General features: G+C 72.4%; 56 protein-coding genes and 1 other RNA gene (2 of these 57 cut by a window edge). 36 read left to right on the top strand and 21 right to left on the bottom strand.

Annotation, left to right across the window (positions count from 1 at the left end):
• Positions 1-754 carry the 3' portion of an alpha/beta fold hydrolase gene (locus tag Q9R26_RS14815; RefSeq protein WP_311227690.1) on the top strand. The gene continues 41 nt to the left of window position 1, outside the view, so 754 of the gene's 795 nt are visible here — the last part of the coding sequence; the start codon falls outside the window, past its left edge; it ends in the stop codon at positions 752-754.
• Here Q9R26_RS14815 and Q9R26_RS14820 read toward each other — a convergent pair.
• Both Q9R26_RS14820 and chrA read right to left on the bottom strand, forming a co-directional pair.
• Positions 744-1136 carry an arsenate reductase ArsC gene (locus Q9R26_RS14820; RefSeq protein ID WP_311227691.1) on the bottom strand — a complete coding sequence of 131 codons (393 nt, stop codon included), beginning with the start codon at positions 1134-1136 and terminating at the stop codon, positions 744-746. The two genes, Q9R26_RS14815 and Q9R26_RS14820, sit on opposite strands and share 11 nt — an antisense overlap.
• A gap of 12 nt (positions 1137-1148) precedes the next feature.
• The gene (gene chrA, locus Q9R26_RS14825; RefSeq protein ID WP_311227692.1) at positions 1149-2363 is read right to left on the bottom strand and encodes a chromate efflux transporter; all 1215 of its coding nucleotides are present in this window, start codon (positions 2361-2363) and stop codon (positions 1149-1151) included.
• Positions 2364-2408: 45 nt separating this feature from the next.
• Between chrA and Q9R26_RS14830 the strand changes: the two genes are divergently transcribed.
• From Q9R26_RS14830 to Q9R26_RS14845, 4 genes are all read left to right on the top strand, one after another.
• Complete coding sequence (locus Q9R26_RS14830) at positions 2409-3077, top strand: MarR family transcriptional regulator (protein ID WP_311227693.1); 669 nt, start codon at positions 2409-2411, stop codon at positions 3075-3077.
• A 230-nt stretch (positions 3078-3307) separates the two neighbouring features.
• A complete protein-coding gene (locus Q9R26_RS14835) occupies positions 3308-5014 on the top strand; it encodes a TrkA C-terminal domain-containing protein (protein ID WP_311227694.1) in 1707 nt (568 codons plus the stop codon).
• A 20-nt stretch (positions 5015-5034) separates the two neighbouring features.
• Positions 5035-6699, top strand: coding sequence for an aspartate 4-decarboxylase (gene aspD / locus Q9R26_RS14840; protein WP_311227695.1), 1665 nt, complete (start codon positions 5035-5037; stop codon positions 6697-6699).
• On the top strand, positions 6696-8483 hold the full coding sequence (locus tag Q9R26_RS14845; protein WP_311227696.1) for a collagen-binding domain-containing protein: 1788 nt from the start codon (positions 6696-6698) through the stop codon (positions 8481-8483). The genes aspD and Q9R26_RS14845 overlap by 4 nt, the downstream gene beginning before the upstream one ends.
• On the opposite strand, the gene Q9R26_RS14850 is transcribed toward Q9R26_RS14845, so the two are convergent.
• Entirely contained in the window at positions 8444-9601 is a 1158-nt protein-coding gene (locus tag Q9R26_RS14850; protein WP_311227697.1) for a glycosyltransferase family 4 protein, read from the bottom strand. The two genes, Q9R26_RS14845 and Q9R26_RS14850, sit on opposite strands and share 40 nt — an antisense overlap.
• A 511-nt stretch (positions 9602-10112) precedes the next feature.
• Here Q9R26_RS14850 and Q9R26_RS14855 point away from each other — a divergent pair.
• Positions 10113-10460: a DUF4333 domain-containing protein gene (locus tag Q9R26_RS14855; RefSeq protein ID WP_182066022.1), complete on the top strand. Its 348-nt coding sequence runs from the start codon at positions 10113-10115 to the stop codon at positions 10458-10460.
• A gap of 25 nt (positions 10461-10485) precedes the next feature.
• On the opposite strand, the gene Q9R26_RS14860 is transcribed toward Q9R26_RS14855, so the two are convergent.
• Complete coding sequence (locus Q9R26_RS14860; protein ID WP_182066021.1) at positions 10486-10983, bottom strand: hypothetical protein; 498 nt, start codon at positions 10981-10983, stop codon at positions 10486-10488.
• Positions 10984-11222: 239 nt separating this feature from the next.
• Here Q9R26_RS14860 and Q9R26_RS14865 point away from each other — a divergent pair, with 239 nt between their 5' ends.
• Positions 11223-11537 carry a hypothetical protein gene (locus tag Q9R26_RS14865; protein ID WP_182066019.1) on the top strand — a complete coding sequence of 105 codons (315 nt, stop codon included), beginning with the start codon at positions 11223-11225 and terminating at the stop codon, positions 11535-11537.
• Between the two features lie 18 nt (positions 11538-11555).
• On the opposite strand, the gene Q9R26_RS14870 is transcribed toward Q9R26_RS14865, so the two are convergent.
• Positions 11556-11882, bottom strand: coding sequence for a hypothetical protein (locus Q9R26_RS14870; protein ID WP_182066018.1), 327 nt, complete (start codon positions 11880-11882; stop codon positions 11556-11558).
• Positions 11883-11988: 106 nt separating this feature from the next.
• Between Q9R26_RS14870 and Q9R26_RS14875 the strand changes: the two genes are divergently transcribed.
• Positions 11989-12945 carry an AraC family transcriptional regulator gene (locus tag Q9R26_RS14875; protein ID WP_209134592.1) on the top strand — a complete coding sequence of 319 codons (957 nt, stop codon included), beginning with the start codon at positions 11989-11991 and terminating at the stop codon, positions 12943-12945.
• Between the two features lie 119 nt (positions 12946-13064).
• The gene (locus tag Q9R26_RS14880; protein ID WP_311227698.1) at positions 13065-13679 is read left to right on the top strand and encodes a DapH/DapD/GlmU-related protein; all 615 of its coding nucleotides are present in this window, start codon (positions 13065-13067) and stop codon (positions 13677-13679) included.
• 201 nt (positions 13680-13880) lie between these two features.
• Here the strand turns inward: Q9R26_RS14880 and Q9R26_RS14885 are convergent, their stop codons facing one another.
• The 3 genes from Q9R26_RS14885 to Q9R26_RS14895 form a co-directional block, all read right to left on the bottom strand.
• Positions 13881-14828: an isoprenylcysteine carboxylmethyltransferase family protein gene (locus Q9R26_RS14885; protein WP_311227699.1), complete on the bottom strand. Its 948-nt coding sequence runs from the start codon at positions 14826-14828 to the stop codon at positions 13881-13883.
• A 57-nt stretch (positions 14829-14885) separates the two neighbouring features.
• Complete coding sequence (locus tag Q9R26_RS14890; RefSeq protein WP_259362844.1) at positions 14886-15020, bottom strand: hypothetical protein; 135 nt, start codon at positions 15018-15020, stop codon at positions 14886-14888.
• A 120-nt stretch (positions 15021-15140) separates the two neighbouring features.
• Positions 15141-16040: an SDR family oxidoreductase gene (locus Q9R26_RS14895; protein ID WP_182066014.1), complete on the bottom strand. Its 900-nt coding sequence runs from the start codon at positions 16038-16040 to the stop codon at positions 15141-15143.
• Positions 16041-16276: 236 nt separating this feature from the next.
• Between Q9R26_RS14895 and Q9R26_RS14900 the strand changes: the two genes are divergently transcribed.
• Together Q9R26_RS14900 and Q9R26_RS14905 are read left to right on the top strand one after the other, a co-directional pair.
• Entirely contained in the window at positions 16277-16615 is a 339-nt protein-coding gene (locus Q9R26_RS14900) for a DUF3140 domain-containing protein (RefSeq protein WP_262137970.1), read from the top strand.
• Between the two features lie 23 nt (positions 16616-16638).
• Complete coding sequence (locus Q9R26_RS14905) at positions 16639-16854, top strand: hypothetical protein (RefSeq protein ID WP_139179681.1); 216 nt, start codon at positions 16639-16641, stop codon at positions 16852-16854.
• A 29-nt stretch (positions 16855-16883) separates the two neighbouring features.
• Here the strand turns inward: Q9R26_RS14905 and Q9R26_RS14910 are convergent, their stop codons facing one another.
• Both Q9R26_RS14910 and Q9R26_RS14915 read right to left on the bottom strand, forming a co-directional pair.
• A complete protein-coding gene (locus tag Q9R26_RS14910; RefSeq protein WP_311227700.1) occupies positions 16884-17729 on the bottom strand; it encodes a glycoside hydrolase family 16 protein in 846 nt (281 codons plus the stop codon).
• Positions 17730-17855: 126 nt separating this feature from the next.
• Entirely contained in the window at positions 17856-18116 is a 261-nt protein-coding gene (locus Q9R26_RS14915) for a hypothetical protein (RefSeq protein WP_182066012.1), read from the bottom strand.
• Positions 18117-18191: 75 nt separating this feature from the next.
• On the opposite strand from Q9R26_RS14915, the gene Q9R26_RS14920 reads away from it, so the two are divergent.
• Complete coding sequence (locus tag Q9R26_RS14920) at positions 18192-19154, top strand: SDR family NAD(P)-dependent oxidoreductase (protein ID WP_311227701.1); 963 nt, start codon at positions 18192-18194, stop codon at positions 19152-19154.
• A 127-nt stretch (positions 19155-19281) separates the two neighbouring features.
• On the opposite strand, the gene Q9R26_RS14925 is transcribed toward Q9R26_RS14920, so the two are convergent.
• Positions 19282-20508 carry a cobalamin-independent methionine synthase II family protein gene (locus Q9R26_RS14925; protein WP_311227702.1) on the bottom strand — a complete coding sequence of 409 codons (1227 nt, stop codon included), beginning with the start codon at positions 20506-20508 and terminating at the stop codon, positions 19282-19284.
• 151 nt (positions 20509-20659) lie between these two features.
• On the opposite strand from Q9R26_RS14925, the gene Q9R26_RS14930 reads away from it, so the two are divergent.
• Together Q9R26_RS14930 and Q9R26_RS14935 are read left to right on the top strand one after the other, a co-directional pair.
• Positions 20660-21490, top strand: a complete 831-nt coding sequence (locus Q9R26_RS14930; RefSeq protein ID WP_311227703.1) for a DUF1684 domain-containing protein — start codon at positions 20660-20662, stop codon at positions 21488-21490.
• A 50-nt stretch (positions 21491-21540) separates the two neighbouring features.
• Complete coding sequence (locus Q9R26_RS14935; protein ID WP_311227704.1) at positions 21541-22563, top strand: transporter; 1023 nt, start codon at positions 21541-21543, stop codon at positions 22561-22563.
• Positions 22564-22631: 68 nt separating this feature from the next.
• Here the strand turns inward: Q9R26_RS14935 and Q9R26_RS14940 are convergent, their stop codons facing one another.
• Complete coding sequence (locus Q9R26_RS14940; protein WP_259577667.1) at positions 22632-23192, bottom strand: histidine phosphatase family protein; 561 nt, start codon at positions 23190-23192, stop codon at positions 22632-22634.
• A 196-nt stretch (positions 23193-23388) separates the two neighbouring features.
• On the opposite strand from Q9R26_RS14940, the gene Q9R26_RS14945 reads away from it, so the two are divergent.
• From Q9R26_RS14945 to Q9R26_RS14955, 3 genes are read left to right on the top strand one after another with little or no spacing between them, the layout of a single operon-like run.
• A complete protein-coding gene (locus tag Q9R26_RS14945) occupies positions 23389-24615 on the top strand; it encodes an LLM class flavin-dependent oxidoreductase (protein WP_311227705.1) in 1227 nt (408 codons plus the stop codon).
• Positions 24612-26042, top strand: a complete 1431-nt coding sequence (locus tag Q9R26_RS14950; protein WP_311227706.1) for an LLM class flavin-dependent oxidoreductase — start codon at positions 24612-24614, stop codon at positions 26040-26042. The genes Q9R26_RS14945 and Q9R26_RS14950 overlap by 4 nt, the downstream gene beginning before the upstream one ends.
• Complete coding sequence (locus Q9R26_RS14955; RefSeq protein WP_311227707.1) at positions 26039-27175, top strand: LLM class flavin-dependent oxidoreductase; 1137 nt, start codon at positions 26039-26041, stop codon at positions 27173-27175. The genes Q9R26_RS14950 and Q9R26_RS14955 overlap by 4 nt, the downstream gene beginning before the upstream one ends.
• Before the next feature lie 82 nt (positions 27176-27257).
• Here Q9R26_RS14955 and Q9R26_RS14960 read toward each other — a convergent pair whose 3' ends face one another.
• The 4 genes from Q9R26_RS14960 to Q9R26_RS14975 all read right to left on the bottom strand — a co-directional run bounded on the left by Q9R26_RS14960 (position 27258) and on the right by Q9R26_RS14975 (position 30732).
• Entirely contained in the window at positions 27258-27662 is a 405-nt protein-coding gene (locus tag Q9R26_RS14960; RefSeq protein WP_311227708.1) for a VOC family protein, read from the bottom strand.
• A gap of 117 nt (positions 27663-27779) precedes the next feature.
• On the bottom strand, positions 27780-28796 hold the full coding sequence (locus Q9R26_RS14965) for a transporter substrate-binding domain-containing protein (RefSeq protein WP_311227709.1): 1017 nt from the start codon (positions 28794-28796) through the stop codon (positions 27780-27782).
• 47 nt (positions 28797-28843) lie between these two features.
• Positions 28844-29617 carry an amino acid ABC transporter ATP-binding protein gene (locus Q9R26_RS14970; RefSeq protein WP_311227710.1) on the bottom strand — a complete coding sequence of 258 codons (774 nt, stop codon included), beginning with the start codon at positions 29615-29617 and terminating at the stop codon, positions 28844-28846.
• Positions 29617-30732 (bottom strand): amino acid ABC transporter permease, encoded by a 1116-nt coding sequence (locus Q9R26_RS14975; RefSeq protein WP_311227711.1) that lies wholly within the window; start codon positions 30730-30732, stop codon positions 29617-29619. Before Q9R26_RS14975 ends, Q9R26_RS14970 begins: the two co-directional genes overlap by 1 nt.
• Before the next feature lie 154 nt (positions 30733-30886).
• Between Q9R26_RS14975 and Q9R26_RS14980 the strand changes: the two genes are divergently transcribed.
• The 4 genes from Q9R26_RS14980 to Q9R26_RS14995 all read left to right on the top strand — a co-directional run bounded on the left by Q9R26_RS14980 (position 30887) and on the right by Q9R26_RS14995 (position 35229).
• Entirely contained in the window at positions 30887-31138 is a 252-nt protein-coding gene (locus Q9R26_RS14980) for a DUF4287 domain-containing protein (protein WP_311227712.1), read from the top strand.
• A gap of 95 nt (positions 31139-31233) precedes the next feature.
• Complete coding sequence (locus Q9R26_RS14985) at positions 31234-32214, top strand: hypothetical protein (RefSeq protein ID WP_259577675.1); 981 nt, start codon at positions 31234-31236, stop codon at positions 32212-32214.
• Between the two features lie 82 nt (positions 32215-32296).
• Entirely contained in the window at positions 32297-33682 is a 1386-nt protein-coding gene (locus Q9R26_RS14990; protein ID WP_311227713.1) for an alpha/beta hydrolase, read from the top strand.
• Entirely contained in the window at positions 33679-35229 is a 1551-nt protein-coding gene (locus Q9R26_RS14995; RefSeq protein ID WP_311227714.1) for a GMC family oxidoreductase, read from the top strand. Before Q9R26_RS14990 ends, Q9R26_RS14995 begins: the two co-directional genes overlap by 4 nt.
• A 49-nt stretch (positions 35230-35278) precedes the next feature.
• Here the strand turns inward: Q9R26_RS14995 and Q9R26_RS15000 are convergent, their stop codons facing one another.
• Positions 35279-35845 (bottom strand): GIY-YIG nuclease family protein, encoded by a 567-nt coding sequence (locus tag Q9R26_RS15000; protein WP_311227715.1) that lies wholly within the window; start codon positions 35843-35845, stop codon positions 35279-35281.
• A 215-nt stretch (positions 35846-36060) separates the two neighbouring features.
• Complete coding sequence (locus tag Q9R26_RS15005; RefSeq protein ID WP_259577682.1) at positions 36061-36906, bottom strand: siderophore-interacting protein; 846 nt, start codon at positions 36904-36906, stop codon at positions 36061-36063.
• Positions 36907-36990: 84 nt separating this feature from the next.
• On the opposite strand from Q9R26_RS15005, the gene Q9R26_RS15010 reads away from it, so the two are divergent.
• The 11 genes from Q9R26_RS15010 (at position 36991) to Q9R26_RS15060 (ending at position 47592) form a co-directional block, all read left to right on the top strand.
• Positions 36991-37674 carry a biliverdin-producing heme oxygenase gene (locus Q9R26_RS15010; protein ID WP_311227716.1) on the top strand — a complete coding sequence of 228 codons (684 nt, stop codon included), beginning with the start codon at positions 36991-36993 and terminating at the stop codon, positions 37672-37674.
• Positions 37675-37887: 213 nt separating this feature from the next.
• Complete coding sequence (locus tag Q9R26_RS15015; protein WP_182066971.1) at positions 37888-40545, top strand: phosphoenolpyruvate carboxylase; 2658 nt, start codon at positions 37888-37890, stop codon at positions 40543-40545.
• Between the two features lie 240 nt (positions 40546-40785).
• A complete protein-coding gene (locus Q9R26_RS15020) occupies positions 40786-40959 on the top strand; it encodes a hypothetical protein (RefSeq protein WP_311227717.1) in 174 nt (57 codons plus the stop codon).
• Between the two features lie 10 nt (positions 40960-40969).
• Entirely contained in the window at positions 40970-42178 is a 1209-nt protein-coding gene (locus Q9R26_RS15025; RefSeq protein ID WP_311227718.1) for a multidrug effflux MFS transporter, read from the top strand.
• Positions 42179-42237: 59 nt separating this feature from the next.
• Complete coding sequence (locus Q9R26_RS15030; RefSeq protein WP_017886068.1) at positions 42238-42573, top strand: STAS domain-containing protein; 336 nt, start codon at positions 42238-42240, stop codon at positions 42571-42573.
• Positions 42573-42986 (top strand): ATP-binding protein, encoded by a 414-nt coding sequence (locus Q9R26_RS15035; RefSeq protein WP_247737825.1) that lies wholly within the window; start codon positions 42573-42575, stop codon positions 42984-42986. Before Q9R26_RS15030 ends, Q9R26_RS15035 begins: the two co-directional genes overlap by 1 nt.
• A gap of 124 nt (positions 42987-43110) precedes the next feature.
• A complete protein-coding gene (locus tag Q9R26_RS15040) occupies positions 43111-44094 on the top strand; it encodes an AraC family transcriptional regulator (protein WP_182066969.1) in 984 nt (327 codons plus the stop codon).
• 61 nt (positions 44095-44155) lie between these two features.
• Complete coding sequence (locus tag Q9R26_RS15045; protein WP_311227719.1) at positions 44156-44767, top strand: alpha/beta fold hydrolase; 612 nt, start codon at positions 44156-44158, stop codon at positions 44765-44767.
• A 107-nt stretch (positions 44768-44874) separates the two neighbouring features.
• Positions 44875-45960 (top strand): hypothetical protein, encoded by a 1086-nt coding sequence (locus Q9R26_RS15050; protein WP_311227720.1) that lies wholly within the window; start codon positions 44875-44877, stop codon positions 45958-45960.
• A 49-nt stretch (positions 45961-46009) separates the two neighbouring features.
• Complete coding sequence (locus Q9R26_RS15055) at positions 46010-46855, top strand: Nif3-like dinuclear metal center hexameric protein (protein ID WP_311227721.1); 846 nt, start codon at positions 46010-46012, stop codon at positions 46853-46855.
• Between the two features lie 2 nt (positions 46856-46857).
• Positions 46858-47592: a hypothetical protein gene (locus Q9R26_RS15060; RefSeq protein ID WP_311227722.1), complete on the top strand. Its 735-nt coding sequence runs from the start codon at positions 46858-46860 to the stop codon at positions 47590-47592.
• 226 nt (positions 47593-47818) lie between these two features.
• Here Q9R26_RS15060 and rnpB read toward each other — a convergent pair.
• The 3 genes from rnpB to map all read right to left on the bottom strand — a co-directional run bounded on the left by rnpB (position 47819) and on the right by map (position 49975).
• Positions 47819-48179, bottom strand: an RNA gene (gene rnpB, locus Q9R26_RS15065) — RNase P RNA component class A.
• A 141-nt stretch (positions 48180-48320) separates the two neighbouring features.
• Positions 48321-49070: a polyphosphate--glucose phosphotransferase gene (ppgK, locus tag Q9R26_RS15070; protein ID WP_027465446.1), complete on the bottom strand. Its 750-nt coding sequence runs from the start codon at positions 49068-49070 to the stop codon at positions 48321-48323.
• Between the two features lie 41 nt (positions 49071-49111).
• On the bottom strand, positions 49112-49975 hold the full coding sequence (map, locus tag Q9R26_RS15075; protein ID WP_182067036.1) for a type I methionyl aminopeptidase: 864 nt from the start codon (positions 49973-49975) through the stop codon (positions 49112-49114).
• A 148-nt stretch (positions 49976-50123) separates the two neighbouring features.
• Here map and Q9R26_RS15080 point away from each other — a divergent pair, with 148 nt between their 5' ends.
• The 4 genes from Q9R26_RS15080 to Q9R26_RS15095 all read left to right on the top strand — a co-directional run.
• Positions 50124-50303 (top strand): SPOR domain-containing protein, encoded by a 180-nt coding sequence (locus Q9R26_RS15080; RefSeq protein WP_111023013.1) that lies wholly within the window; start codon positions 50124-50126, stop codon positions 50301-50303.
• Between the two features lie 114 nt (positions 50304-50417).
• Complete coding sequence (gene glnA / locus Q9R26_RS15085; RefSeq protein WP_027465449.1) at positions 50418-51755, top strand: type I glutamate--ammonia ligase; 1338 nt, start codon at positions 50418-50420, stop codon at positions 51753-51755.
• A 36-nt stretch (positions 51756-51791) separates the two neighbouring features.
• Positions 51792-54743 (top strand): bifunctional [glutamine synthetase] adenylyltransferase/[glutamine synthetase]-adenylyl-L-tyrosine phosphorylase, encoded by a 2952-nt coding sequence (locus tag Q9R26_RS15090; RefSeq protein WP_311227723.1) that lies wholly within the window; start codon positions 51792-51794, stop codon positions 54741-54743.
• 593 nt (positions 54744-55336) lie between these two features.
• A protein-coding gene (locus Q9R26_RS15095) for a glycosyltransferase family 2 protein (RefSeq protein WP_311227724.1) crosses the window boundary here: on the top strand, positions 55337-55719 show its 5' end (the start). It continues 1258 nt past the right edge of the window; only the first 383 of its 1641 coding nucleotides appear in the window; it begins with the start codon at positions 55337-55339; its stop codon lies off the right edge, out of view.

A 55719-nucleotide genomic window follows, 5' to 3' on the forward strand; every position in this document is an offset into this window, starting at 1 on the left:
CCGGCTCGAGCACCGGGGTGGTGCGGTCAGAGGGTGGGAGGACCGCCCGGCCTCGACGCCCCCGGCGGTGGCGGTCGACGGATCCGTGCTGTTCGTGCACGGGTTCGGTGACTCGTCGATCGGTCCACGGCGGCTCTTCGGGCAGGCCGCGACCGCCCTGACCGACACGGGCGTCGTGGTCCGCTCCTACGACCGCCTCGGACACGGCACGAGTGACGGACGCTTCGCGGACATCTCGATCCGCGACGAGGTCGAGCAGGTCGTCTCGATGATCCGGGCGTTCGCGGCGGACCGGGCGGCACCGATCGACGTCGTCGCCCACAGCCTGGGTGCCGTCGAGTCCGCGATGGCGGCCGCACGGGTCCCCGACCTCGTCCGGAGTCTGACCCTGTGGTCGCCGGCCGGCGTCGTCGTCGACGACATCGCCGTGCACGACAGCATCCAGGGCCAGCCGCTCGCACCCGTCCGCGACCGCGGCTGGTTCGACTTCGGCGGCATGTCGCTCGGGCGCGCGTTCATCGACGAGGTCCGGGACGGGCTCGACGTCTACGCCGAGGCGGGCGGGTACGCCGGGCCGGTGGACGTGCTGCACGGCACGGCCGACGAGATCGTCCCGCTCGAGTACGGCCGCCGCTACGGCGAACTGCTCAGCGGCGCGACGTTCACCGCGGTCGACGGTGCCGACCACGCCTGGTCGTCGGTCCCGTGGCGCGAGCAGCTCGTCGGCCGCCTGCTCGAACGCGTCAGGGCGTGATCCGGCCGGCGAGGTCCTGCACCCGCGCGCGCACGTCGTCGCGGATCGACCGGACGGCGTCGAGGTCGAGCCCCGCGGGGTCGGCGAGCTCCCAGTCCTCGTAGCGCTTGCCCGGGAACACCGGGCAGGCGTCCCCGCACCCCATGGTGATGACGACGTCGGCAGCACGGACGGCGCCGGTGCTGAGCAGGGCCGGCTGCTCGCTCCGGATGTCGATGCCCTCCTCGAGCATCGCCGCGACGACCACGGGGTTGAGCTGATCGGCCGGTTCGGAGCCGGCGCTCCGGACGTCGACGCTGCCACCGGCCAGGTGCTGCAGGAAGCCGGCGGCCATCTGGGAACGGCCGGCGTTGTGGACGCAGACGAACAGGACGGTGGGCATGCGGGGCTCCGATCAGAGGACGACGGCGCCGAGCAGGCCGGCCCCGATGACGACGGCCCACGGGGGAGCGGACCAGCGGGTGAGGGCGATGAAGGCGGCCACGGCGAGCGCCAGTGCGGGTGCCGAGCGGATCCCCTCGGTGATCACCGGGTCCCAGAGGGCCGCGGCGAGGAGCCCGACGACCCCCGCGTTCACGCCGGCCAGCACGCGCCGGGCCCACGGCAGGGCGCGGAGCGCGTGCCAGAACGGCAGCGCGCCGATGACCAGGAGCGCCGCCGGCAGGAAGATCGCGACGAGAGCCACCGCCGCGCCGACGAGCCCGCTCGGACTGCCGTCGGCGACGGCGCCGAGGTAGGCGGCGAAGGTGAACAGCGGCCCGGGCACGGCCTGTGCGGCGCCGTAGCCGGCCAGGAAGTCCGTGTGGTCCACCAGGTGCGTGGCCACGGTCTGTGACTCGAGCAGCGGCAGCACGACGTGGCCGCCGCCGAAGACGAGCGAGCCCGCCTGCGCGAAGACCCCGAACAGCCGCACGGCCCCGGTGCCGCTCGCGGCGACGGGTGCCGCGACGAGCAGGGCGGCGAACGCGATGAGCGCCGACACGGCGACCCAGCGGGGGAGGCGCACGGCGACCCCGGCGTCGGCGACGTCCTGGGGTGGGGCGACGACGCCACGGAGCCACAGCACCCCGACCACGCCGCACGCCGCCATGACCGCGACCTGCGGCCCCGGGCCGGGGACGAGCAGCACCACGATCGCGGCAGCGGCCGCGATGGTCGCCCGACGGCGGTCCGGCGTGAGCGAGCGCGCCATGCCGAGCACCGCCTGCGCCACCACCGCGGCGGCGGCGGCCTGCAGCCCGAGCAGCCACCCGGCTCCGGCCAGGTCGGGCGTTCCGGACACGAGCAGGGCGAACGCGACGAGCAGCACCGCGGACGGCAGGGTGAAGCCGCACCACGCGGCGAGGAGTCCGAGCAGTCCGGCGCGCTGGAGCCCGAGTGCCATCCCGACCTGGCTCGACGCCGGGCCGGGCAGGAACTGGCACAGTGCGACGAGATCGGCGTAGGCGTCGTCCCCCAGCCAGCGGCGACGCACCACGAAGGCCTCGCGGAAGTACCCGAGGTGCGCGACCGGCCCGCCGAACGAGGTCAGCCCGAGCCGCAGGAACACCAGGAACACCAGGAACACCGATGCCGCGGACGACCGCGGGGGCTCGGGGCTCGTCGTCACCCGCTCATCTTGACGACGGCAGATGGTTCAGTCAACATTGAACCGATGAACACCAGGCAGCAGGACCTCGAGCGGCGCGCGGCGCAGCACGCGGCCCTCGGCGACGTCGCCCGACTGGCGATCGTCGACCTGCTCGCCGCGTCCGACGCCAGCCCGACCGAGGTGCGGGCCGCCCTTGGGATCTCCGGGCCGCTCCTGGCGCACCACCTGCGCGTGCTCGAGCAGGCCGGTCTGGTCACGCGACGCCGCTCCGACGGCGATGGACGCCGGAGCTACCTGCACCTCGAGCCGAGCGGTGTCCCGCATGGTTCAGCAGCGGTGCCGGGCCCGGTGTCCCGTGTGCTGTTCGTCTGCACCGGCAACTCCGCGCGCTCCCCACTGGCCGCGGGCGTCTGGGCGCAGGTCAGCGAGATCGGTTCGCTGTCCGGCGGGACGCGTCCCGCGGTCGCCATCGCTCCCGGGGCGGTCGCGGTCGGGGAACGCCACGGCCTGGACCTCGGCGACCACGTGCCGCGGGCCTACCGCGACCTCGTCGCCGAGGGCGACCTGGTCGTCACGGTCTGCGACCGCGCGCACGAGTCGATCGACGACGGTGACAGCCTGCACTGGTCGCTGCCGAACCCCTCGCACGTCGGCACACCGGACGCGTACGAGGCCACCTACGCGGACCTCCGGTCCCGCGCCACCGCGCTCGCTGCGCGCCTCGCCGCCTGACGCGGCCCCACGAACGGAACGTCCCGATGAGATCCCCCCTCCTCATCGGGACGTTCTCCTTGCTCGACCGTCTGCGAACTGGAGGCGCGGCGCGGGCCCGCACCGTGCCTCCCGTCCGTCCTCTGGTGCGCCCAGAGCGGCGCGCGCGATCCTGGGAACGCCGGATGTGAGGGGCGTTTAGCTTCTCAGCCAACGGGGCAGGCAGGGGCTCCGAGGGCGAAGGCGGCCGCATGACCTGGGTCAGGGACACCATCATCGAGCACCCCGAGATCGCTGTGTTCCTGGCGCTCGGGGTCGGGTTCTTCGTGGGGCGCTTCAGCTACCGCGGCATCGGTCTCGGGGCCGTGACGGGCACCCTGCTCGCCGGTGTCGTCATCGGCGCGGTGCTCGGGGACGACCTGCAGGTCGACCCGATCGTCAAGCAGATCTTCTTCCTGATCTTCCTGTTCTCGCTCGGCTACAAGCTCGGCCCGCAGTTCGTCGCGGGGCTGAAGGGCTCCGGGCTGCCGCAGGCGGTCTTCGCCGTCGTGCTGGCCGTGGTGGGGTTCGGCACGACGATCGTCATCAGCAGCATCCTCGGCTACAACCCGGGTCTGGCCGCCGGTCTGGCGGGCGGCGGGCTGACGCAGTCGTCGATCATCGGCGTCGCGCAGGACTCCATCGCCGGACTCCCGGTGAGCGACGCGACGGCGAAGGCGTGGAGCGACCTGGTGCCGGTGGCGTACGCGGTGACCTACATCTTCGGCACCGTCGGTGCGGCGCTCTACATCTCGCTGGTCGCCCCGCGGATCCTCGGCATCCGTGACCTGCCCGCCGCCGCGCACGACCTGGAGCAGCGCCTCGGCGTGCACGACGACAACCCAGACGTGACGTCGGCGTACCAACAAGTCGTCCGTCGGGCGTACCGGCTGACGTCGGCCTTCAGCCCGCAGACCGTCGGCGAGTTCGAGCGGGCCTCCGACGCCCGCATCGGTTCCCGGGTCTTCATCGCCCGGGTGCGACACGGGGACGCCATCGTGGAGCCGCACCTGGACCAGACGCTCACCCCCGGCGACGTCGTGGTCGTCGCCGGTCACCACGCGGCGATCATCGAGGACGACCTGGCCGCGTTCGCGGTCGAGATCGACGACCCGGCGCTGCTCGACGTGCCGATCGAGGAACTGTCCGTCGTCGTGACCAACAAGGCGGTCGTCGGCCGGACCGTCGAGGAGCTCCGGCAGACCCAGCGGGCACGGCAGATCTTCCTGAAGGGCATCAGCCGGGGTGGGCACGCGATCCCGTTCGGCCCCGACACGGCGCTGCACGCCGGTGACGAGCTCCGGGTCCAGGGGCCGTTGCCGTTGCTGGAGCAGGGGATCCGGTACGTCGGCTTCCCGGAACGGACCGACCCGAAGACCGACATGGTCACCGTCGCCCTGGGCATCACGGTCGGTGCCGTCATCGGGGTGCCGTCGATCACGGTGGGGGCCGTGCCGCTCTCGCTCACCACCAGCGTCGGTGCGCTCATCGTCGGGCTGATCCTGGGCTGGCGACGCTCGAAGAGCCCCACGTTCGGACACGTCCCGCCCGGCGCGCAGTGGTTCTTCGAGACCGTCGGACTCACGCTCTTCGTGGCCGTCGTCGGCATCAACGCCGGGCCGGGGTTCATCGACGGGCTCGCGCAGTACGGCGTCCAGCTGCTCGTCGCCGGGGTGGTCGTCACCCTGGTGCCCCTGGTCGTCATGACCTTCGTCGGCCGGTTCTTCTTCCGGAAGACCGACCCCGTGCTGGTCCTCGGCATGCTCACGGGTGCCCAGACCACCACGGCGGCGGTCGGTTCCCTGCAGGAGACGGCGAAGAGCAGTGTGCCGCTGCTCGGCTTCACCGTCCCCTACGCCATCGGCAACATCGTCCTCAGCATCGGCGGCGCCGTCGTCGTCGCGATCACCGCACAGTGAACCCGTACAAGGAGCACCACATGCCCGTCGCCAGCGTCTCCCGCGAGCAGATCGCGCGCCTGCAGCACCTGTCCCCGTTCGAACTCAAGGCCGAGCTCCAGCGCATCGCCGGCGAGCACGAGTCGCGCACCGCGTTCCAGATGCTCAACGCCGGCCGCGGCAACCCGAACTTCATCGCACCCACCCCACGCGAGGCGTTCTTCGCCCTCGGGCAGTTCGCCCTCACGGTCTCGCGCGAGAACCGAGAGTGGGACCCCGAGCTCGTCGGGGTGCCGCAGAAGGACGGCATCGCCGAACGCTTCGGGTCGTGGTTGACCGAGCACGACGGCGAACCCGGGGTCGACCTGCTGCGCCGGGTGCTCCGGCACGGGGTGGACGTCCTCGGCTTCGCACCCGACTCCTTCGTCTGGGAACTCGCGGACTCCGTGATCGGCGACCACTACCCGGAGCCGGACCGGATGCTGCACCACGCCGAGCAGATCGTGCACGAGTACCTCGTCCAGGAGATGTGCGCCGGGGTCGAGCCAGCGCAGCCGTACGACCTGTTCGCCGTCGAGGGCGGCACCGCGGCGATGTGCTACGTGTTCGACTCGCTGCTCGAGAACCGGCTGATGCACCGTGGTGACCGGATCGCCCTGATGACGCCCATCTTCACCCCGTACCTCGAGATCCCCGCGCTGGCGGACTACGACCTCGAGCAGGTGCACCTGCACGCCAGCACCCTGGACCAGGACGGCGTGCACACCTGGCAGTACCCGCCGGAGGAGATCGACCGGCTGCGCGACCCGTCGATCAAGGCCCTGTTCGTCGTCAACCCGACGAACCCGCCCTCGGTCCGCATCGCCCAGGAGACGCTCGACGCGATCGCCGACGTCGTCGCCAACGACAACCCCGAGCTGACGATCATCACCGACGACGTCTACGGCACCTTCATCGACGGCTTCCGCTCCCTGATGGCCGAGGTTCCGCGGAACACCATCGGCGTCTACTCGTTCTCGAAGTACTTCGGAGCGACCGGCTGGCGACTCGGCGTCGTGGCCGTCAACCGGGACAACGTGTACGACGAGCGGCTCGCCGCGCTGCCCGAAGCAGACCAGGCCGCCCTCGACGCCCGGTACGGCACCCTCTCCCTGCACCCGCGCGACATCCGATTCGTCGACCGGCTCGTCGCAGACAGCCGCTCGGTGGCACTGAACCACACCGCCGGACTGTCGCTCCCGCAGCAGTGCCAGATGCTGCTCTTCGCGGCGTACGCCGTGCTCGACGACACCGACCACTACAAGCACCAGGCGCAGGGGCTCATCCGGCACCGACTGGAGCTGCTGCTCGAGGGGATGCAGGTCTCCCTGCCCGAGGACGTCAACCGGGTCGGCTACTACGTCGAGCTCGACGTGCTGGCCTACGCCGAACGACTGCGGGGGCCGGGCATCGGTGCCTTCCTCCGCGAGCACTACGAACCGACCGACATCCTGTTCCGGCTCGCCGACCAGACCGGCATCATCCTGCTGAACGGGGGCGGGTTCGACGGCCCCGAGTGGTCCGTCCGGGTGTCGCTGGCGAACCTGCGGGACGAGGACTACACGCAGATCGGCCGGAGCCTGCGGGCGATCGGCAAGCAGTACTTCGACGAGTGGCGCGACGAGCAGGGCGCGGACGCCGACGCCGAGCAGGCGGCCCGGCCGTGACGGCGCGGGTCCGCAGCCGGGCGGCACTGCTCGGCGTCGCCGCACTGCTCGTGCCGGCAGTCCTGGTCACGCCGGCGGCCCTGATCACGACGGAGTCCGCAGCGGCGGCCGACGTCCCGCCCGTCAACCCCGTCACCGTGCCGGTGGACGGGCACCCGGCGAACCAGGGGTTCCTGGTCTTCGTCGAGGGCGACGTCGAGCTCGCAGCCGACGAGGCCGAGGGCACGCTCGCCGCCGGCGGCGACCTGGCCTTCGAGACCAGCTACAACATCGGTGCGGGCAACCCACCCGCGAACGCCCTGACGCTGCCGGGGGAGAGCCGTCCCACGTTCCTGTACGTCGACGGCGGCATCCGGTTCCCGTCGGCGCAGTCGGCCGTGCTCCGCGTGCTGAACGGCGGGTACGCCCACGTCGGCGACACGGGGACCTACGACGCCTTCGACACGGACCAGAACGGCGCGGCGATCGACTACCGGCTCGCTCCGGAGGGCACCACCGCCGAGACGTTCCCGCGTATCGAGGGGACGACAAGGCAGTCGGCGAGCTCCGTCCCGACGATGGCCGACCCGTCGGTGCTGGACTTCGCGTCGTCCTTCGCCCGCTACCGGTCCCTGTCCGCCGACCTCGGGACGTGCCCGGTGACGACCGTGCTCCACGACGCCGCAGGTGCACCCCTGGCGACGCCGATCGCGCCCGGGACGGCCGCGTACGCCGACGTCCAGCCAGGCGTCACGAACGTGCTGACGGTGGCCGCCGAGGACCTCGACGCCCTCGACCTGCTGACCTTCGACGGTCTCCCCGGCCCCGGATCGCCGCTCGTCGTGAACGTCACGGGGACGACGTTCGACGGTTCCGTCCCGAACCTCGCAAACCTGACGAACGCCCACGCGCCGTTCGTGCTCTGGAACTTCCCGGACGCGACCACCGTGCACGTCACCGGCGCCGACGTCCTCGAGGGCACCATCTACGCGCCCCGGGCCGACCTGCGGTGGGACGTGACACAGAACGTCGAGGGCAACGTCGTCGCGGCGTCGTTCACGCACGGGGTCGCGACCGCCGCCGGTCCGGTGCCACGTGAGATCCACGGGTTCCCCTTCTCGACGACGGTGTCGTGCCTGTCGACCGACGCCGTCGAGGGAGACCTCACCCTGGTCAAGCAGGTCGTCGGTGGCGACGCGGATCCGGGCGATTGGACCCTGACCGCGACCGGACCGACCACGGTCTCCGGAACGTCGGGCAGTGACGCGGTGACGGGGCGGCCGGTGCCGCCGGGGGACTACACGCTGACCGAGTCGGGCGGCCCCGACGGCTACGAGGCGGGGGACTGGACCTGCACCGGGGCGCCGGTGACGGACGGGGTGGTCACGGTCGCGGACGGAGACGACGTGGTCTGCACCATCGTGAACACGGTGGTGCCGGACGACGGCGGCGGCAACGGCGGTGGCGACGGCGGTGGCGCGGGCACGGGCGACCCCGGTGGCGGCGGACCCGGTGGTGGTGGCGGGTCCGGCGGCACGACCCCTGACCCGGGCGGGACCGGCACGGGCAACCAGGGCGGGGACGGCGCGCCCGGTACCGGCGATGGTGTCGACACGACATCGCACGCCGGCGTGGAGCCCGGAGGCGGCACGGGGAGCCTGGCCGCCACCGGAGCCGATCCGCTGCCCCTCGCGCTGCTCGCGCTCGGGCTGCTCGGTGCCGGGGGCGCGACCGCACTCGGGCGTCACCGCCTCCGGGCCGGCGCTCAGCAGGAACGCGATCCCGCGACGAGCCGGAGGACCTGATCCGTGTGCCGTTCCGCCGTCGCGCGCCGCGCGTGTTCGACGGCGGCGTCGGTGTGCGGTCGCAGCAGGGTCCGGTCCGACGCCAGCTCGATGATCGTGGTGGCGAGCCCGAACGCGGTCTCGTCGTCGGTCAGGACGGCGGCGGAGCCGAACTCGCTCGCCAGGCGGATGTCGGAGACGATGACCGGGCGGTGGTCCCGGATCGCCTCGAGTGCGGTCATCGGCTGGCCGTCGTGCTCGAGCGAGCAGACCACCGCCGCGTGCCCGCACAGCAGCAGGTCGTGGACGCCCTCCGGCGACAGGCGGCCGTGGACGCGGACCGACACGGGCGTGCGGGTCGGAGGGACGGTCCCGCCGGCGACGTCGACGCGCACGGCGTGGGCCCCGAGTCGGATCTCCACCAGCCGGATCGCGTTGAGGAGGACGTCGAGGCGCTTGTCCGGGGTGAACCGCGACGCCCAGACGAGCCGGAGCGGTCCGAGTTCCGGCGCCGGCGGCGGTTCGACCCGCCGGCGGCCGACGGCGTTGGACACGACGTCAACCGGGCCGACGCCGGCCGCGCGCAGGACACGGGCCTGCCGCGTCGTCGGGGTGACGACGACGTCGGCCACCCCGCAGACGGCCACGGCCATGTTCCGGCGCGCATCGTCCATGGGGTGCCCCGTGAAGCGGTGCCGTGCGGGTCGGATCCCGGTCACCACACGGTGCGCGTGCCGTGCGAGGGGCGCCATCGCCGCCGCGGTCCGCCCCCTGATCGGCGCCGAACCGTGCACGGTGTGGATCGTCGGCAGCTCGAGGGAGCGTGCCGTCGTGAGCGCCGCCACGGCGAGACCGAAGTCCGAGTGGGTGACGACCAGGTCGATCCGTTCCTCGAGCATCAGCGTGCCGAGGCTCCGGCGGACACGGACCGAGTTGCGGACCACTGGCAGATCGCTCTCCGGCGCGCTGATCGACGGTTCGACCTCGAACAGGCGGATGCCGTGCTTCCGCAGGTCCGCCGTCCCGCTCGACCGCGGAGTCGCCACCCAGACGACGTGACCGCACTCCGCGAAGGCCTTCGCCTGCTCGACCAGCGCAGCACGTTCACCCCGCATCGCCGTCAGGGGGAAGTCGCTCACGAGCAGGACGCTCGCCTTCGCCGCCGCCACGTCAGCAGCCGGTCTCGAGCAGGGTGGTCCGGCGGGGGCTGTGCATGCGTCGTCGGTCTCTCACGGTTCGGGAGCGGCAGGGGGCACTGGGAACCGTAGGCGCTCAGCAGACGATCGTCTAGCGATCCACGACGCGGATGAGTGGGTCTTCACGAATCCCCGGGCGGACACCCGGTCCTCGATGCGGGGGCGGACAGACAGTCCCTGTCCGGTTCCTGCAGATCCTGTACACGTCTGAGCCGTGGTCGTCGTACAGTCTCCGGAAGCTACCCCGCCGGACCCCACCGGCGGGTGCCCGACCCCCTGTTCCCGGGCTGGCCTCGTCAAGACCACCGCGTCGACCCGACGGCGTCGTAGCGCGAGGACGTCTGCTCCTGACCCGAACTCGTGGCAGACGTCCTCGCACCTTCCCGCTATCGTCGAAGAACGGCCGGTCCCGATCTCGGGGCGAGCAGCGGCCAGGGGACCACGGGGGGAAACCATGCAGTACCAGCGCGCCATCACCGCACTCACGACGCTCACCGCGACGATCGCCCTGGCGGTGACGCTCAGCGGGTGCACCGTGTCGGCATCGTCGTCGGTGTCACGGACGGTCACACCGGACGCCTTCGAACGCGTCGTCGTCGACGCGTTGGCGGACGTGTCGGACGCGACGCCCGAGGTCGACTGCGGTCCGGACGACATCGCGATCGAGGACGGCGCCGAAGTGCACTGCGACGTGAACACCGCGGGCTACGACGTGGTCTACGACTCGGTGTCGACGATCAGCACCGACGGCGGCGAGGACTACCACGTCGACGTGCGGGTGGCCGACCAGCCCAAGGGCTGATCGGCCACGGCGCGGTGTCCGATGACTAGCGGTCCGACGCCTCGACGACGCAGCTCTCGACCTGCTCGGCGGCCTTCGAGTCGTCGGCGAACGGCGTCGGCGCGTCCGAGGTGGTGGTCGTCTCATCGGCGACGGCCTGCTTGGCGACGTCGTTCACGGCGTACAGCGGGCCGTCGAAGTCATCGGCCGTGGGGTCGGCGGTCGTCGCCCAGATGGTGACCTCGTCGTCGTTCGAGTCGTTGCTGTCCGCGGGGACGATCGCGGCACCGAGGTACCATCCGCCGTCACCCTTCTGGATGTTCGCGAACTCGGTGGTGTCGTGCGACCCGACCGCCTCGTCGATCATGTCGACGGCCGCGCTGGCGGCCACGTCGCACTGGGCCGACTGGGACTTCTCCTCGGACCCGGGAACCTTGCCGACGGGGTTGATGTTCTGCGCTCCGCCAGGGTCGCAGGCGGTGAGCAGGAGGGCTACGGTGGCGGCGCCGAACAGCGCCGTGACGGTCTTCGCTCGCGTGGACATGGCCTTGAAGGTAGGCCGGACGCGGTGGACGGCGATCCAGGCGGAGCGTCCAGCCACAGCGACAGCGACCACGCCCACGGCGTCGAGGGGTTCGGGAACGCGGGGCGCGTCGTGCCCTGGTCCCGGCGTGTACCCCGGGAGCAGTCCGAAGATGTGTGCCGCACACGGGAACGGCCTACCGTTGGACCGGATCAGGACCCGCCACCGCGACGGATGCTCCTCTTCACCAGGGAGCAAGTGTGAAGTACGTGAACTACGCGGGCACGGTCCGTGTCCTGACGAGCGACTCGATCGCCGACGCTGTGATCCGGTACGCGGCCGCGCTGCACCAGAGCCGGTTGAGCGACGTCGTGTCGATCCCGACGGCCGACACGTTCGGGGTGGCGAGCACCGTCGAGGTCCTGCTCGCACCGGCGCTCCCGGTCGCACTCGAACCGGCGCCGGACGACGACCTCGAACCCGAGGGCGGAGCGTTCCTGCTGGAGCTCGCACGGCGCACCGAGGCGGTCCTCGCAGTGGACACGAGTGCGGAACCGCCGCATCTGGGGTGCTGACGGCACCACCGCAGCGCTTCAGGCTCCCGGAGGGTCGAGGTCGGGCCGTCGGTCGGCATGGATGACGTCGTCGTGCTCGAACGTCAGGGCGGCGGCGCGCAGCCGTGCCACGAACACCGCGTCCTCGCGCTCGAGCTCGTCCTCGTCGGCGTCCTCGACCACGAGTTGGCTCGACGGGCCGATGAGCACCTTGGTGGTCGTCATCGTGCCGTCGGAGGCGACGGCGGGGATCGCCACGGTGTCCGCGCGGCTCCCGCCGGCCAGCGCTGCGGCGTACTCGATCACGGCGTCGGCCACGTCGTCGCTCGTCAGGATCGTCGAGCGGTCGTACTGGATGTACTTCATGTCCGGGCCTCCATCAGCACAGCCAACAGGTCGTCGGCTGGCCGTCGCACAGGAACACGGCGCGCCGCTCGTTGCGCGGACGACGACTTGTCGTCAGGATCATCACGTGCCCGAGACGATGCACCGCATGCTGCGGGAGATCCAGACCGCCGAGCCGTCGGTCGCGGCCGAGGCGATGGCTCGGACGCACATCACCCACGGGCTGTCGGTCGAGCCGACGGACGCCGAGTTCGTGTTCGAGGAGCGGGTGCGCGGGACGGCACTGCTGTCGCTCGAGTCGACCCGCTGCACCGGGGTCCTGAGCGGCGCGATCGAGCCGGGCGACGCGATGACCATCTTCTGGATGAAGTCCGGGGTCGCCCAGCTCGACGAGAACACCGTGAAGATCGGTCGCCCGACGCTCTTCCGTCAGGGGCCCCAGCGCTTTCGCTGGATCGCGTGCAACAAGGACGTCCTGCGGATCGACCGCTCGATCGTCGAAGAGGTCGCAGCCGAGCGCGGCGACTGGGCACCTGGTCCCATCGAGTTCCGTCCGCGGCACGTCCCCGAGGGCGCCCCGCTCGCTGCCTGGTGGCTCATGGTGCGGTCCGTCGCGCAAGAGGTGCTGGCCGGACCGGACGCCGTCCCGGTCGAACGCGAGCGGGAGCTCGCCCGCTTCGCCGCCGGCGGTCTGCTCACCGCGATCCCGCACTGGCCCGTCGGGCAGCACGAGCCGGCGATGGCCTCCACCGCCCGCTTCGCCCGTGCCGAGACCTTCCTGCTCGAGCACGCCACCGAGCCGATCACCGTCGACGACGTCGCCGAGGCCGCCGGCCTGAGCGTGCGCGGCGTGCAGGCGGCGTTCCAGCGGCACCACGGCATCACCCCGACCATGTACCTGCGCCGCATCCGGCTGCTGCTCGCCCGCGAACAGCTCGAGTCGGGCGACGGGCGGAGCATCGCCGAGATCGCCCGGTCCACCGGGTTCGCCCACCTCGGCCGGTTCGCGGGGAGCTACCGCGACGAGTTCGGCGAGCTGCCCCGGCAGACGGCGTCCACGGCGCGCGACGGCGCCCGCGCGTAGACGAGCAGCCGCGCGGGCCCGCAAGAATCCCGCAACCGCCCGCCGTCCGCCCGGTCGCCGACGAGCGTCGGCCTACGTTTGCGCTGCACGGACACGCAGCCACGACGACTGGAGACCCCATGGCCGGCTCAGCAGCACCACCCGTCCCGACCGCGGCGGTCCCGCCGACGACCGATCCGTCGACGTTCGGCCGCCGGCTCGTCGAGGACGCCTCCCACGCCCGTGAGCACTTCGTCTTCACCGCACTGCTCGGATCCCCGCTGCTGCCCCGGATCGTCCGTCGGCTGCTGCTCCGTGCCGCCGGTGCACGCGCCGAGTCCGGTGTGGGCACCGGGTTCTCGCTGACGGGCGACCCGAAGCACCTCACCATCGGCCGGGGTGTCTTCTGCAACCGGAACGTCACCGTCGAGGCCGTCGCCCCCGTGACCATCGGAGCGAACACCGCGATCGGGATGCAGGTGCTCATCATGACGAGCCACCACGAGATCGACGCCGAGGGTCGATGGAGCGACGCCGCGACCGGCCGCCCGGTGGTCGTCGAGGAACACGTCTGGATCGGTGGTCGCGCCACGATCCTGCCCGGCGCCCACATCGAGCACGACGTCGTGGTCGCCGCCGGCGCCGTGGTCGTCGGCCGCCTGGCGGCGCACGGCGTGTACGCCGGCGTCCCCGCCAAGCGCATCCGCGAGCTCGCCCCGTCCGCGCGACCGCCGGTGGTGGACCCCGCCGCGTGACGGCCTGGAGGCGCGTGGCGGCGCCGCCACGCGCCTCCCGTCCGGCGCGGCCCAGCACCCGTGCGCCTGCCCCGTCCGCGGGGACGCGCACCCCGCCAGCATGATCACGACGCGGGCGACGGCGCCCGCGCAGGACGAGGCAGACCGTCATGTCCGTTCGGCATGCTGACCGATCGCCACGGGGTGTCGTGGGTCGTGAGATCAGCGGCGCGACGAGCTGAGCGGCACCGGACCCACGTGCGCCGGCACCGGCCACCGCGGCACCCAGCACCGGACCTGCTCGGCGTAGCGACGGAAGTCGTCGCCGAACCGTTCTTCCAGGTCGGACTCCTCGAGCGGGCGGACGATGCAGTTCCAGACCACCGAACCGGCGACCGCGTAGACGACGACCAGCCACGACGACAGCAGCAGGCCGACGGCGATGCCCTGGGTGATGCCGGCCAGTGCCATCGGGTTCCGCACCGACCGGTACGGCCCGGCGACCACCAGACGGTTCGCGGTGGCCGAGGGCAGCGGCGTGCCCTCGCCCTTCGTCGACATCGCCGCCGCCGACGCGATGCCGAGCGCGCTCGCCAGCAGGAGCACGACCACACCGACGACGGTGAGGGTGGTGACGAAGGGTGTCGGCAGCTGCGGGTGCAGGCCCCAGCGGTGCTCGGCGAACGCGATGACCAGGGGGAACACCCCGAGGAACAGGCCCCAGAAGACGACGATCTGCAGCACGGTCGCGATGACGTGCCGGGAACGCGGGGCACTGGCGTCAGCCGTTCGGATCCGCAGCGGACCGATCGTCACCCACTCCGACGGGATCCGTCCGAGCAGCACCAGGGCGAGGGCGAGGGCCGAGCCGATCGTGGCGGCCAGCATGACGAGCACGCCCCAGCCGGCCTCGCCGGTCATGGTGGCCCAGACGCTCAGGGCGACGAGCACCAGGGCGGTCCACACCGTCGTGACCACCGCGGCGGCCCGGACACCCGAGGCGGCGAGCGCCGACGCGACGACGAACAGCGGGACGTCGAACGCGGCGACGAGCACCGGGTCGAGCGAGCCGAGCGTCGTGGTGCGGATCCACGGCAGCGTCGCGACGGCGGTCCACCAGGTCGCTCCGCCGACGGCTTGCAGCGCAAAGTACCGCCGGCCCCAGGACATGGGTGCACGGTAGCAGTGCGCGGCGCCGGGGCCGTGCGTGCCGTCGCTGCGGGTGGGTCAGCCGGTGTGGTTGATCTGGCCGAGCCAGCGACCGAAGGACGGGGTGCGCTCGTCGTGCAGGCTGGGCAGGACGGGCTTCGGCAGGCAGGCGCGCTCGTCGGCGCCGGTGCTCTCGTGGAGGTCGAGGCTCATGATGGGTTCCTTCGTGGTCGGTGGTGAGTTCGACACCGGGTGGGGCCGTTCCATTCCCACCCGGTTCCGCGACGGGGTCTCCGCGGTGTGGTGCGGGACGTCCCGCACGCGGTGGCACGATCAGGGGGTGACCATGCCGCCGTTCACGTTGAGGGTCTCGCCCGCGACGTAGCTGGACTCCTGCGAGGCGAGGAACACGTAGGCCGGCGCGAGCTCGGCCGGCTGCGCCGCGCGGCCCATCGGCGACTCGCTGCTGCCGAACTCCGGCAGGGTCGACGGATCGACACCGCCGCTCGGCTGCAGGACGGTCCAGGTGGGCCCCGGTGCGACGACGTTCACGCGGACACCACGCTCGACGAGCAGCTGCGCCAGTCCCTTGGACAGGTTGTTGACCGCGCCCTTCGAAGCCGCGTAGTCGAGCCGGTCCGGTGCCGGCTGGTACGCCTCCATCGATGCGGTCGTGGTGATGGTCGATCCCGGTGCCAGGTGCGGCAGCGCGGCCTTCACGAGCCGGAACAACCCGAAGACGTTGACGTCGAAGGTCGCTTCGAACTGCTCGTCGGTGATGTCGAGCACGTCGGGCTGCCAGCGCTGCTTGCCGGCCACACTGACGAGCGCGTCGATGCCGCCGAGGCCGGCGACCGCCTGGTCGACGAGTTCGCGAGCGTACGCGCGGTCCCGCAGGTCCCCGGGGATCGCGACGGCCGTGCGGCCCGCCGCCCGGATCTGCTCGATCACGTGGTCCGCGTCGGACTGCTCCTCGGGCAGGTAGGCGAGCGCGACGTCGGCGCCCTCGCGAGCGAACGCGATGGCGACGGCGCCGCCGATGCCGGAGTCGGCCCCGGTGATCAGGGCCTTCCGACCGGCGAGCCGCCCCGTCCCGCGGTAGCTCGACTCACCCAGGTCGGGTACCGGGTCCATCCGTGACTGGAGGCCCGGCTCGTCCTGGGTCTGCGGCTGCGGCTCGACGTCGGGGTACCGGGTGCGGGGGTCGCCGTGTTCGTACTGGTCGGTGGGCATGGGGTCCTCCTGTGCGGATGCGGATGCGGATGCGGATGCGGATGCGGGTGCGGGTGCGGTCGTGGTCGGGGTGGTCGCGCAGCGTGCTGCGGGACCCTCGGACCGCCCCGCGGACCGCCCGCGGACGGGCCGCTGGACCGCCTGATCAGGAAACGCTCCCGGGCTGGACGACCGGGGGACGACATCCGTCCAGCGCATTGCGCTCCTGTCCAGGGCCGCCGCGTTTGCTCGTCCACATGAGCGAGCACGACGACGAGCAGACCCGGGCCGACTTCGACCACGCGGTGAACATGACCGCCACCGAACTGCGGAAGTGGCTCGACACCGACGAGTCGAAGTCCGTCGGGCAGAAGCCCTCGGGCGGCGGCGAGTCCACCGGGCACGAGAGCGGGCGGCACATCATCCGCATCCTCGAGAAGCACAAGGCCGACCGCACCGACGACGACCTGGCACACATGCGCAAGGTCGTCGGCTACGTCGCCCGGCACTCGGAACAGCGGCCCGCCGGCGACGTGCACGACACCCCGTGGCGGTACTCGCTCATGAACTGGGGGCACGACCCGGAGAAGCACTGACGGCATCGGGCAGAATGGACGGCGTGAACGAGACGGGCATGCCGCGCTTCCGACGGATCTGGTCGACCGTGCAGGTCGGTGTCCTCGCTATCGCCGTCGTGTTCTGCGTCGTGATGCTCGTGATCGGGCAGGGCAAGCTCGACCGGGTCTACGCGGTCGCCGCGGTGTTCTTCGGACTCGCCCTGGTCGGGCACAGCACCTACCTGTGGCTCGTCGCCCGGGCGAACCGCCGCCCCTGACCCGGCGGCAACGGTCCGGGAGCGCCCGGCTACGCGTTCTGGTGGACCCGGAGCCAGTCGACGGTCATCTGCTGCGGGAACCCTGTCGAGGCATCCGGCGACCCCGGCCAGTTCCCGCCGACCGCGACGTTGAGGATCACGAAGAACGGCTTGTCGAACACCCACGGGGCCGTGCCGACGTCGGCCCGGGTGACCGTCCGGTACGCGAAGCCGTCGACCGTCCAGGTGATCGAGCCGGGGCGCCAGTCGACCCCGTACACGTGGAAGTCGTCGGCGAACGCCGCTCCGGTCGGGTGCTGGTACGCCGCCGAGATGCCCTGGGCACCGGAGTACCCCGGCCCGTGGACCGTGCCGTGCACGATCCCCGGCTCGTAGCCGACGTTCTCCATGACGTCGATCTCCCCGCAAGCGGGCCACCCGACCTGCCCGATGTCCGCGCCGAGCATCCAGAACGCCGGCCAGATGCCCTGGCCGCGGGGGATCCTGATCCGTGCCTCGATCCGGCCGTACTGTGCCGTGTAGGTGCTCTCGGACTTCAGCCGGGCCGACGAGTACGAGCCGTCGGCCTCACGGCGTGCGGTGATCACGAGGTTGCCAGCACCGTCGAGCGCCGCGTTCCGCCGCGAGTCCGTGTACGTCTGCAGCTCGGCGTTGCCCCAGCCGCCCGCACCCAGGTCGTACCGCCAGATCCCCGGGTTCGGCGCGCTGCCGGCCGGGCCGTCGAACTCGTCGGCGGCGAGCAGCACCGGCCCCGTCGCGGCAGTCGCAGCCTCGGCGGCCGTGGCGTCGCCGATCGTCGTCGTGCCGAGGGCGGTGGCGGCGGCCCCCGCGAGACCGAGCGCCATGAAGCGCCGTCGATCGATGTGCTGGTCCAAGTCGTGCTCCCTGCAGCGCGATGGTGGTGTGGTCGTCGGATCATGCCGCATCCGTGCGTGTCCCACCAGGGTCCGACCGCCGTTCGTCCGCCTGGCGCACGGGCAGTGCGGGAGTTGCCGCGCTCGTCAGCCGAAGCGCATCGCCAGCGGCACGAGGAGTCCCGCAACCCAGACGAGCACCATCACGAGTGCCCCGACCGCGATGAACCGACGGCGCCGTCGCAGCTTCGGGCTCCGCTCCTCGCCCCACATCTGCGCACGCACCAGCACCCGGTTCGCCTGCTCGACGACCTTCCGGACCTCGGGATCGTCGAGCTCGAGGGCGCCGGAGCGGGCGTGCTCGGCGATGACCGCGGCTTCGTCGACGGTCAGGTCGTCCTTGCGCATGCTCCATCTTCGCACCGCGGGCAGGGGTACGGCGCGGCTGTGCGGGATCGGACCGACGGCGCGTACCAAGGACACATGGGACATCGGTACCGCGGGAAGATCGTCGTCATCACCGGAGCATCGAGCGGCATCGGGAGGGCCGCCGCACACGAGTTCGCCCGGCAGGGCGCGACGCTCGTGCTCGCCGCACGCGGGCACGACTCGCTCGAGGCCGCAGCCGCCGAGTGCCGGAAGCTCGGCGCCGAAGCGATCGCGATCCCCACGGACGTCGCCGACGAGCACCAGGTCAAGGACCTCATCGGCACCGTGACGACCCGTTTCGGCCGCATCGACGTCTTCGTCGGCAACGCGGCGCTGTTCGTCTACGGCCTGTTCGAGCAGACCCCGACCGAGGCGTTCAAGCGCGTCGTCGACACGAACCTGTACGGGCACCTCAACGCCATCACGCACCTGCTGCCGCACTGGAAGCAGCGCGGCGAGGGCACCTACGTGCTCGTCGGCTCGATCCAGTCACTGCTGTCGGCGCCGTACCAGTCGGCGTACGTGACGAGCAAGCACGCTGCGCTCGGCCTGGTCGACGTGCTCGGTGACGAGTTCGCGGGCACCGGCATCCGGTTCACCGCACTGCTGCCGTCCACCATCGACACCCCGATCTACCAGAACGGTGCCAACTACACCGGCAAGACCTCGCACCCGCTGCCGCCCACCGTCTCGGTCGAGCGAGCCGGCCGTGCGGTCGTGCAGGCCGCCACGCACCCCAAGCGCTACCGGTTCGTCGGCCGCATCCAGGCCTCGCTCGTGCCGCTGCAGTACGTGTTCCCGGGCCTGTTCCACAAGATCACGAAGCCGATGGTGGAGACGTTCGCGCTCCGTGGCAAGGGCACCCCGACCGACGGCAACCTCTACGCCCCCGCCGACGCCGCGAACGCGACGAACGGCGGCTGGGTAGCGAAGCGACGGCGCGTCACGCGCCCCCTCGTCTGGCTCGGCGTCGCGGCTGCGGGCGCGGCGGTCGTGCTCGGTCGCTCGCGTCGGTAGACGGGATCCGGGCGTACCTTCCCGAACCGGGCGTACCTTCCCGAACCGGGCGTACCTGCCGTGTTGTTCACGGCAGGTACGCCCGATCCCGCCAGGTATCGCAGCCGTTCTGGGAAGGAACGGGCGGCTAGAAGAGCTTCGCGCTCGCGCGCCGGGCACCCTCACCGAGGGATTCCAGCTTCGCCGCGGCGATCTGCGGGTGCACGCGGCCGCCGAGGCCGCAGTCGGTACCAGCGATGACGCGCTCACGCCCGACCACCGAGGCGAACCGCTCGATGCGCTGCGCGACGAGGTCGGGGTGCTCGACGACGTTCGTGGCGTGGCCGACGACACCGGGGACGATGACCTTGCCCTCGGGCAGGGTGACGTCCTGCCAGACGGTCCACTCGTGCTCGTGGCGGGCGTTGGCGGCTTCGAACGAGTACGCGCCCGCGTCGATCTCGAGCATCAGGTCGACGATGTGGCGGAGCTCGATGTCGGTGGTGTGCGGGCCGTGCCAGGAACCCCAGCACAGGTGGAAGCGCACGCGGCTGGTGTCCAGGCCCCGCAGCGCGTGGTTGAGCGCCTCGACACGGATGCGGGTGAAGGCGCGGTAGTCCTCGATGCTCGGCTCGGGGTTGATCTGGTCCCAGTTCTCGGCGATCGAGGGGTCGTCGATCTGCAGCACGAGGCCTGCGTCGAGGATCGTCCTGTACTCCTCGCGCAGGGCATCCGCCCACGCCCAGATGTGCTCTTCCTCGGTCGCGTAGTACTCGTTCGCGATGCGGGCGGCGGAACCGGGGGAGAGCGCCGTGATGAAGCCGTTGTCGGCCCCGGCAGCGTCGACCGCGTGCTTGAGGTTCGCGGCGTCGGTGGCCGCGGCCTCGTGGCCGGTGTAGGTGATCGGGCCGGTCGTGGTCGGGAACGCGGTGGCGTTCTTGCCGGTGCCGATGCCCGACTCGGGGTCGGTGTAGGCGTCGTGGAAGATCGTCCAGTCGCGGCGGTCCGGGAAGCTCGTGAGCCGGATGTTCCCCGGGGTGGAGCGGACCGGCTGCTGCGAGAAGATGTTCTCGTCGGTCAGGCTCAGGCCGCTGACGCGCTGGAACGAGTAGCCCCACCAGGCGCCGTAGTCGACGCTGTTCGACATCGCCTTGCCGAACTCGCCGTCGCCGGGCTGCGTGATGCCGAGCGCGGTCTGCCGTGCGACGACGTCGTCGACGGCTGCGCTCGTCAGGGCGCGGACCTCGTCGGTGGTCTCGAGCGTGAAGCCGTCGGCGGCGACGGGCCGAGCGGCGTTCGCAGCGATGAGCTCGGGGGTGCGCGGGAGCGATCCGGCCGTGGTGGCCTGGATGCGGTCGGTGTTCTCGAAGGGCATGCGCTGCCTTCCTCTCGATGGGTGCGGACTGTCGGGAGTCGGGGGCCGCGCGCGAGGCTTCGCGGTGCGCTGCAGTGCCACTCTGCCACGAGGGAACGGGCCCGTTACGTTCCGCGTCGCGGCACCCGGCGACCCGTCGTACGGTCGACCCATGAGCACGACGACCACGACGAGCGCCACCACCCCGGCAGCACCGACCTTCGCCGAAGCGTGGACCAGGTGGCACGACGACCAGGAGCAGGCCCGCGCCAGCGAGCACGGCTTCCTCGCGATCACGAGCATCCGCTGGCTCACCGCCACGCCGGAACGGTTCGACGACGCCCCGGGCAGCTGGTCGACGGACGAGGACGGCCCGGAGGTCGCACTGGCCGACGGCGAGACGATCGAGGTCGACGGACAGGCGGTCACCGGGAGGTACCGGTTCGGCCCGCTGCCGGAGCGCTCGAGCACCGACGTGGTGTGGCACGACGGCGACGAGACCGTGGTGATCGAGGTCGCCCGGCGCGGCGGCAGCGACCTGCTGCGCCCGCGGCACCCGTCGAACCCGACCCGCGTCGGCTACCACGGCACCCCGGCGTACGCCCCCGCTGAGCACTTCGTCGTTGACGCACACTTCGAGCCGTTCGACACCCCGCGCGAGGTCACGGTCGGCAGCGTCGTCGACGGCCTGCTGCACGTGTACGAGGCCCCCGGCGTCCTGACGTTCGACCTCGACGGGCCGCGGTCGCTCCTGGCGTTCAACGGGCACGCCGGCGGCCTGCACGTGCTGTTCACCGACCGCACGAGCGGGGTCACGACGTCCGCGGCGAACCGGAGCCTCGACATCGCCGCACCGGATGCCGAGGGTGCCACCCGCATCGACTTCAACCGGGCGACGAACCTGCCGTGCGCGTACACCCCGCACGCGACCTGCCCGCTGCCGCCCGCCGAGAACCGGCTCGACGTGGCGATCGAGGCGGGCGAGCAACTCCCCGCGGCCTGACCGCCGGCGCGCACCGCCGCCGCCGACTCGTCCACGACAATGGGGGAGCCATGCAACGCACCACCTCCCGCATCCCGCTCAACACCCTCGCCGTCCCGTTCGGCCTCGCCGGCTTCGCCGAGACGTGGTCGTACGCCGCCCCCGTGCTGCACCTGCCCACCGTCGTGCCGCAGGTGTTCTGGGCCATCGCCGCCGTCGCGTGGGTGTGGCTGCTCGGTGCGCACGCCGTCCGTGGCGCACGTGTCCGGGAGCGGCTGGTCGACCAGCTCCGGCACCCGTCGCAGGGGCCGATCGCCGCGCTCGTGCCCGCGACCGCGATGCTGCTCGGGGTCGACCTGGCGCGGTTCGTCCCCGTCGCGGGTCAGGTCGTCGTGCTCGCCGCCGTGGCCACCGCGGCCGGGTTCGCCGCCTGGCTGCTGAGCACCTGGTTCGAGGGCCGGCTCGCCCTGGAGTCCGTGCACGGCGGCTACCTGCTGCCGACGGTCGCCGCGGCCCTGGTCGCCTCGGTCGCCACGCACGAGGTCGGCGTCGGCTGGCTGTCCTGGCCGGCCCTCGGCGTCGGCGTGTTCTTCTGGGGCGTCATGACCGGCCTGCTGCTCATCCGGCTGGCGTTCCGGCCGGCGCTGCCGGGGCCGCTCGTGCCGACGATGGCGATCCTGGTCGCGCCGCCGGCGGTCGCCACCCTGTCGGTGTTCGCGCTCACGGACGGAGCGGTCACCCTGCCGGTGCAGGCCATCGCTGGGCTCGGGGTCCTGATGGTCCTCGTGCAGCTGGCCCTGCTGCCGCGGTACGTCCGCCTGGCGTTCTCACTCGGGTTCTGGTCGTTCGTGTTCCCGGCGGCCGCGGTCGCCACCGCCGCAGTGGAGTGGTTCCGGGCACTCGCGCTGCCGTCCGCCTGGATCCCCACCACCGCGTTGCTCGCGCTGCTGAGCGTGCTCGTCGCGGTCGTCGGTGCCCGCTCGATCGGCCTCGCCGTGCACCACCTGCTCGGGCAGGCCGAACGGACCCTGCACGACGCCGACGACGAGGACGCCGCCCCCGGCCCCGTGACGGGCGCGACGCGCGCGGTCTGACGATCGGGCGGTCGGGCGGCGCAGGCGTCGGACGGGAGGCCCGTGTCGGCCCCGCCCCACGCCTCCCGTCAGGTCGCGGGGACGCGTCGCCAGCCGCTGGTCGCCCGCCAGGCGGGCGCATCGAAGCGGAAGACGCTGCCCATGCCGGGCTGGTCGAGGGCGCGCGTGATCGGGACGCCGCGCAGGTGGGCCAGGAGCAGCGCGCCGACCGCACCGTGCGACACGATCGTGACGTCGCCGGTGGCGCAGTGCCGACGGACGGCCGCGACGATGCGCTCCTGGGCGTCGACGGCCCGCTCCCAGCCGCGGACCGACTGCTCGGGTGCGGTGAAGAACGCGTCGACGACGGCCTCGAACTCGGACGGCGGCAGGTAGCCGGTCGCGCTCCGGTCGATCTCGCCCAGCAGGGGGTCGCGCTCGACCGACAGCCCGACGGCGCTGGCGAGCAGGTCGGCGGTCTCGACGGCCTTGCGCTCGGTGCTCGAGACGATCCGCCGGGAGCCCGCTGTCCACGCGAGCCGGTGGGCAGCGGCGGCCCGGACGCGGCCCTCGGGTGACAGCCCCCACGACTCGATCGGGACCGCGGGGTCGACCACCACTTCAGCGTGGGTCAGGAACGACGAGACCATCCGGCGATCCTCGCACGGTGCGAGGTTCGCAGCGGTGCCGCCCGGTGCGAGGTCGACCTCTCGGTGCCGCCCTGTTGCGCCGCACCGAGTTGACAACCTCGCACCGAGCGACGCGACGCGCGTCACACGGCGACACCGTCGGTCACGTTCCGCAACACCGCTTCGCCGCCCGGCCCGACCGTCCTAGCGTCGCCCCATGACCGTGCCCGACCGCATCACCCTCGTCACCGCGCTCCAGGGCGCCGGCTGGCACCCCGCCGCCTGGCGCGCCGCCGGCCCGGCAGCGCAGCGCCTCACGAGCCTCCGGCACTGGCGGGACGTCGTCGTCGAGCAGGACCGGCTCGGCATCGACGCCGTCACCCTCGAGGACTCCTTCACCGCCGGCCCCACCGACCCCGACGACGACCTCGACACGACCACCGTCGTCGGCCGTCTCGACGCCCTCCTCGTCGCGAACGCGGTCGCGCCCGCGACCCGAGCGATCGGTCTGGTGCCGACCGTCTCGGTGACGCACACCGAACCGTTCCACGTCGCCACGGGCCTCCAGACCCTCGACCACGTCTCGTCGGGGCGGGCCGGGTGGCGGATCCAGGTGAGTCCGACGACCCGCGAGGCCGCGCTGTTCGGCCGCCGTCCCGGCGGCGACGACGCAGCCACGCTGTTCGACGAGGCCCGCGAGGCCGCCGAGGTCGTCTCCCGCCTCTGGGACAGCTGGGACGACGACGCGATCATCCGCGACGTCACGACCGGCCGCTTCATCGACCGCGACCGCATCCACGACGCGGCGTTCTCCGGTTCGTTCGTCTCGGTGCACGGCGCGTCGATCGTGCCGCGGTCGCCGCAGGGGCGGCCGCCGGTCTTCGCGCTGGCGCACCGCGCCGACGCGGCCGCGTTCGCCGTGGACGCCGCGGACGTCGTGCTGGTCACCCCCGGCTTCGACGGCCTGGAGGATCGGGGCGCGCTGGCACTCGTCCGTGGCGCCGAGCAGGCGGCCGGCGCCGACCTCCGTCGTCCGGTCCTCGCGGACCTCGCGGTGCTCATCGGGTCGTCGCCAGCAGCCGCCGCCGACGAGCTCGCGGCGCTCGACGCGGCCGCGGGCGCTCCGTACGCCGTCGGCTCCGCGTCGGACACGTCCGTCCTCGCCACGACGGTGCCGGACCTGGTGACACGGATCGTGGACCTGCGGGCCCTCGGGTACGCCGGCGTCCGGCTCCGTCCGCTGCGCATCCCGGTCGACAGCACCGCCATCGCGCGCCAGCTCGTCCCGGCGCTCGTCACCGCGGGGCTCCGCGCCGACGTGGCGTCCCGTCCCACCGCCGACCTGCGCACGCGGCTCGGCATCGCGCCGGCGGTCAGCCGGTACGCGCGTCCTGCCGTCACCGGTGCCGGTGTCGGTTCCGTCTCCTCGGAGGTCTCAGCATGAGCGCCAAGCGTCAGGTCCACCTCGCCGCCCACTTCCCGGGCGTCAACAACACCACCGTCTGGAGCGACGACCGCGCCGAGAGCCAGATCGCGTTCTCGTCGTTCAAGCACTTCGCCCGGAACGCCGAGCGCGGGTTCTTCGACTTCCTGTTCCTCGCCGAGGGGCTGCGGTTGCGCGAGCAGAAGGGACGCATCCACGAGCTCGACGTCGTCGGGCGTCCGAACACGCTCGCGATCCTGGCGGCGCTGGCCGGCGTCACCGACCACATCGGGCTCGTCGGCACGCTGCAGACGACCTTCAACGAGCCCGTCGAGCTCGCGAAGCAGCTCGCCACGCTCGACCACCTGACCGACGGCCGCGCCGGCTGGAACGTCGTGACGAGCTCGGACGCGTTCCACGGCGCGAACTTCCGCCGTGGCGGGTTCCTCGACCACGCCGACCGGTACACGCGGGCCGCCGAGTTCGTGGAGCTGTCCCGCGAGCTCTGGGACTCGTGGGAGTCGGACGCGATCGTGGCGAACCGGTCGGGCGCCGCCGGGTCGGATGCCGCCGGGTCGGGTGCCGCTTGGTCGGGTGCCGCCGGGCCGCTGGCCGCCGGCGTCTTCGCCGACCGCTCCCGCATCCACGACGTCGACCACCACGGCCCGCAGTTCGACGTGTCCGGAACGTTCCCGGTGCCGCGCAGTCCCCAGCGGCACCCGGTGGTCGTGCAGGCCGGTGACTCCGACGAGGGCCGGGACCTCGCCGCCGGGCACGCCGAGGTGATCTTCTCCCTGCACACCGAGTTCGACGACGCACGGAGCTTCTACGGCGACGTCACCGAGCGCCTGGAGCGGGTCGGACGGTCGAAGGACGAGCTGCTGATCCTGCCCGGCGCGACCTTCGTGCTCGGCGACACGGCGGACGAGGCCGAGGAACGTTCCCGGGCGATCCGGCACGCCCAGGTCAGCCCGGCGACCGCGATCGCGTTCCTCGAACAGGTGTGGAACCGTGACCTGTCGTCGTACGACGTCGACGGGCCGTTGCCCTCGGTCGAGCCGGACCTCGAGGGCGCCGACATCACCCGTGGCCGCGTCCGCCACACCCGCGACGTGCCCGCACTGGTGCAGTCGTGGCGCGACCTCGCCGCGGCCGAACACCTGTCGATCCGTGACCTGGTCATCCGGGTCTCGACCCGCGGCGGCTTCGTCGGCACGCCTGCACACATCGCCGCCGAGATCGACCGGTACGTGCAGGAGCGCGCCACCGACGGGTTCGTCGTCGTGCCGCACACCAACCCGTACGGGCTCGACGAGTTCGTCGATCGGGTCGTCCCGCTGCTGCAGGAGCGCGGGGTCCACCGGCAGTCGTACGACGAGGGCGCGACGCTCCGGCAGACGCTGGGCCTGCCGGGCCGGGTCCTGGACCGGCAGCGAGTCCTCGCATGAGCCGCGTCCCGCTCTCCGTCCTCGACCTCGTGCCGGTGAGCAGCGGGTCGACCCCCGCTGCAGCCCTGGCGAACACGGTCGACCTGGCTGTCGCCGCGGAACGTGCCGGGTACGCCCGCTACTGGCTCGCCGAGCACCACCTCAACCCCGGTGTCGCCGGCAGCGCACCGACGATCGTCATCGGGGCCGTCGCCGCCGCCACCTCGACCATCCGGGTCGGCAGCGCCGCGACCCTGGTCGGCAACACCCGCGGGCTGCAGGTCGCCGAGACCTTCGGCACGCTCGCCGCGCTGTACGGGCCGCGCATCGACCTCGGGCTCGGCCGCTCAGGAGCACCAGCACCCGGCACCCCGAAACCGCCGTCGCTCGCGCCGAGGACCGACCAGGTCGTCGACGGTCTGCTCGTCCCCGCGCCGTTCGAGTTCCGCATCGCGCCGGGGAGCAGGTTCGCCCTGCAGGGGGAGCTGCTCGGCCGGGTGCCGGGCGACGTCGAGCGGTTCGTGGACGATCTCGACCTGATCCGGGGCCTGTTCGCCGGCACCTGGTCGCGGGACGGTGCGGTGATCGAGGCCCCACCGGCCGCGGGCGCCGCCGTCGAGCTGTGGGTCCACGGGTCCACCGGCGGTGAGAGTGCCCGGATCGCCGGCGCGCTCGGACTGCCGTACGGGGCGAACTACCACACGTCCCCGGGCACGGTCCTGGCGTCGGTGCAGGCCTACCGCGATGCGTTCCGCCCCGGGGTGCTCCGGGCACCGCACGTCATCGTCTCGGCGGACGTCGTCGTCGGGCGCACGGAGGCCGAGGCCGCGGAGCTGTCGCTCGGGTACGCCCAGTGGGTGCACTCGATCCGGTCCGGCGTCGGGGCGATCGAGTACCCGACCCCGTCCTCGGCACGTGCCGCACCGCTCGCTGCGCCAGAGGCGTCGTCGGTCGCCGATCGGCTCGCGACGCGGTTCGTCGGCGACGCTGCGGCCGTCGCGGACCGCCTCGGGGTCCTGCAGCGGGCGACCGGCGCAGACGAGCTGCTGGTGACGACGATCACGCACGACCACGACGCCCGGGTGCGTTCGTACGAGCTGCTCGCCGCGGAGTGGGCGGCGCGCACCGACCTGCGGGAGCCGGCGGCGGTCTGACGCGGCCCGCTTCGGACGGGAGGCGCGGTGCCAGCCGGCACCGCGCCTCGCGTCACGTGGTCTGCGCGCTGCGAGCGCCGGTTCAGGCCGACGCGTCGGTGTCCGAGCGCATCCAGAACGGCGAGTAGTGGTAGCCGTCCGGGTCGTCGAACTGGCGCTGGTACATGAACGGGTACTCGTCGGTGTCGCCGATCCGCCCGCCCGCTGCGCGGGCGCGTTCGACGAGTTCGTCCACGGCCGCACGGCTCGGGAGATCGAACGACACCGTCACCTTCGACGGGGTGTCCGGTCCACCGATGAGGTCCTCGGTGCCGCCGACGCTCGCGTACGCGGTGCGGGAGCTGAGCATGAGGTACTGCTCCGGCGCGATCGCGACGCAGGAGTTGTCCGGGCCGGACATCGCCGCGTTCCGGGTCCACCCCAGTGCGGCGTAGAAGGCGGTCGCGCGCTCGACGTCCTCGACGGGGCAGCTGATGAAGAGGCTCATGCCGCCGATGGTGCTCCGTGTGGCTCGTCAGGTCAACACCCTCGTGGCCGACCTGCGCACGCCTGCGCCCCCGGCTGCCGTCGGACAGCGGGGGCGCAGGCAGCGGGGCGCGCCGGATCAGCTGTTGTCGAGCGGCAGACCCTCGGGGTTCACCTCGGACGTCTCCACGGCCTCGTTCGACAGGTTGTAGGCCGCGAGCCACTTCGCGTAGATGCCGTCCTCGATGAGCTCGTTGATCGCCGCCGCGACGGGCTTCGCGATCCCGCTGCCCTGCTTCGTCGTCGCGGCGATGAGCCCCTGCAGTGACGAGCCGGCGCCGGAGTACGTGCCCGCGGTCTTCGTCGGCGTCGCGGTGCCCTTGCTCTGCGTGTTCTGGTAGGCGATCGTCGGGTTCGGGCCGAAGTAGGCGTCGATCTTGCCCGAGTCGAGCGCGAGCTTGATCGCGTTGCCGTCCGGGTAGTACTTGATCGTGAAGTCCTCGCCCTTCGCCCGGAGTTCCCTCTGCCACTCGAGCAGGATGTTCTCCTGGTTCGTGCCGGAGCTCACGGACAGGGTCTTCCCCGCGAGCACGGACGGGTCGCCGTCGAAGCGCAGCGAGCTCGACGCCGGCACCTGGAACGCCAGGTTGTCCTGCCGGTACGAGGCGAAGTCGTACTTCTCCTTGCGCTCCTCGGTCACCGTGACGTTCGAGAAGCCGGCGTCGTACTTGCCGCTGTCGATGCCGACGAACAGGTTGTCCCACGTGGCGTTCTGCACGTCCGCGCGGAGTCCGAGCTTCGCGGCGACGAGCCGTCCGAGGTCGGGCTCCGAGCCGGTGATCGTCTTCTGGTCGTCACCGGTGAAGGCGAGCGGCGGGAACCCGGCGGGCAGGGCGCCCACGCCGATCGTCAATCTGCCGGACTTCCGGACCGCGGCGGGGAGCGCGTCGTGCAGCTTCGTGTCCTCGGTGACCTCGAGGGTCGTCTCCTCGGCCGCCCCGTTCGAGGCGGCGCCGATGGTGACGGATCCGTCGGGTGCGCCGCTCGTGTCGGCGGAAGCGCCCGCGGAGCACCCGGCGAGGGCGACGACGACGCCGGCTGCGAGGACGAGGAAACCGGCGCGGTTGCGCCAGCGGGACGGGGTGGTCCTGGACATGGTTCTCCTTGGGGTGCGTGTGGGGATCAGGGATCAGGGTTCAGGGGTCAGCGGACGCGGGACAGGAAGTCGCGCGTGCGGCTGTGCAGCGGGTGGTCCAGCACCTGGGCCGGGGGCCCCTGCTCGACGACCCGCCCGTGGTCGAGGAACACGACGTGGTCGGCGACCTCGCGGGCGAAGGCGATCTCGTGGGTGACGATCACGAGCGTCGTGCCGGACTCGGCGAGGGAGCGGATGACCCCGAGCACCTCGCCGACGAGTTCCGGGTCGAGCGCCGAGGTCGGCTCGTCGAGCAGGACCACCGACGGCTCGAGCGCCAGGGCCCGGGCGATCGCGACACGCTGCTGCTGCCCGCCGGACAGTTGCCGGGGGCGGGCGGAGCCGCGGTCGCCGAGTCCGACCCGATCGAGCAGGGTCCGTGCCCGCGCTCGGGCCGTGGCGACGGGGACCCCGGCGGCGATCGGCCCCTCGGCGACGTTCTCGAGCGCGGTGAGGTGCGGGAACAGGTTGAAGTGCTGGAACACGAACCCGATCCGGGCACGCTGCCGCAGGATGTGCCGCTCGGGCAGCTCCTTCCAGCGGGGGACCCCGTCGCGGCCGGTGCGCAGGCGGACGCCGATGGGCTCGTCGCCGACGGTGACGACCCCGCGGTCGAGCGGTTCGAGGTGGTTGATCGCCCTGAGCAGCGTGGACTTGCCGGAACCGGAAGGGCCGAGGACGACGGTCACGCTGCCGGACGGCAGGGACAGGTCGATGCCGTCGATGACGACGCTGTCCCCGAACGCCTTGACGGCCCCGTGGATCGCGATGGCGGCGCCCATCAGATGCTCCTGTCGTCGATGGTGGAGGCAGGCCCGGACGCGACCGCGCGCTCGGCGGCGGCTGCCTGCGTGCGGCGACCCGCGCCTCCAGGCCGTCCCGGACCACGTCCGGTGCCGCCGCCTCGCAGCACCTTCCGCACCCGCTGCCACGGTGTCGGCGGCAGCGCACGGACCGACCCGCGGGCCGTCCATCGCTCCACGTGGTACTGCACGATCGAGACCGCGCTGGTGAGCACGAGGTACCAGATGGTGGCGACGACGAGCAGCGGGATGATGTCGCCCGGGTACGTACTCGACAGGTTCTGCACCACGCCGAACAGGTCGAGCAACGACACGTAGAACAGCAGCGACGAGGCCTTCAGCAGTCCGACGACCTGGTTCACGAACGCCGGCACGATCGACCGCAGGGCCTGCGGCATGATCACCCGCACGAACTGCCGGCGACGGGGGAGCCCGAGTGCCTGCGCGGCCTCGTGCTGGCCGTGGTCGACGGCGAGCACCCCGGCGCGAACGATCTCCGACGCGTAGGCGATCTCACTGAGGCTCAACCCGATGACCCCGATCGCCAGGTCCCCGAGCAGGTTCGCGGTCGGCACCTCGAACTGCGGCCCGAAGGGGATCCCGATGCCGATGGTCGGGTACAGCGACCCGAGGTTGTACAGGAAGACGAGCACCAGGATGAGCGGCACCGACCGGAACAACCACACGTACCCCCACGCGAGCCCGGACAGCACCGGGTTCCGCGACAGCCGTGCGATCGCGACGACCACGCCGCCGGCGAAGCTGATCACAGCGCTCAGCGCGGTGGCGGTGAGCGTCAGCTGCAGGCCGGCCAGGACCGCCGGGCTGAACAGCCACTTGCCGACGGCCGGCCAGCCCCACTGCTCGTTCGTGAACAGCGTCTCGCCGAAGTTCAGCAGCACGACGAGCACGAGGGCAGCGGCGATCCACCGCAGCGGGTGCCGCAACGGTACGACGGAACGGTCGAGTGCGGCGTGTCCGGCCGCGTCGATGGTCGCGGTGCCCGGCCTGGAGGCGCGGCTCGCCCCGGCCGTCCGGCCCGCGTCGTCGACGCTGGTCGCCTCCCACTGCGGGGCCCTGGTGGTGTCGGTCATGTCGCGACCGTAGGAGGGCCGGGCGCCGCCGACAACGCCTCGCGCAACACCCCGCCACGCGACGAAACACCCGGCCATGCGGCGCAACGCGGCGTCACAGAACGGTGTCCTCGGTGACGTTCCGTGACGGCCGACGGAGCGCTACCGTTGCGCCATGGCAGCGCATCGTGTGACCGCCCCGGCACCCCCGGCGGACGGGACCAAGGTGAAGGGTCCGGCGTCGTACTTCCCGAGCATCGAGACGACGTACGGGCGCCCGGTGCAGGAGTGGCTCGACCTGGTCGCCGACCGGCTCGAGGACCACCAGCACATGGAGGTCGTCGGGTGGCTCAAGGCCGAGCACGGCCTCGGGCACGGGCACGCGAACGCCCTGGTCGCCTACGTGAAGCAGGCGCTCGCCTCCTGAGCGGACGCGGCGCTCGCCTGTGGTTCGGCGGGCGTCGGTCGCGCTGCTGGCCGCATGGTGCGGCGGGTGTCGGTGGTCGTTCCTAGCGTGGGGGCGTGGCTGAACCCGTCGATGCGTGGTGGCGCCGCCGACAGTGGTCGCGCGGCGAAGCGGTGCCGTACGCCGTCGGACAGTTCCGCGCCGACTGGGCGCCGTACCCGGTGCTCATCCGGCAGTACCACCCCGACTGGAACCACGGCGTCGTCCTGACCCAGGTCCCCCCGGCGGCCGAGGTCCTGCTCACCTGGGAGTGCGACGTCGGGCACGTCTTCGTGGCGACCCCGTCCGAACAGCGGTCCCGCCCGGGCCGTGAGCGCCGCCGCTCCGTCTGGTGCCCCGAGTGCGCGGTGCAGGCCCAGCCGCAGCGGTGGCCGGTGCTGCCGTCGGACTGGCCGCAGGCCGTGCCGGTGCCGCAGCGGGTCGTCCGGAGTGCGGGACGACAGACCCTGCCGGCGGCTCCGGTGCGCGGGGTCCCGGCGGGAGCCGTCGCGTCGAGCCGTTCCCGGTCCCGTCGGCCCGTCGCCGGGTCGGCCGGTGGGGCGCCACGGCGGAGCGCTCAGTCCGTTCCCCGCACGATCTGTCCGAAGACCCCTCGGCTGCCGTCGGGTGAATCGTTCACGAGCGTCTGCGCCCCGGCGACGGCCTCGGCGGTCGAAGCCGAACTCCGGGGCATGCTGTCCGAGCGGTTCGCGTTCACGTACGACCACTCCGCGATCCGACTCGACCGCCCGTTCTTCGACCACGTCGAGGCCTGGCCGGACATCATCCTGCCCGAACTCCGCGTCGCCATCGAGTACGACTCCACGGGTCGGCACGGGCTCGAGCACGTCGGTCCACGGCAGGAGACCGACCGGAGGAAGGACCGAGCCGTCCGTGCCGTGGGGTGGGAAGTCGTCCGCATCCGCACCGGTCGGCTGCCGGCACTCGGCCCGCACGACCTGCAGGTCTCGGGTGTCTCGGGCCGGACCGTCGACCGGCTGGCGGACACCCTGCGCGAGCTCCGGGGCGCGTTGTTCGTCGACGCGTACGCCCGGTGACGCCGTCGATCGGGGGACACGCACGACCCGCCGGGGTACAGCCCGGCTGGGAGCGATCGCGCACGACGGGTAGGTATACATGGTGACCACCGTCTTCTGTCTCCACGCCCTCGGCGCGAGTTCCGAGGAGTTCGCGCTGCTCCGCGCCGAACTCCTCGGCGACCTCGACCTCATCGGCATCGACCTGCCCGGCTTCGGCCGGAGCCCGGCGTCGTCCGGCACCACCGTCGAGGAGATGGCCGTCCTGGTGGAGCGCGCGATCGGCGCGAGCGGCTCGACGGAGTGGATGCTCCTCGGGCACTCGATGGGCGGCAAGGTCGCCACGGCGGTGGCCGACCGCACGATCACCGGCGCGAACGGCCTGTTCGGGCTGCGAGCCGTGGTGCTCCTCGCCGCGTCCCCGCTCGCTCCCGAGCCGATGGACGACGACCGCCGCCGGACGATGCTGTCGTGGGCTGCCGGTGGCCCGATCGGCGTCCAGGACGCCGAGGAGTTCGTCGGCGCCAACACCGCGGGACCCCTGGCGCCCGCGCGCCACATCGCGGCGGTGCAGGACGTCGAGCGGACCGACCCCGCGGCCTGGACGGACTGGCTGTCCCGCGGCAGCCGCGAGGACTGGTCGGACGCCGCGCCGAACCCGGTGCCGGCCCTGGTGCTCGCCGGTGCCGAGGACGGCGACCTCGATGCCGACGCCCAGCGCCGCCTGACGCTGCCGCACTGGCCGAACAGCGAGCTCCACGTCGTCGATGGCGCCGCCCACCTGCTGCCCTGGGAACAGCCGGAGGCGGTGGCCGAGCGCATCCGCGACTTCTGGCAGCGCCGGGTCACGGGGTCGCCGGTCGTCCCCGTGGAGCACGCCCGCGTGATCGCCTCGCCGCGGGTCAGTGCCCGCACCCGATGCCTGCTCGCCCAGCGGGCACTGCCCGACGACCCGGCTGCCGCACCCCACGCCTTCACGCCGACGCAGCTGGACACCCTCCGTGCGGTCGCGCGGATCGTCGTCCCGCAGCCCGGCCCCGACCAGGTCGACCTGGCGCTTCGGGTCGACGCGCAGCTGGCCGCCGGGCTCGGCGACGGCTGGCGGCCGGACGGCCTGCCGGTGGACGCCGAGGCCTACCGCGCCGCGCTCGACGTCCTCGCCGCACCCGCCCGCGACGGCGTGCTCGACCAGGCCCTCGAGTCCGTGGCGGCCGGGCGGTACCGCGCCGACGGTGCCCTCGACGCCGAGCAGCTGCGCGCCTGGTTCGAGGACGCCAGCGTCGACCTCGTGAAGCACTGGCTCGCACACCCCGCCACCATGGCCGCCATCGACTTCGACGGCTACGCCAACGGAGGTGACGGCGTCCGCAAGCAGGGCTTCCAGCTCCTCGCTGCCGACGAGCGCGAGGCCTGGGAGCCCGAGGCACCCGACGGCCCCCGTCCCACCGCCACGATCGACCCCGCACCGACGACCGGAGCAGCACGATGAGACTCGACGGACAACGCACGTACGGCACGGACGACGTCGTCGACGTGGTGGTGGTCGGCACCGGGGCCGGGGGAGCACCGCTCCTCGCATCGCTGGCGCGCCGTGGCCTGACGGTCGTCGCGCTCGAAGCCGGCCGCAACACCGAGCCGGGCGACCACGTGCCGGACGAGGTCGCCGCCCCCGGGGACATCAACTGGATGGACGAGCGGCTGAGCGGCGGTGGAGCCCCCACGGCCTTCGGCCCGAACAACAGCGGCACGGGCGTCGGCGGGTCGACGCTGCACTGGGGCGCGTTCACCCCGCGGCCGAGCGAGCACGACCTGCGACTGCGGACCGAGAGCGGCGCGGGGCAGGACTGGCCGATCAGCCACGCCGAACTCACCGGCTGGATCGAGCAGGTCGAGCACGACGTCGGCGTCGCCGGCCCCGAGTACTACCCGTGGGACCCGTCCCGCCGCTACCGGATGCGCCCGCCGGCCCGGAACGCCTCGTCGGACATGATGATGCGCGGCACCGCGGCGGCCGGGATCACCGCGACGGACGCCCCGGTCGGCCTGACCACCGAGGACCGGCACCAGGAGCACCACGGGCTGCGCCAGGCATGCGTGTCCTGCGGGTCCTGCCACCAGGGCTGCCGGAACGGCGCGAAGGTGTCGATGGACACGACCTACCTGCCCGCCGCGGTGGCGTTCGGTGCCGAGATCCGTCCGGAGTCCTTCGTGCACGGCATCGAGCTCGACGCGGCGGGACGCGTCGAGGCGGTCCTGTACACCGCCGACGGGCGCGAGCACCGCCAGCGCTGCCGGACCCTCGTCCTCGCCGCGGGCGGTGTCGAGACGCCGCGGCTGCTGCTGCACACCGGTGTCGCGAACGGCAGCGGGCAGGTCGGCCGGAACTTCACCGCGCACGGAGCCACCCAGGTGTGGGCGCGGTTCGACGAGTCGATGCGCTCCTACCGCGGGTACCCGTCATCGATCATCACCGAGGACTTCGTCCGACCGGCGGACGCCGACTTCGCCGGCGGCTACCTCATCCAGAGCCTGGGCGTGCAGCCGCAGACCTTCGCGACCTCCCTGGTCCGGGGCGGCGGACTCCGCGGTGCCGAGCTCGTCCGGGCGCTGCAGGACTACCCGTTCTCGGCCGGCGTCGGCATCAACGCCGAGTGCCTGCCGTACGACGACAACCGCCTCGAGCTGACCGACGAACTCGACGAGCACGGTGTCCCGCGTGCTCGGGTCTCGTTCACCCCGGGTTCGAACGAGGAGGCGATCCGCCGGCACGCGGTGCGCACGATGACGACCATCGTCGAGGCTGCCGGCGGCCAGGACGTCCGGGTGCTCGAACGCACGGCGCACACCATCGGCACCGCGCGGATGGGCACGGACCGCGAGACCTCCGTCGTCGACCAGGACGGCCGCTCGTGGGAGGTCCCGAACCTGTGGATCGCCGACAACTCGGTGTTCCCGAGCGCGGTCATCGCGAACCCGGCGCTGACGATCATGGCGCTCTCGCTCCGCACCGCCGACCGCATCCTGCAGGCCGCCTGAGCAGGCACTCCGACCAGCTGGGCACGGGATCCGACCGCCCGGTCGCGGCTCAGCCCCGCAGCGCGAGCGCCTCGCTCGTCCACCGGGCGTGCAGGTCCCACGGATCGTCGACCCCGGCAGCGACGGTGTCCACGTGGGCCAGGAGTTCCGGCGTCGCCCGGAACCACTCGGTACCCGGGTAGCGGCTGGCGGCGAAGGTGGCGTGCCGTCGGCGTTCGAGGGTCCGGTCACCGCGCTCGAACGCCAGCAGGTCCTGGTGCGGGATCGCCGCGAGCCGCTGCCGGGGGTTCATCGTCGTACCGATCTTGATGCGGTCACCGAAGTCGTCGCGCATCCGCAGGTAGTAGACGACGTCGACCCGAGGGGGAGCGAGGTCGCCGTCCGGCACCTCCCCCCAGCGCCACTCGCACCGGGCGCACACCACGCCCGAGGGGTACCGCACCCCGATCCGAGACCCGCACGCCGGGCACGGACCGGGCAGCGCGTCCTCGATGCCGGCGTGTTCGGCCGCGAGGTCGGCGACGAACGCGACGTGCGCACCGCACAGGGGGATGCCCGCGAGACCATCCGCGAGCACGCCTGCGCAACCCGGCACGCAGCACGAGGAGGAGACCATGCCCCGAACGCTAGCCCGACCCACCGACGTGCCCCGGGCCTCCCGGCCGCTGCGCGCGCGGGGCGTACCGGGCGTACCTGGCGCACCTGGTCGAATCGGGCGTACCTGGTCGAATCGGGCGTACCCGGTCTGTTCTTCCGACCAGGGACGCCCGTTCTCACCAGCCATCGCGCGCGTTCTGGAAAGGACCGGCCAGGCAGGCAGGCAGGCCGCCGTCAGTCGGTGAAGATCACCCCGACGGGCTCGCGCTTCTCCTCCTGGAACTCGTCCTCGCCGCGACCGAGCGCCCAGTACGCCGACAACGACATCTCGCGCTTCTCCAGCCCCCAGTCGTCCTGCAGCAGCCGACGGATCGCCTTCATCGCGGTCCGCTCGCCGTGCGCGAAGACCTGGACCGGCCGGGAGGCACGCGGCAGCCCGCGGGCCGTCTCCAGCAGGAGCGTGCCCGGCTGGGCGCCGGTGGCGTCCCGGTGCAGCCACCGCAGGTCGACCCCGGCCGGGTGCCGGAGGTCCTGCTCGTCGGCGGGCCCGGCCACCTCGACCAGGGCGACCCCAGTGGCGGAGTCGGGCATCGACTCGAGTGCTGCGCCGATCGCGGGCAGGGCGCTGTCGTCACCGAGCAGCACGTGCGTGACCGCCGGGTCGGTGGTCGGCGCGTAGCCACCACCGGGCCCGGACAGGGCGAGCCGGTCGCCCGGCTGTGCGGACGCTGCCCAGGGACCGGCGAGGCCGTCGTCGCCGTGCACGACGAAGTCGATCGCGATGGTCCGTGTGGTGTGGTCGACCGCGCGCACCGTGTACGTGCGGCGGGCGGGGCGGTCGTGCTTCGGCAGGGTCTCGCGCAGGGCCTCGAGGTCGTACGGCGGCACGAGTCCGAGCGACGGCTTCGCGAGCAGGAGCTTGACGTACTTGTCGGTCGCGCCGAGCCGGTCGGGGTCGGCCTGGGCGACGAAGTCCTCGAAGGCCGAGCCGCCCAGGTGCACGCGCACCATGTGGGGCGAGAGCCGTTCGGTGCGGTCGACGACGAAGACGTGCTGGGGGCGTTTGGGTTTCGAGCTCATCGTGGGGGAGCTTCCTCTCGCGGGTTCGGCGCCACCTGGGTGATCCCTGCTTGACGCGCGCATCACTAAGGTTAGCCTTACCTCATGGACTCGACCGTCATCCCGTTCTCCGAGCTGCTGCGGCGTCGCACGCGGCGCTCGCACGGTGCCTCGGCCACGAGCGGCTTCATGCAGGACCTGCTCGGCGGCGACTGCGACGTCGCCGACTACGCGGACCTGCTCGGACAGTACGCCTTCGTGTACGACGCGCTCGAGCGGGCGGCGGAACGCATGGCCGACCACCCCGTGGCGGCACCGTTCGTCACCGCGCAGCTCACCCGGATGCCGGCGATCCGTGCCGACCTCGAGTACCTGATCGGCCCGGACTGGTCCGAGCTGGTGTGCCCGCTGCCCGCGACGACCGCGTACGTGCGACGCCTCAACGAGGTCGCGGCGGAGTGGCCCGGCGGCTTCGTGGCGCATCATTACACGCGGTACCTCGGCGACGTGTCCGGCGGGCACGTGATCGGCCAGGTGCTGGCAGAGCGGTTCGGGTTCGACACGAACGGCGTCCTCTTCTACATCTTCGACCAGGTCGCCGACCCGAGCGACTTCGAGCACACCTACCGGGCCCAGCTCGACGCCGCGCCCTGGACGGCCGGGGAGCAGGAGCGGGTGATCGCCGAGGTCGAGCTCGCCTACGAGCTGAACCGGGGGCTGCTCGCCGGCCTCGATGCCCGCCGTGCGCCGTTCCGTCAGGAACCGGACAGCGCCTCCGTGCCCGCCTGACCCCGCGCCAGGCAGTACCCGGAGCGGGGCCGCGTGTGGGACCGCGCGGACCCGGCCCCGCGTGGACCCCGCCCCGCGTCCGTCCGGACCCCGCCCCGCGTCCGTCCGGACCCTGCCCCGCGTCCGTCCGGACGGTCGACGTCACGTGCCTCCCGGTGCCGATACGCTGCTGGGACCCGGGACCAGCCTCCCGGACGACCCGGAAAGGACTCCATGACGGCGATCGACGGATCTGCACGCCACGAGCGCGCGCGGGACGACGTCAGCGGTGCGGTCGACAGCGACCTGCGCGCCGACGTCCGGTACCTCGGCAACCTCCTCGGCCGGGTGCTGCGGGAGAACGGGGGCGACGAACTGCTCCACGACGTGGAGTCGTTGCGCGCCGCCGTGATCGACGCCTACGAGGGCGACCACGCCGAGGGCGCAGCGCGTGCCCAGGCGATCGTCTCGGGCATGTCGGCCGAACGCGCCGAGGCCGTGGCGCAGGCGTTCACCACCTACTTCCACCTCACCAACCTGGCCGAGGAGCACCACCGTGTGCGGGTCCTCCGCCAGCGTGGTGACGACGGCGGCGTGGCCGGCGACTCGTTCCCCGCCACCTACGCCGAGCTCGTCGCCGAGGTCGGCGAGGCCGAGGCCGCCGAGCGCCTCCGCACCCTGCGGTTCCACCCGGTGCTGACGGCCCACCCGACCGAGGCCCGCCGCCGCGCGGTCACCACGGGTGTCCGCCGCATCACGGACCTCATCGACGAGCGCGACCGCGCCCGGAACGCGACGGCCCGCGCCGAGAACGAGCGCCGCCTGCTCGAGGAGATCACGACCCTCCTGCGCACCTCGCCGCTCCGGACCACCCGGCCGACCCCGCTCGACGAGGTCCGCACCGCGATGAGCGTGTTCGACCAGACCCTGTTCGAGATCGTCCCGCAGGTCTACCGCCTGCTCGACGACCGGCTGCAGGGCGACGACGCCGGTCGTGCATCCGTGATCGCGCCCGCGTTCGTGCGGTTCGGCACCTGGATCGGCGGCGACCGCGACGGCAACCCGCACGTCACGGCCGACGTCACCCGTCAGGCCGCCGAGATCGCGGCGGAGCACATCCTGCTCGGCCTCGCCCGTGCGACCACCCGCATCGGCAGCGCCCTGACCCTCGACGCCAGTGACACCCCCGCGGACGCCGGACTCACCGCCCTCGTGGCCGCGCAGGAGTCCCTCGACCCGGGCATCGCCGAGCGCATCGGCGTCCGCGCACCGAACGAGACCCACCGTCGTGCGCTCCTGTTCGTGGCCGCGCGCATCGACGCCACCCGGACCGGCACCACGCCGCTCGCCTACGACGGCCCCGAGGCGCTGCTGGCCGACCTCCGCACCATCCAGACGTCGCTCATCGCTTCCGGTGCCGTCCGCCCGGCGAACGGCGAACTGCAGAACCTCGTCTGGCAGGTCGAGACCTTCGGCTTCCACCTGGCCGAACTCGAGGTCCGCCAGCACTCCCAGGTGCACCGCACGGCCCTCGCCGAGATCCGCGCCGGTGGCGAACTGAGCGAGACCACCGAAGAGGTCCTCGCCGTCTTCCGCACGATCGCCGGGCTGCAGTCCCGCTACGGCGTCCGCGCGGCGAACCGGTACATCGTGTCCTTCACGCAGTCGCCGGCGGACCTGGCGAACGTGCACGAACTCGCGGTCGCCGCACTCGGGTCCGCCGAGGCCGCGCCGGTGCTCGACGTCATCCCCCTGTTCGAGACCTTCGCCGACCTGCACGCCAGTGTCGACATCCTCGACGAGGCCGTGCGCACCGAGGCGTTCCAGCGACGCCTCGCCGCAACCGGCCGTCGGCTCGAGGTCATGCTCGGGTACTCGGACTCGTCGAAGGACGTCGGCCCGGTGTCCGCGAACCTGGCGCTGTACGACGCGCAGGCCCGCATCGCCGACTGGGCCCGCGACAACGACATCGAACTGACCCTGTTCCACGGCCGGGGCGGTTCGCTCGGCCGGGGTGGCGGACCCGCCAACGAGGCCGTCCTCGCGCAGCCGCCGGGGTCGATCGACGGCCGACTCAAGCTCACCGAGCAGGGCGAGGTCATCTTCGCCCAGTACGGCGACCAGGACATCGCCGCACGGCACCTCGAGCAGATGGCCTCGGCGACGCTGTTCGCGTCGTCGCCGTCGAACGAGGCGCGCACCGCGGCCGCGGCCGCCCGGTTCGCCGACCTCGCACAGCAGCTCGACGACGTCTCACGCGTCGCCTTCTACGACCTGGTCAAGGCCGACGGCTTCGCGCCCTGGTTCGCCCGGGTCACCCCGATGGAGGAGATCGGCCTGCTGCCCCTCGGCTCCCGCCCGGCCCGACGTGGCCTGTCGGTGGAGTCGCTCGAGGACCTCCGTGCCATCCCGTGGGTGTTCTCGTGGACGCAGGCGCGCATCAACCTCGCCGGTTGGTACGGGCTCGGCTCTGCGCTCGAGGCCGTCGGTGACGTGGACGTGCTCCGCGCCGCCTACGCCGAGTGGCCGCTCTTCGCCGCGATGATCAAGAACGTCGAGATGTCGCTCGCGAAGACCGACGAGCACATCGCCCGCCGGTACCTCGAGCTCGCCGACCGTGACGACCTCGCCGCGAAGGTGCTCGACGAGATGGCCCGCACCCGCGACTGGGTGCTCCGCGTCTCCGGCGGCAGCGACGTGCTCGAGGACCGACCCGTCCTCGCCCGCGCCGTGCGCCTGCGCAGCCCGTACGTCGACGCCCTGTCGCACCTGCAGCTCCGGGCGCTGCGCGCCATCCGCACGTCCGGCAGCACGGATCCGACGGACGCCGACCACCGGCTCCTGCTGCTCACCGTCAACGGGATCGCCGCCGGCCTGCAGAACACGGGCTGACGCCCCCACCCGACGGACGGGAGGCCCGGTGCCAGCTGGCACCGGGCCTCCCGTCCGTCCGCGCGCACGTCTCGTGCTGCACCGCCCAGCGGTCACGATGCGTCGGCGGCGCCTCGCGCCGTCGGTCGGCCTGAGCGGTCGGGACACGTCGGGCGGCCCCGGCCGAGTGGTCACGAAGCGTCGGCTGCGCCGTCGCCGGGCGACGGAACGCGACCACTCGGTGGACGTGAGCGGGTTGTCGTGACCGCTCGCGGCGCCGGACAGGAGGCCCGTGACGGGCCCGCACCGGGCTTCCCGTCCGTCCGCGCGCACGTCGCCCGCCGCGCTTCGGCAGCAGGAACGGTCGCGTCCGGCACCGCGAACCGACCGTTCCTGCTCACGAAGTGCTCGTCGAATCGATTCGGGGACGCGTAGCGTGTCCGAGGTGACGACGGAGCGCAGGACGGGACCGACGACGACCGTGCTGCCCCCGATCGTGCCGCTGGCGCTCATCGTCGGGGTCTCGCCGTTCGCGACCGACATGTACATCCCCGCGCTCCCGGCCATCGCGCGCGACCTCGGCACCACGCCCGGCGCGGTGCAGCTCTCGCTCACGGCGTTCCTCGTGGCCTTCGCGGTCGGCCAGCTGCTCGTCGGACCGGTGAGTGACGGGATCGGTCGTCGGCCGATGCTCGTCGTCGGGACCGCCCTGTTCGCCCTCGCGTCGGTCGGCTGCGCGCTCGCCCCCGACGTCGTGACGCTGGTGGTGGCCCGCGTCGCCCAGGGACTCGCCGGAGCCGCGGGTGCCGTGGCCGGCCGGGCGATGGTGTCCGACGTGACGAGCGGCACCCGGATGGCGAAGGTGTTCGGCACGCTCGCGGCCATCAACGCGATCGGACCCGTGGTGGCACCGCTGGCCGGGGGAGCGGTGCTGACGGTCGGCACGTGGCGGCTCATGTTCGTCGTGCTGGCCGCGCTCGGTGCGGTGTTCTTCGTGGCCGTGGTGCTGCGGTTCCGCGAGACCCTGCCGCGGGAGCGACGCGGCGGCGTCGGGTTCGCGGCCAACGGGCAGCGGATCCGCGAGCTCCTGGCGATCCCGCGGTTCCGGGCCTACGTGCTGAGCGGCGTGCTGTCGACGGTGGGGTTCTTCGCCTACATCGCGACGAGCTCGTTCGTGTTCCAGTCGGAGTACGGCTTCTCCGAAGGGATGTACACCCTGGTCTTCGCCACGAACGCGTCGATGATGATCGTCACGACGGTGCTGTTCGGTCGGCTCGTCGGACGGTTCACAGAGGACGCTCTGCTGTCCCTCGGCCTGGCCGTCGGGACGGTCGGAGCCACGGCCGTGCTCGTGTCGGCGATCCTGGGGCTCGGGCCGGTGCCGGTGTGGTGCGCGCTCGCGGTCGTGACGGCCGCGTGGGGCTTCGTGCTGCCGGCGGCGATGACCCGCACGCAGCACGTCGGCTCGGCGCACCCGGGCACCGCGGCCGCGCTGCAGGGCGGGCTCACCTTCGGCATCGGCGGTCTCGGCACCCCGCTCGCCGGCGCCCTCGGTGGCACCGCACTGGCGATGGGCGGGGTGATGGCAGTGCTGATGGCCGCAGCCGTCGTGGTGCAGGTGACGGCGACGCGGCGAAACCGGTCACACAACTGAGGGTCGGAGCCGGTAGGTTGCTGGTTGCAAGGCGCACCGATCTGAGGAGACCCACCGAGATGGACATCGTCGTACACGAGGCGGAGACCGACACCGCCGTCCTGGAGTGCAGCGGCCGGCTCAACATGGTCTCCGCGCCCACGTTCCGCGAGACCGTCGCCCAGATCGTCGGCAACGGGCGATCGCGGCTCGTGGTCGAGCTCTCCGGGGTGGAGTTCATGGACTCCTCCGGCCTCGGCGCCCTGGTCGGCAGCCTGAAGACCGCGCGGCAGGCCGGCGGCGACCTCCGCATCGCGGCACCGTCGGAACAGGTGCAGATGGTGCTCAAGCTCTCCAACATCGACAAGATCCTGCGGACGTACCCCGACGGGGACGCCGCGGTGACCGACTGGTGATGACCGCCCCCGTCGCCGAGCACATGCTCGCACTGGCGTGCCCCCCGGACGACGTGTCCGCGGTGCACGACTTCCTCGCGGGCGTGTGGCAGGACGAGCCGTCCGTCTCCGCCGAGGACCGCATGGCCCTCGAGCTCGCCCTCGTCGAACTCACCTCGAACGTCATCGAGCACGGCGCGCGTGCGGACGGCGTCTCCTGCGAGCTCCGGCTCGAGATCGGCGACGAGCGCTTCCAGGCGCTCCTGTCGGACGACGGCGTCGCCGCGACGGTGGACCCCGATGCCGCCGTGCTGCCCGACGACTTCGCCGAGGGCGGTCGCGGACTCGCACTCGTCCGCATGGTCGTCGACGACCTCCGGTACGAGCGCGTGGCGGACCGGAACCGGTGGACCGTGCTGCGGGACCGGCACTGAGCACGACCGGTCCGGCAAGGCGCTGCGGTGCCCGTGATCCGTCCGGCGAACTCGACGAGCCGGAATCCGCAATGCGGCTCGGTCGATTGCTGCGCATCACGGACACTGTGTGACGATCTGCGCGATGAGTGCTGAGCCCGATCCCCGGATGCGGTTCGAGACGTCCGGGACCACGCTCGACGCGGCCGTGCGGCTCTACGAAGAAGCCTACGAGAGCACCGGGTTCTCGGCGTCCCGCACCGATCGTCCGTTCGGGTACCGGTTCCAGGTCGTGGGCGACGACACGATGACGTTCCGATCCACTCGGTTCGACGGACGGATGCAGGGCGAGGTCGAGGTCCCCGACGAGTACGTCGTGATGTGGACCTCGGACGGCGGCGGACGCGTGGACGTCGGTCGGCAGGAGGTCGACCTCGCGCCCGGCACGCCCCGGGTGTTCCCGACGCGTCGCCCCTTCGTGTTCGATCTCCAGGAGGTCCGACAGAGCCTCGTCCAGTTCGACCGCACGTACCTGGAGCGCGTCGCCGCCGAGGTGCACGGGACCCGGACCGGGCCCCTCGTCTTCGACCACACCGCAGCACCCCGACCGGAGGACCTGCGCGCCTGGAACGCGCAGGTGCAGCGTGCGGCAGCGATCGTGCTCGGTCCGGCACCGCTCACCGAGCTGGCCCTCGCCGAGACGGTGCGCGAGACCGCCCTGGCGTTCCTCGACACGTTCCCGCACGAGACGATCGCCCCCGACGTCGCACTGCCCCAGGGAGCCACGGGGCGCGTCCGCGAGGCCGTGGAGTTCATGCACGCGTTCGCCCACACGCCGATCACGACCACGGACGTCGCGGCGCACGTCGGCCTGAGCGTGCGGGGCCTCCAGCAGGCGTTCCAGCGGCAGGTCGGCACCGCGCCGAACGCCCTGCTGCGGGGGATCCGACTGGACCGCGTGCACGAGGAGCTCCGGCGCGCGTCGGCGGGAGACCTGACGGTGGCGAGCGTGGCGCTGCGCTGGGGCTTCGCGCACCTCGGTCGGTTCTCGGCGGCGTACGCATCCCGCTTCGGGCAGTACCCGCGCGACACACTGCAGCAGCCCCGAGGCGCGGTCCCGCAGCCCTGACCGGGCGGGAGGTCGGCGTCACACCCGGGATCGGTGCGACGCGGTTCGCTACGCTGCCCCGGTGAGCAGACCGCGACCGTGGGTGATCGTCCCGGGCATCTGGAACTCGGGCCCGGACCACTGGCAGTCCGTCTGGGAGCGGGAGCAGCAGGACGAGCACGACGAGCGCGATCGGCGCGACCACCGGCAGCACGCCGCCGTCCGCATCGCCCCCACCTCGTGGAGCGACCCGGATCCCGACGACTGGCGCGCCGCGATCTCGACGGCCGTGGCCTCGTGCGCGGAGCCCCCGGTCCTCGTCGCCCACAGCCTCGGCGTCCTGGCCGTCGCCGACTGGCTCGCCACCACGGCGCATGCTCCCGCGCTCGTCGCCGGTGCCTTCCTCGTCGCCCCGCCCGACCCGCTCGGTGACTCGTTCCCGGACGAGGCACGGGGCTTCGTGACACCGCGCCAGGCGCCCCCGGCCCAGCGGGTCCCGACGCGCCTCGTCGTGAGCGACGACGACCCGTACTGCAGCGCGGACCGGGCCCTCCTGTTCGCCGAAGCGATGGGCGCAGAGGTCGTCCGTGTCGGTGCCCTCGGGCACGTGAACGTCGCCAGTGGTGTCGGTGCCTGGCCCGCGGGACGGGAACTGCTGCGGGTGTTCGAGGACGGCCTCCGCCCACATCGGTGATCACGGGGCGCGACACGCCGCTCAATTCCGCTCCGATATGGCAGGCGGTGCAGCGACACTCCGGCGATGTCCCGCGTTCCTGCCCGCGCGATATTTATGCTTCGGACATGGAGACCCAGTCCGGCGCACGCACCCCGCTCGTGGACCCGTTCGGCCGCGAGCTCGAGGAGTGGCTCCGCGACGCACCAGCGACCCGTGCCCCGTACGTGCCGGACCTCGTCGTCCCGCCCGTCACCGGTCCGGTGCAGCGTCCCGGCCATGCCGCGATCACCGCCGACGACGCGCCCGCGACTGCCGCCGTCTCCGCCGACGTGACCGCCGCCGCGACGACCGCTCCCGCGCACGTCGCCAGCCCGGCACCCGCCGACGAGACGACCCGGTCGGCGCCCGTCGCGGCTCCGGCGTTCCGCCGCGATCGCGCCCGCCACGCCGCCGTCTGCGCCCCGTCGTTCCCGGAGCCGCCGGAGCGTCTGGCCCTGCGCATCGAGGACCTCGCCGTCGAGGTGTCGTCGTCCACGGGCCGCAGCACCATCGAGCGCATCGTGCTGCTCGAGGCCGAGGTCCGCCGCCGTGACGAGGACCTGGCGCGGCTCGCCGCGTGGGAGGCCACCGTTGCCGACTCCGACGACCCCGAGGTGACCGCCGCCCGCGCCTTCGCCCACACCGTCTTCGCCGACCTGCTCACCGACGCCGCCGCCGAGGCGGACCGACGTGACCGCGCCGCAGCCCGCCGCGCAGCGGCCGCGCCCGTGGCGCCCGTCACCCGGCCGGCGTCCGTGCCGAGCCGCACAGCACGGAACGTCCCCGCAGCAGCGCAGGCACCCGCACCGGAAGCCGCGCCGGTGGTGGAACTCGTCACCCCGGAACGCGACGAACCCGTCCGGCCGGTGCTGGGCCTCCCCGCCGTGTCCCCGGTGTCGGCGGCCACGCGACCGACCCCGCTCGTCCTGCCCGCCACCGGGCCGACGGTCATCGACCGTGCGGCGTTCGCCGCCGCGCTCACCGCGCACCAGGGCGTCACCGCCAGCACGCCGGTCGTCCTGCCGGACGCCGTCGCCGCACCGGTCGTCCCCGCCCCCGTCGCGGACGCGGCAGAAGCCGACACCGACACCGACACGTCGGCAGAGCCGGCCCCGGCCGGCTGGTGGTCGCGACTCGTCGACCGGCTGCTCGGCCTGCTCGGTCGTCGCTGACGGCTCGCGGGTGCCCCGTGCGGGGCGGTCGCCTCGGTACACTGACGGGATGCCGACGCTCCGCGAACTCCAGGCCGTGATCGAGGACCTGTGGCCCGCCGCCGGTGCCGAGTCGTGGGACTCCGTCGGGCTCGTCGCTGGGGACCCGGACGCAACTGTCGAGCACGTGCACCTCGCCGTCGACGCGGTCCCGGCCACCGCCCGTGAAGCCGTCGAACTCGGCGCCGGGCTCCTGCTCACGCACCATCCGCTGCTGCTCCGCGGGGTGACGACGATCGCGGAATCGACCTACAAGGGCAGCGTCCTCGCGACCCTCGTGCGTGGCAGCAGCGCCCTGCTCGCGGCGCACACCAACGCCGACGTCGTGACGACCGGCACCTCGGCCGTCCTCGCCGACCGCCTCGGGCTCACCGAGCAGCGACCGCTCGACGCCGCAGCCGACCCCGACACGGGTATCGGCCGAGTCGGGATGCTGCCCGAGGGGACGACCCTCGGCGCCCTCGCCCGGAAGCTCGTCGACCTGTTGCCGCCCACCGCGACCGGCGTCCGCGTCTCCGGTGACTTCGACCAGCACGTCCGCACCGTGGCGCTCTGCGCGGGTGCGGGCGACTCGCTGCTCGGCCATCCCGCCGTGCTCGACGCCGACGTGTACATCACGAGCGACCTGCGGCACCACCCGGCCTCGGAGTTCCGCGAGCAGGCGCTGCTCGGCGGCGGGCCGGCGCTCATCGACACTTCGCACTGGGCCACCGAGTGGCTCTGGCTCGACGTCGCCGCAGAGCAGCTGCGCACCCGGGCCGGGGTCCGCGTCAGCGTGAGCGACCTCCGCACCGACCCGTGGGACTTCGCCGTCCTGCCGGCCGCCGAACCCACCACCCCCACAGAAGGAGCCTGACCATGAAGGCAGCACCCGAGGACCAGGTCATCCTCCTCGACGTCCAGCGTCTCGACAACGACGTCACCCGCATCGCGCACCGCATCACGTCGTTGCAGAAGGGCGACCAGCTGACCGAGCTGAGCAAGCAGGCCGCGGCGCTCCGGAGCGAACTCGTCGCCGCCACCGGCGAGGTCGAGGACGCCGAGCGCGACCTCGCACGCCTGGAGTCCGACACCGCTGTGGCGCAGGCGCGCGTCGAACGCGACACCACGATGCTGCAGAACGTCGCCAACGCGAAGGACGCGGCCGGACTGCAGAGTGAGCTCGACTCGCTGCAGCGGCGCATCGGCGGCCTCGAGACCGCCGAACTCGAGATCATGGAGAACCTCGACGGACTCCGCGCCCGGGTCGGTGACATCGAGGCGAAGCTCGCCGACGTCGAGGCCGCTCGCGGTGGTCTGGTCGCCGAGCGCGACACCGAGATCGCCCGACTCACCGCCGACCGCGAGTCCGCCGAGCAGGCCCGCGCCGACGTCGCCGCCAAGGTGCCGGCCGAGCTGCTCGCCCTGTACGACCGGCAGCGTGCGCGGTACGGCTTCGGTGCCTCGCTGCTGCAGGGCGGCGTGTCGACGGCGTCCGGCGTGGCGCTCAACAACTCCGACCTGCAGACCATCCGGCGGGCTGCGCCCGACGACGTGGTGCTGTGCCCCGACAGCGACGCGATCCTGGTGCGGACGGCCGAGTCCGGGCTGTAGACGCGAGCGACGTCCGGACAGGAGGCGCGGTGCCCGACGGCACCGCGCCTCCTGTTCGTTCGTGGGCTGGTCGCAACGCGTCGCGCGCGTGGCGCCGAGCGGTCACGAAGTGTCGGCTGCGGACGTGCTGGCCGACGGTCGGTGACCACTCGGCGAACCTGAGCGGGGAGTCGTGACCGCGGGCGCCGAGCGCCCCGGTGCGAGCCAACGTGGCGAGGAGAAGGGGCGAATGGGCCGGCCGTACGCCGGGTTCTGTCCCGCCGCTTGCACGGCGGTGACGGCCATCTCTCTCGGACCGACGTTGCCGTCGGCCTCCAGCGGTCTACCCGAGGACTCGGCGAGCAGCCTCAACGTCCTCTGTCTGACCTTGCTCCGGGCGAGGTTTACCGAGCGGATCCGGTCACCCGGACCCCTGGTGGTCTCTTACACCACCGTTTCACCCTTACCGACGTTGCCGCCGGCGGTCTGCTTTCTGTGGCACTGTCTCGCGGATTGCTCCGGGTGGGTGTTACCCACCGCCCTGCTCTGTGGAGCCCGGACGTTCCTCGGCGCTCCCGGGGGAGCGACGCGACCGTCTCACCGACCCATTCGCTGGAGCGAGTCTACCCGGCTGCGCGGTGCCCGCTGCGAGGGGAGCCCCTCGCCAGGCGTACCTGATGAGAACGGGCGTCCCTGGTCAGAAGTTCCGACCAGGGACGCCCGATTCGACCAGGTACGCCCGACCAGCGCTAGACGCTGCGCGCTGCCAGGGTCGCGGCGCCGATGATGCCGGCGTTGTTGCGGAGCGTCGCGGGGATGATGTCGGCCTGCAGGTCGAGCAGCGGGAGGAACTCCTCGTACTGCTTCGAGACCCCGCCGCCGACGACGAAGAGCTCGGGGGAGAGCAGCGCCTCGAGCGTCGAGTAGTACTTCTGCAGGCGCTTCGCCCAGTGCTTCCAGGACAGGTCGTCGCGCTCCTTGGCGGCGAACGAGGCGCGCGACTCGGCGTCGTGCCCCTCGATCTCCAGGTGCCCGAGCTCCGAGTTGACGATGAGCACACCGTCGTTGATGAGCGCGGTGCCGATGCCGGTGCCGAGCGTCGTCACGATGACCAGGCCGTCCTTGCCCTTGGCCGCACCGAACTGCTGCTCGGCGAACCCGGCGGCGTCGGCGTCGTTGACGAAGTGGATGGAGCGGCCGAGTTCCTTCTCGAACAGCGCCTCGGCCTCGAAGCCGATCCACTTCTTCGACACGTTCGCGGCGGACATCGTCTTGCCGTCCCGCACGATCGCCGGGAAACAGACCCCGACGGGGACGTCGTCACCGGGCGCGAGCTCACCGATGATCTCCTTGACCACCGCCGTGATGTCCTGGGGCTTCCCGCCCTCGGGCGTGGCCTTCTTGATGCGGTCCGTGGTGAGGGCGCCGGACGCGACGTCGACGATCGCGCCCTTGATGCCCGTACCACCGATGTCGACGCCGACTGCGAGGGAGGTCATGAGGTTGTCGTGCCTTTCGGTTGCCTGCCGGAGGTGTCCGGTCAGGAGACGGTGAGGAGCTCCGCGCCGCGTTCGGTGACGACGAGGGTGTGCTCGAACTGCGCGGTCCACGACTTGTCACGGGTCGAGACCGTCCAGTCGTCGGACCAGATGTCGGCGTCGATGCCGCCGAGCGTGAGCATGGGTTCGATGGTGAACACCATGCCGGGTTCGATCACCGTGTCGTACTGCGGTGCGTCGTAGTGGGGGATGATCAGGCCGGAGTGGAACGCCCGACCGACGCCGTGTCCGGTGTAGTCGCGGACGACGCCGTAGCCGAAGCGCTTCGCGTACGCCTCGATGGCGCGACCGATCACGTTGACCTGCCGCCCCGGTGCGACGGCCTTGATGCCGCGGCGCAGTGCCTCTTCGGTGCGGGTGACCAGGTCCGACACCTCGGGCGCGGCGTGTCCGACGACGAAGGTGCGGTTCGTGTCGCCGTGCATGCCGTCCTTGTAGGCGGTGATGTCGATGTTGACGAGGTCGCCCTCCTGCAGGACGGTGTCGTCGGGGATGCCGTGGCAGATGACCTCGTTGAGGCTCGAGCACAGCGACTTCGGGTAGCCGCGGTAGCCGAGGGTGGAGGGGTAGGCGCCGTGCGCGACGACGAACTCGTGCCCGATCCGGTCCAGCTCGTCGGTGGTCACACCCGGGCGGATGGCCTCGCCGACGGCGTCGATGGCCTGCGACGCGATGCGTCCGGCGACCCGGATGCGCTCGACCTCGTCCGGTGTGTAGGTGTCACCGAGACCGTGCTCGTGGGGCTCGACCTTCCCGACGTACTCCGGACGCTCGATGTCCTTCGGCACGGCGCGGTGCGGGGAGATGCGGCCGGCGGTCAGGTGTCCGTGTTCGTCCCGGGGCATGCGGACCACTCTAGCCGCGGCGCGACGCGCCGAACGCAACCGCCCAGGGCGCGGCCCGACGCCGGTGATGTGACTGCCTGGAGGCCCGGTGCCGGTCCGCCGGACCGGCACCGGGCCTCCAGGCGGTTGCGTGAGTACGGTGGGCGGCATGAGCGAAGAACGCATCGAGTCCCAGTGGTGGTTCAACGACAAGACCGGCCAGGTCGAGCAGGGCCCGCAGTCGCCGCAGCGCGACCGGATCGGCCCGTTCGCGACGCGCGAGGAGGCGCAGCACGCGCTCGACCGCATCGCCGCGAACAACGAGAAGTGGGACGCCGAGGACCGCTGAACACCGTGGCCGGCGCCCCGGTGACGGCGCGTCGCACGGCCCCGCGCACACCGCCGGACCACTAGCCTGGGACGAGGCCCGCCAGCGGCCACCCGATACACGGAAAGGTCGTGCATGGACAAGCAGACGGACTTCGTGCTCCGCACCATCGAGGAGCGCGGCATCAAGTTCATCCGACTCTGGTTCACGGACGTCATCGGGACGCTGAAGTCGGTGGCGATCGCCCCGGCCGAGGTCGAGGGCGCGTTCGCCGAGGGCATCGGGTTCGACGGCTCCGCGATCGAGGGCCTCACCCGTTCGTACGAGGCCGACGTCCTGGCGCACCCGGACCCCTCGACGTTCCAGATCCTGCCGTGGCGCGGCGAGATCGACCCCACCGCGCGGATGTTCTGCGACATCACGACACCGGACGGGCAGCCCGCCGTGGCGGACCCCCGCAACGTGCTGAAGCGCACCCTGGCGCGGGCGAGCGACCGTGGGTTCACGTTCTACACGCACCCCGAGATCGAGTTCTACCTGCTGAAGAGCCGCGAGTGGAAGGACGGCGGCCCGCAGCCCGTCGACCAGGCCGGCTACTTCGACAACGTCCCCGGCGGCAGCGCGCACGACTTCCGCCGCCGGTCGGTCCGGATGCTCGAGGACCTCGGCATCTCGGTCGAGTTCTCGCACCACGAGGCCGGCCCCGGGCAGAACGAGATCGACCTCCGCTACGCCGACGCGTTGACGATGGCGGACAACATCATGACCTTCCGCACCGTCGTGAAGGAGGTGGCGATCGAGCAGGGCGTCTACGCGACCTTCATGCCGAAGCCGATCTCGGGCCAGCCCGGTTCCGGCATGCACACCCACGTCTCGCTGTTCGAGGGCGACCAGAACGCCTTCTACGAGGCCGGCGGCCAGTACCAGCTGTCGCAGACGGCCAAGCACTTCATCGCCGGCGTGCTCAAGCACGCGCCGGAGATCACCGCGGTGACGAACCAGTTCGTCAACTCGTACAAGCGGCTCTGGGGCGGCGACGAGGCCCCGTCCTTCGTCACCTGGGGCCACAACAACCGCTCGGCACTGGTGCGCGTGCCGCTCTACAAGCCGAACAAGGGCCAGTCCTCACGGATCGAGTACCGCGGGATCGACTCGGCAGCGAACCCCTACCTGGCGTACTCGCTGCTGCTCGCCGCCGGCCTCAAGGGCATCGAGGAAGAGTACGAACTCCCCGCCGAGGCCGAGGACAACGTGTGGAGCCTCAGCGACTCGGAGCGTCGTGCCCTGGGCTACAGCCAGCTGCCCGCGAGCCTCGACCACGCCCTGAGCCTCATGGAGGACTCGGAGCTGGTGGCCGAGACCCTCGGCGAGCAGGTGTTCAACTTCGTGCTGCTCAACAAGCGGCAGGAGTGGAAGCGCTACCGCGACCAGGTCACCCCGTTCGAGCTCGACACCAACCTCGGCGCGCTCTAGAACCGAGCGCCCTGACCCCTCGGGAGCACGTTCCACATGACCGGTCGGACGACGACGTCACGTTCGGAGCTGGCCCGTCTGGGGTTCGCGGAGCTGTCGGAGAGCCTCGAGCGGGCTGCCGACCTGGAGGCCCGGTTCGGCCCCGACCTGCCGCTGCCGGTCGCCGGGTCTGCCGCGCTCTGGGGCGGCACCGCTGATCCGGACGGTGCCCTGCGGATGCTGGAGCGGCTGCTCGAGCGCGCGCCGGACGAGCTCCGCCCCGTCCTGACGGACGACGCAGCGACCGAGCGTCTGATCCGCCTGCTCGGTGCCTCGATCGGCCTCGGGGAGTTCCTGCACCGTCGTCCGGCCGAGCTGGCACTGCTGCTCGACCCGGTCGGCGAACCGTGGTCGCAGGAGCGGTACACGGCGTCGCTGACCGAGGCGGTCGACGGCGCCACGGGTGAGGACGCCCGGATGCGCCTGCGTGTGCGCTACCGCCGGCACCTGGCCCAGATCGCCCTGTTCGACGTGCTGCACCCCGTGCCGACGGACGCGTTCCCGGCGGTCGCGGCCGGCCTCGCCGACCTTGCCGGAGCCACCCTCGACGCCGCGGTCGACATCGCTCGGCGCGAGGTCCCGTTCCCCGCGGCCGACGTCGCGGCGACCCCCCTCGCGGTGATCGCCATGGGCAAGGCCGGCGCACGCGAACTCAACTACGTCAGCGACGTCGACGTCATCTTCGTCACCGAGCCCACCGACGACGTCACCACCGACCGGGCGGTGCTCGTCTCCACCCGCATCGCGATCGCCGCGATGCACGCGATCACCGACCTCGCCGCCGAACCGGCGCTGTGGGAGGTCGACGCGAACCTCCGGCCCGAGGGCAAGGACGGCGCACTCGTCCGCACGCTCGACTCGCACGTGGCGTACTACGAGCGCTGGGCGAAGGGGTGGGAGTTCCAGGCGCTGCTCAAGGCCCGCCCGATCGCGGGGTCCGCCGACCTCGGCGCCCGGTACGCCGAGGCCGTCGCGTCGTTCGTGTGGACCTCCGCCACCCGGCCGGGGTTCGTCGAGTCGGTGCAGCGCATGCGCGAGCGGGTGACCGAGCACATCCCCGACGCCGACGTCGACCGGCAGCTCAAGCTCGGCCCCGGTGGCCTGCGGGACGTCGAGTTCACCGTGCAGCTCCTGCAACTCGTGCACGGCCGTGACGACCCGTCCGTCCGGGTGCGGTCGACGCTCGAGGCCATGGACGCCCTGACCGACGCCGGGTACGTCGGGCGCGCCGAGGCCGCTCGGTTCGGGCCGGACTACGCCCTGCTCCGGGTGCTCGAGCACCGCATCCAGCTCCGGCGCCTGCAGCGGACGCACCTCATGCCCTCTGACGAAGAGGAGTTGCGGGTGCTCGCCCGGTCGAGCGGTGTCGCGGCGTCGGCCCCGGCGCTCGAGGCCCGTTGGCGTGCCGTGAAGCTCGAGGTCCGCGGGCTGCACGAGCGCCTGTTCTACCGGCCGCTGCTGTCGGCCGTGGCCTCCACCGAGGACGAGATCGTCTTGACCAACGACCAGGTCGTCGATCGGCTCGCCGGTGTCGGGTTCGTCGACCCCGCCGGTGCCGTCGGCCACATCCGCGCCCTGACGCAGGGCACGAGCCGGCGCGCGGCGATCCAGCGGAACCTGCTCCCCGTGCTCCTGCGCTGGATGGCCGAGGGGCCGGCACCCGACCGTGCGCTGCTGGCCTTCCGCCGGCTGAGCGACAGGCTCGGGGAGTCGAGCTGGTTCCTCCGCATGCTGCGCGACTCGTCCGGCGCCGCGCACTCGCTCACCACGGTGCTGTCCGAGTCGGCGTTCCTGTCCGGGCTGCTCGAGCGGTTCCCCGAGGCGGTGGCCTGGCTCGACGAACCCGAGGCGCTCCTGCGTCCGCGGCCGATCGACGCCCTGCTCGCCGAGATGACCGCGACCACCGCCCGGCACGGCGACGACGTCGACGGCTCCGCGGCGCTGCTCCGGTCGGCTCGACGTCGGGAGACGCTGCGGCTCGGCATGGCCGCCGTGCTGGGCTCGCTCGACGTCGACGGCCTGGGCCCGGCCCTGAGCGACGTCACCGAGGCCACCCTCGCCGGCGCCCTCGCGCTCGCCCGCCGTGACGCCCCCGAGGGCTTCGAGTTCGGGATCATCGCGATGGGCCGGTACGGCGGGCGGGAGCTCGGCTTCGGCTCGGACGCCGACGTGCTGTACGTCTACCGCGCATCCGAACTGGCCCCCGAGGTCGCGTCCCGGACCGCCCAGACCATCGTGCGTGAGCTCAACCGCCTGACCGAGGACACCATCCACCCGCTCGACCTCGACATCGACCTGCGCCCCGAGGGCAAGAACGGTCCCGTCGCGCGGACGCTCGAGTCCTACGGCGCCTACTACGCCCGCTGGTCGCTCACGTGGGAGGCGCAGGCGCTCCTCCGCGCTCGGGGGGCCGTCGGTGACGCGCAGCTCCTCCGTGACTTCGAGCACCTCGCCGACCGCACCCGGTACCCGGAGCGGATCGACGACCACCAGGTGCGCGAGGTCCGTCGCATCAAGGCCCGCGTGGAGTCGGAGCGGCTGCCCCGCGGTGCCGATCCGGCACGACACCTCAAGCTCGGCCGGGGATCGCTCAGCGACGTCGAGTGGTTCGTCCAGCTCCTGCAGCTGCAGCACGCGCTCGAGATCCCGTCGCTCCGGACCACCTCGACGCTCGAGGCGCTCGACGCCGCGGTCGACGCCGGACTCGTCGGCGCCGAGGACGGCGAGCGGCTCGGGGCCGCCTGGCGCTTCGCGTCGCGCACCCGCAGCGCCCTCGTGCTGTGGTCGGGGAAGACCACCGACGTCCTGCCCGTCGACCGCGTCCAGCTCGAGGGCGTCGCCCGTCTGATGGAGTACCCGCCGGGTTCTGCGAGCCACCTCGAGGACGACTACCTCGGCGTCACGCGGCGCGCCCGACAGGTGTTCGAGCGCGAGTTCTACGGCGCCTGACCCGCCCGCGACGCCGCGTCCGACCCGCCGGCGACGCCGCGTCCGACCCGCCGCGGACGCAGCGCCCGACCGCCGCCGACGCAGCGCCGAGCGTCTCGCGACACGCCCGAGCGTCCGCGGACGGACCCGACCTGAGCAGCCGTCGAAGGTTAATTCTCCGTGTCGCACGACGTCCCCCGACGACACCCTCTTCGTACCCCTGTTCGAAACGGAGCCCGGCTCGTTACCGCGCCGTGACCGAACTCCCACCGGACCGCCAGGGGACCGTTTCCGACGCCCCCCGACACGCCGTGCGATCCCGTGCTGACCGGGGATTTCTGTCGGAGCCGACCCGTGCCTCCAGGCCGCACCTGTCGCCCATCCGACCGAGCAGGCGTCGAGGGGTGGTCCGCAGGAGTGCTGTCAGCACCACGGGGGACCGCTCCGACCGGTCGAGCGGGGGACCGGTGTGTACCCCGTAACGCGCCCGTAACGCCCCCGGACGGGGGCCGCGTTGCGCGCGCGTTCAGGTTCTGCATCAATTGCATCACCCGAACCGGCCCTGATTCCCCGATGAAGCGGAATCTCCACCTCGAACGTTGAAGCAGGGATCAGTGTTCACCTTCATTCTGCAGATCAGGCAGATGGTCGAAGGGCACCCCGAGTTCTACCTGTTCGCCGTGTACTCCGCGGTGATCTGGTTGCTCTGGTTGCTCAAGGTCGTCATCTCCGCCCGCTACCGCCCCTTCACCGGCACCTTCGTCGGTACCACCAGCGTCGTCGTCCCCGTCGTGGACGAACCGCTCGACCTCTTCCGCGACGTCATCGGACGCATGGTCGAGCAGCAGCCCGGCGAGATCATCGTCGTCATCAACGGTGCTCGCAACGAGGCGCTCGAGGAGGTCTGCGACGAGTTCGCCCCGCTCGTCCGCTGGACCCACACGCCCATCCCGGGCAAGCGCAACGCCGTCAAGGTCGGCACCGAGATGTCCAACGG

This window comes from Curtobacterium sp. BRB10 (assembly GCF_031844325.1).
GTDB classification, from domain to species: domain Bacteria; phylum Actinomycetota; class Actinomycetes; order Actinomycetales; family Microbacteriaceae; genus Curtobacterium; species Curtobacterium poinsettiae_A.

Coding starts and splice junctions, on each gene's coding strand:
- Q9R26_RS14930 (WP_311227703.1), top strand. CDS start 20,660: ATGAGCACGACGACCACGACGAGCGCCACCACCCCGGCAGCACCGACC.
- Q9R26_RS14900 (WP_262137970.1), top strand. CDS start 16,277: ATGAGCGAGCACGACGACGAGCAGACCCGGGCCGACTTCGACCACGCG.
- Q9R26_RS14970 (WP_311227710.1), bottom strand. CDS start 29,617: ATGGGCGCCGCCATCGCGATCCACGGGGCCGTCAAGGCGTTCGGGGAC.
- Q9R26_RS15035 (WP_247737825.1), top strand. CDS start 42,573: ATGACCGCCCCCGTCGCCGAGCACATGCTCGCACTGGCGTGCCCCCCG.
- Q9R26_RS14855 (WP_182066022.1), top strand. CDS start 10,113: ATGCAGTACCAGCGCGCCATCACCGCACTCACGACGCTCACCGCGACG.
- Q9R26_RS15030 (WP_017886068.1), top strand. CDS start 42,238: ATGGACATCGTCGTACACGAGGCGGAGACCGACACCGCCGTCCTGGAG.
- Q9R26_RS14935 (WP_311227704.1), top strand. CDS start 21,541: ATGCAACGCACCACCTCCCGCATCCCGCTCAACACCCTCGCCGTCCCG.
- Q9R26_RS14885 (WP_311227699.1), bottom strand. CDS start 14,828: ATGTCCTGGGGCCGGCGGTACTTTGCGCTGCAAGCCGTCGGCGGAGCG.
- Q9R26_RS14820 (WP_311227691.1), bottom strand. CDS start 1,136: ATGCCCACCGTCCTGTTCGTCTGCGTCCACAACGCCGGCCGTTCCCAG.
- Q9R26_RS14830 (WP_311227693.1), top strand. CDS start 2,409: ATGAACACCAGGCAGCAGGACCTCGAGCGGCGCGCGGCGCAGCACGCG.
- Q9R26_RS14920 (WP_311227701.1), top strand. CDS start 18,192: ATGGGACATCGGTACCGCGGGAAGATCGTCGTCATCACCGGAGCATCG.
- Q9R26_RS14995 (WP_311227714.1), top strand. CDS start 33,679: ATGAGACTCGACGGACAACGCACGTACGGCACGGACGACGTCGTCGAC.
- Q9R26_RS15055 (WP_311227721.1), top strand. CDS start 46,010: ATGCCGACGCTCCGCGAACTCCAGGCCGTGATCGAGGACCTGTGGCCC.
- Q9R26_RS14960 (WP_311227708.1), bottom strand. CDS start 27,662: ATGAGCCTCTTCATCAGCTGCCCCGTCGAGGACGTCGAGCGCGCGACC.
- glnA (WP_027465449.1), top strand. CDS start 50,418: ATGGACAAGCAGACGGACTTCGTGCTCCGCACCATCGAGGAGCGCGGC.
- Q9R26_RS15000 (WP_311227715.1), bottom strand. CDS start 35,845: ATGGTCTCCTCCTCGTGCTGCGTGCCGGGTTGCGCAGGCGTGCTCGCG.
- Q9R26_RS15050 (WP_311227720.1), top strand. CDS start 44,875: ATGGAGACCCAGTCCGGCGCACGCACCCCGCTCGTGGACCCGTTCGGC.
- Q9R26_RS15080 (WP_111023013.1), top strand. CDS start 50,124: ATGAGCGAAGAACGCATCGAGTCCCAGTGGTGGTTCAACGACAAGACC.
- Q9R26_RS14975 (WP_311227711.1), bottom strand. CDS start 30,732: ATGACCGACACCACCAGGGCCCCGCAGTGGGAGGCGACCAGCGTCGAC.
- Q9R26_RS14980 (WP_311227712.1), top strand. CDS start 30,887: ATGGCAGCGCATCGTGTGACCGCCCCGGCACCCCCGGCGGACGGGACC.
- Q9R26_RS15040 (WP_182066969.1), top strand. CDS start 43,111: ATGAGTGCTGAGCCCGATCCCCGGATGCGGTTCGAGACGTCCGGGACC.
- Q9R26_RS14835 (WP_311227694.1), top strand. CDS start 3,308: ATGACCTGGGTCAGGGACACCATCATCGAGCACCCCGAGATCGCTGTG.
- Q9R26_RS14880 (WP_311227698.1), top strand. CDS start 13,065: ATGGCCGGCTCAGCAGCACCACCCGTCCCGACCGCGGCGGTCCCGCCG.
- Q9R26_RS14965 (WP_311227709.1), bottom strand. CDS start 28,796: ATGTCCAGGACCACCCCGTCCCGCTGGCGCAACCGCGCCGGTTTCCTC.
- Q9R26_RS14895 (WP_182066014.1), bottom strand. CDS start 16,040: ATGCCCACCGACCAGTACGAACACGGCGACCCCCGCACCCGGTACCCC.
- Q9R26_RS15090 (WP_311227723.1), top strand. CDS start 51,792: ATGACCGGTCGGACGACGACGTCACGTTCGGAGCTGGCCCGTCTGGGG.
- ppgK (WP_027465446.1), bottom strand. CDS start 49,070: ATGACCTCCCTCGCAGTCGGCGTCGACATCGGTGGTACGGGCATCAAG.
- Q9R26_RS15015 (WP_182066971.1), top strand. CDS start 37,888: ATGACGGCGATCGACGGATCTGCACGCCACGAGCGCGCGCGGGACGAC.
- aspD (WP_311227695.1), top strand. CDS start 5,035: ATGCCCGTCGCCAGCGTCTCCCGCGAGCAGATCGCGCGCCTGCAGCAC.
- Q9R26_RS14915 (WP_182066012.1), bottom strand. CDS start 18,116: ATGCGCAAGGACGACCTGACCGTCGACGAAGCCGCGGTCATCGCCGAG.
- Q9R26_RS15010 (WP_311227716.1), top strand. CDS start 36,991: ATGGACTCGACCGTCATCCCGTTCTCCGAGCTGCTGCGGCGTCGCACG.
- Q9R26_RS14950 (WP_311227706.1), top strand. CDS start 24,612: ATGAGCGCCAAGCGTCAGGTCCACCTCGCCGCCCACTTCCCGGGCGTC.
- Q9R26_RS14890 (WP_259362844.1), bottom strand. CDS start 15,020: ATGAGCCTCGACCTCCACGAGAGCACCGGCGCCGACGAGCGCGCCTGC.
- Q9R26_RS14955 (WP_311227707.1), top strand. CDS start 26,039: ATGAGCCGCGTCCCGCTCTCCGTCCTCGACCTCGTGCCGGTGAGCAGC.
- Q9R26_RS14870 (WP_182066018.1), bottom strand. CDS start 11,882: ATGAAGTACATCCAGTACGACCGCTCGACGATCCTGACGAGCGACGAC.
- map (WP_182067036.1), bottom strand. CDS start 49,975: ATGCCCCGGGACGAACACGGACACCTGACCGCCGGCCGCATCTCCCCG.
- Q9R26_RS14925 (WP_311227702.1), bottom strand. CDS start 20,508: ATGCCCTTCGAGAACACCGACCGCATCCAGGCCACCACGGCCGGATCG.
- Q9R26_RS14860 (WP_182066021.1), bottom strand. CDS start 10,983: ATGTCCACGCGAGCGAAGACCGTCACGGCGCTGTTCGGCGCCGCCACC.
- Q9R26_RS15005 (WP_259577682.1), bottom strand. CDS start 36,906: ATGAGCTCGAAACCCAAACGCCCCCAGCACGTCTTCGTCGTCGACCGC.
- Q9R26_RS14940 (WP_259577667.1), bottom strand. CDS start 23,192: ATGGTCTCGTCGTTCCTGACCCACGCTGAAGTGGTGGTCGACCCCGCG.
- Q9R26_RS15060 (WP_311227722.1), top strand. CDS start 46,858: ATGAAGGCAGCACCCGAGGACCAGGTCATCCTCCTCGACGTCCAGCGT.
- Q9R26_RS14945 (WP_311227705.1), top strand. CDS start 23,389: ATGACCGTGCCCGACCGCATCACCCTCGTCACCGCGCTCCAGGGCGCC.